This window comes from Hyphomonas sp. UBA4494, assembly GCF_002388935.1.
Lineage (GTDB): Bacteria > Pseudomonadota > Alphaproteobacteria > Caulobacterales > Hyphomonadaceae > Hyphomonas.
Genome location: NZ_DGNK01000010.1, coordinates 44,789 through 93,259, shown reverse-complemented (window position 1 = coordinate 93,259; position 48,471 = coordinate 44,789). Strand labels below are relative to the sequence as shown.

General features: G+C 59.8%; 56 protein-coding genes and 2 pseudogenes. 21 read left to right on the top strand and 37 right to left on the bottom strand.

Annotated elements, in window-relative coordinates:
• Window positions 1-870 (bottom strand): annotated as a pseudogene (locus tag B2P82_RS03895) (aconitase family protein); the annotation flags it as partial.
• Window positions 871-988: 118 nt separating this feature from the next.
• On the opposite strand from B2P82_RS03895, the gene ccmA reads away from it, so the two are divergent.
• From ccmA to B2P82_RS03870, 5 genes are all read left to right on the top strand, one after another.
• Window positions 989-1,567 (top strand): heme ABC exporter ATP-binding protein CcmA, encoded by a 579-nt coding sequence (gene ccmA, locus B2P82_RS03890; protein ID WP_290495265.1) that lies wholly within the window; start codon window positions 989-991, stop codon window positions 1,565-1,567.
• A gap of 165 nt (window positions 1,568-1,732) precedes the next feature.
• Window positions 1,733-2,401: a heme exporter protein CcmB gene (ccmB, locus tag B2P82_RS03885; protein ID WP_290480346.1), complete on the top strand. Its 669-nt coding sequence runs from the start codon at window positions 1,733-1,735 to the stop codon at window positions 2,399-2,401.
• A gap of 21 nt (window positions 2,402-2,422) precedes the next feature.
• Window positions 2,423-3,154 carry a heme ABC transporter permease CcmC gene (gene ccmC / locus B2P82_RS03880; RefSeq protein WP_290495263.1) on the top strand — a complete coding sequence of 244 codons (732 nt, stop codon included), beginning with the start codon at window positions 2,423-2,425 and terminating at the stop codon, window positions 3,152-3,154.
• Window positions 3,155-3,158: 4 nt separating this feature from the next.
• On the top strand, window positions 3,159-3,323 hold the full coding sequence (gene ccmD, locus B2P82_RS03875) for a heme exporter protein CcmD (protein WP_290482360.1): 165 nt from the start codon (window positions 3,159-3,161) through the stop codon (window positions 3,321-3,323).
• Complete coding sequence (locus B2P82_RS03870) at window positions 3,320-3,844, top strand: redoxin family protein (RefSeq protein ID WP_290495261.1); 525 nt, start codon at window positions 3,320-3,322, stop codon at window positions 3,842-3,844. Before ccmD ends, B2P82_RS03870 begins: the two co-directional genes overlap by 4 nt.
• Window positions 3,845-3,860: 16 nt before the next feature.
• Here the strand turns inward: B2P82_RS03870 and B2P82_RS03865 are convergent, their stop codons facing one another.
• Window positions 3,861-4,592 (bottom strand): MarR family winged helix-turn-helix transcriptional regulator, encoded by a 732-nt coding sequence (locus tag B2P82_RS03865; protein WP_206991829.1) that lies wholly within the window; start codon window positions 4,590-4,592, stop codon window positions 3,861-3,863.
• A gap of 127 nt (window positions 4,593-4,719) precedes the next feature.
• Here B2P82_RS03865 and B2P82_RS03860 point away from each other — a divergent pair, with 127 nt between their 5' ends.
• Entirely contained in the window at window positions 4,720-5,271 is a 552-nt protein-coding gene (locus B2P82_RS03860; RefSeq protein ID WP_034817311.1) for an NUDIX hydrolase, read from the top strand.
• Here B2P82_RS03860 and B2P82_RS03855 read toward each other — a convergent pair.
• Both B2P82_RS03855 and B2P82_RS03850 read right to left on the bottom strand, forming a co-directional pair.
• Window positions 5,268-5,909, bottom strand: coding sequence for an inner membrane-spanning protein YciB (locus B2P82_RS03855; protein WP_290495258.1), 642 nt, complete (start codon window positions 5,907-5,909; stop codon window positions 5,268-5,270). The genes B2P82_RS03860 and B2P82_RS03855 overlap by 4 nt on opposite strands.
• Window positions 5,910-6,019: 110 nt before the next feature.
• Window positions 6,020-6,880, bottom strand: coding sequence for a DMT family transporter (locus tag B2P82_RS03850; protein WP_034817307.1), 861 nt, complete (start codon window positions 6,878-6,880; stop codon window positions 6,020-6,022).
• A 104-nt stretch (window positions 6,881-6,984) separates the two neighbouring features.
• Here B2P82_RS03850 and B2P82_RS03845 point away from each other — a divergent pair, with 104 nt between their 5' ends.
• Window positions 6,985-8,721 carry an N-acyl-D-amino-acid deacylase family protein gene (locus tag B2P82_RS03845; RefSeq protein WP_290495256.1) on the top strand — a complete coding sequence of 579 codons (1,737 nt, stop codon included), beginning with the start codon at window positions 6,985-6,987 and terminating at the stop codon, window positions 8,719-8,721.
• Here the strand turns inward: B2P82_RS03845 and ftsY are convergent, their stop codons facing one another.
• The 8 genes from ftsY to B2P82_RS03805 all read right to left on the bottom strand — a co-directional run bounded on the left by ftsY (window position 8,722) and on the right by B2P82_RS03805 (window position 15,514).
• Entirely contained in the window at window positions 8,722-10,110 is a 1,389-nt protein-coding gene (gene ftsY, locus B2P82_RS03840; protein ID WP_206991825.1) for a signal recognition particle-docking protein FtsY, read from the bottom strand.
• Window positions 10,107-11,384 carry a tRNA (N(6)-L-threonylcarbamoyladenosine(37)-C(2))-methylthiotransferase MtaB gene (mtaB, locus tag B2P82_RS03835; protein ID WP_290495254.1) on the bottom strand — a complete coding sequence of 426 codons (1,278 nt, stop codon included), beginning with the start codon at window positions 11,382-11,384 and terminating at the stop codon, window positions 10,107-10,109. The genes ftsY and mtaB overlap by 4 nt, the downstream gene beginning before the upstream one ends.
• A gap of 78 nt (window positions 11,385-11,462) precedes the next feature.
• Window positions 11,463-12,272, bottom strand: coding sequence for a diaminopimelate epimerase (dapF, locus tag B2P82_RS03830; RefSeq protein ID WP_290495252.1), 810 nt, complete (start codon window positions 12,270-12,272; stop codon window positions 11,463-11,465).
• Between the two features lie 64 nt (window positions 12,273-12,336).
• The gene (locus tag B2P82_RS03825) at window positions 12,337-12,753 is read right to left on the bottom strand and encodes a hypothetical protein (RefSeq protein ID WP_034817298.1); all 417 of its coding nucleotides are present in this window, start codon (window positions 12,751-12,753) and stop codon (window positions 12,337-12,339) included.
• Window positions 12,754-12,793: 40 nt separating this feature from the next.
• Entirely contained in the window at window positions 12,794-13,846 is a 1,053-nt protein-coding gene (locus B2P82_RS03820) for a MaoC family dehydratase (protein WP_290495250.1), read from the bottom strand.
• Window positions 13,847-13,884: 38 nt separating this feature from the next.
• Window positions 13,885-14,142, bottom strand: a complete 258-nt coding sequence (locus B2P82_RS03815) for a hypothetical protein (protein ID WP_290495248.1) — start codon at window positions 14,140-14,142, stop codon at window positions 13,885-13,887.
• An 89-nt stretch (window positions 14,143-14,231) separates the two neighbouring features.
• Entirely contained in the window at window positions 14,232-14,579 is a 348-nt protein-coding gene (locus tag B2P82_RS03810) for an ArsC/Spx/MgsR family protein (protein WP_034817294.1), read from the bottom strand.
• Between the two features lie 53 nt (window positions 14,580-14,632).
• Window positions 14,633-15,514 carry an HpcH/HpaI aldolase/citrate lyase family protein gene (locus B2P82_RS03805; RefSeq protein ID WP_290495246.1) on the bottom strand — a complete coding sequence of 294 codons (882 nt, stop codon included), beginning with the start codon at window positions 15,512-15,514 and terminating at the stop codon, window positions 14,633-14,635.
• An 85-nt stretch (window positions 15,515-15,599) separates the two neighbouring features.
• Here B2P82_RS03805 and B2P82_RS03800 point away from each other — a divergent pair, with 85 nt between their 5' ends.
• Genes B2P82_RS03800 through B2P82_RS03790 form a run of 3 tightly spaced genes read left to right on the top strand, consistent with a single transcriptional unit; the run spans window position 15,600 to window position 17,899 of the window.
• Window positions 15,600-16,115, top strand: a complete 516-nt coding sequence (locus tag B2P82_RS03800) for a hypothetical protein (protein WP_290495244.1) — start codon at window positions 15,600-15,602, stop codon at window positions 16,113-16,115.
• A gap of 38 nt (window positions 16,116-16,153) precedes the next feature.
• On the top strand, window positions 16,154-17,272 hold the full coding sequence (locus B2P82_RS03795) for a serine hydrolase domain-containing protein (RefSeq protein WP_290495242.1): 1,119 nt from the start codon (window positions 16,154-16,156) through the stop codon (window positions 17,270-17,272).
• Between the two features lie 3 nt (window positions 17,273-17,275).
• Entirely contained in the window at window positions 17,276-17,899 is a 624-nt protein-coding gene (locus B2P82_RS03790; RefSeq protein WP_290495241.1) for a LysE family translocator, read from the top strand.
• A gap of 92 nt (window positions 17,900-17,991) precedes the next feature.
• On the opposite strand, the gene rarD is transcribed toward B2P82_RS03790, so the two are convergent.
• Both rarD and B2P82_RS03780 read right to left on the bottom strand, forming a co-directional pair.
• Entirely contained in the window at window positions 17,992-18,900 is a 909-nt protein-coding gene (gene rarD, locus B2P82_RS03785) for an EamA family transporter RarD (RefSeq protein WP_290495239.1), read from the bottom strand.
• Between the two features lie 60 nt (window positions 18,901-18,960).
• Window positions 18,961-20,004, bottom strand: coding sequence for an aspartate-semialdehyde dehydrogenase (locus tag B2P82_RS03780; protein WP_206991815.1), 1,044 nt, complete (start codon window positions 20,002-20,004; stop codon window positions 18,961-18,963).
• 122 nt (window positions 20,005-20,126) lie between these two features.
• On the opposite strand from B2P82_RS03780, the gene B2P82_RS03775 reads away from it, so the two are divergent.
• Together B2P82_RS03775 and B2P82_RS03770 are read left to right on the top strand one after the other, a co-directional pair.
• Window positions 20,127-20,498 (top strand): nuclear transport factor 2 family protein, encoded by a 372-nt coding sequence (locus B2P82_RS03775; protein ID WP_034817434.1) that lies wholly within the window; start codon window positions 20,127-20,129, stop codon window positions 20,496-20,498.
• Between the two features lie 5 nt (window positions 20,499-20,503).
• Window positions 20,504-21,301 carry a TIGR03084 family metal-binding protein gene (locus B2P82_RS03770; protein ID WP_290495236.1) on the top strand — a complete coding sequence of 266 codons (798 nt, stop codon included), beginning with the start codon at window positions 20,504-20,506 and terminating at the stop codon, window positions 21,299-21,301.
• On the opposite strand, the gene leuB is transcribed toward B2P82_RS03770, so the two are convergent.
• The 10 genes from leuB to trmD all read right to left on the bottom strand — a co-directional run bounded on the left by leuB (window position 21,298) and on the right by trmD (window position 28,895).
• On the bottom strand, window positions 21,298-22,350 hold the full coding sequence (gene leuB / locus B2P82_RS03765; protein ID WP_290482368.1) for a 3-isopropylmalate dehydrogenase: 1,053 nt from the start codon (window positions 22,348-22,350) through the stop codon (window positions 21,298-21,300). The genes B2P82_RS03770 and leuB overlap by 4 nt on opposite strands.
• A 143-nt stretch (window positions 22,351-22,493) precedes the next feature.
• The gene (locus B2P82_RS03760) at window positions 22,494-22,766 is read right to left on the bottom strand and encodes a YgdI/YgdR family lipoprotein (protein ID WP_290495234.1); all 273 of its coding nucleotides are present in this window, start codon (window positions 22,764-22,766) and stop codon (window positions 22,494-22,496) included.
• Between the two features lie 116 nt (window positions 22,767-22,882).
• Complete coding sequence (locus B2P82_RS03755; protein ID WP_290480333.1) at window positions 22,883-23,059, bottom strand: hypothetical protein; 177 nt, start codon at window positions 23,057-23,059, stop codon at window positions 22,883-22,885.
• Window positions 23,060-23,082: 23 nt separating this feature from the next.
• The gene (gene leuD, locus B2P82_RS03750; protein ID WP_206991810.1) at window positions 23,083-23,712 is read right to left on the bottom strand and encodes a 3-isopropylmalate dehydratase small subunit; all 630 of its coding nucleotides are present in this window, start codon (window positions 23,710-23,712) and stop codon (window positions 23,083-23,085) included.
• 10 nt (window positions 23,713-23,722) lie between these two features.
• Entirely contained in the window at window positions 23,723-24,565 is an 843-nt protein-coding gene (locus B2P82_RS03745) for a VOC family protein (protein ID WP_290495232.1), read from the bottom strand.
• A 6-nt stretch (window positions 24,566-24,571) separates the two neighbouring features.
• Window positions 24,572-25,555, bottom strand: a complete 984-nt coding sequence (gene cysK, locus B2P82_RS03740) for a cysteine synthase A (RefSeq protein WP_290495229.1) — start codon at window positions 25,553-25,555, stop codon at window positions 24,572-24,574.
• A gap of 69 nt (window positions 25,556-25,624) precedes the next feature.
• Window positions 25,625-27,019 (bottom strand): 3-isopropylmalate dehydratase large subunit, encoded by a 1,395-nt coding sequence (gene leuC / locus B2P82_RS03735; protein WP_290495228.1) that lies wholly within the window; start codon window positions 27,017-27,019, stop codon window positions 25,625-25,627.
• Window positions 27,020-27,079: 60 nt separating this feature from the next.
• On the bottom strand, window positions 27,080-27,514 hold the full coding sequence (locus tag B2P82_RS03730) for a SecDF P1 head subdomain-containing protein (RefSeq protein ID WP_290495227.1): 435 nt from the start codon (window positions 27,512-27,514) through the stop codon (window positions 27,080-27,082).
• A 99-nt stretch (window positions 27,515-27,613) separates the two neighbouring features.
• The gene (gene rplS / locus B2P82_RS16940; protein ID WP_206991805.1) at window positions 27,614-28,183 is read right to left on the bottom strand and encodes a 50S ribosomal protein L19; all 570 of its coding nucleotides are present in this window, start codon (window positions 28,181-28,183) and stop codon (window positions 27,614-27,616) included.
• Window positions 28,170-28,895 carry a tRNA (guanosine(37)-N1)-methyltransferase TrmD gene (gene trmD, locus B2P82_RS03720; protein WP_290495226.1) on the bottom strand — a complete coding sequence of 242 codons (726 nt, stop codon included), beginning with the start codon at window positions 28,893-28,895 and terminating at the stop codon, window positions 28,170-28,172. The genes rplS and trmD overlap by 14 nt, the downstream gene beginning before the upstream one ends.
• Before the next feature lie 157 nt (window positions 28,896-29,052).
• Between trmD and B2P82_RS03715 the strand changes: the two genes are divergently transcribed.
• On the top strand, window positions 29,053-30,183 hold the full coding sequence (locus tag B2P82_RS03715; protein WP_290495225.1) for an aromatic ring-hydroxylating oxygenase subunit alpha: 1,131 nt from the start codon (window positions 29,053-29,055) through the stop codon (window positions 30,181-30,183).
• On the opposite strand, the gene B2P82_RS03710 is transcribed toward B2P82_RS03715, so the two are convergent.
• Window positions 30,180-30,515, bottom strand: a complete 336-nt coding sequence (locus B2P82_RS03710; RefSeq protein WP_290495224.1) for a DUF6614 family protein — start codon at window positions 30,513-30,515, stop codon at window positions 30,180-30,182. The genes B2P82_RS03715 and B2P82_RS03710 overlap by 4 nt on opposite strands.
• A 96-nt stretch (window positions 30,516-30,611) precedes the next feature.
• Here B2P82_RS03710 and B2P82_RS03705 point away from each other — a divergent pair, with 96 nt between their 5' ends.
• Both B2P82_RS03705 and B2P82_RS03700 read left to right on the top strand, forming a co-directional pair.
• The gene (locus B2P82_RS03705) at window positions 30,612-30,791 is read left to right on the top strand and encodes a hypothetical protein (RefSeq protein WP_290480327.1); all 180 of its coding nucleotides are present in this window, start codon (window positions 30,612-30,614) and stop codon (window positions 30,789-30,791) included.
• Window positions 30,788-31,579: a glycosyltransferase family 2 protein gene (locus B2P82_RS03700; protein ID WP_290495222.1), complete on the top strand. Its 792-nt coding sequence runs from the start codon at window positions 30,788-30,790 to the stop codon at window positions 31,577-31,579. Before B2P82_RS03705 ends, B2P82_RS03700 begins: the two co-directional genes overlap by 4 nt.
• Before the next feature lie 12 nt (window positions 31,580-31,591).
• Here the strand turns inward: B2P82_RS03700 and B2P82_RS03695 are convergent, their stop codons facing one another.
• From B2P82_RS03695 to B2P82_RS03660, 9 genes and pseudogenes are all read right to left on the bottom strand, one after another.
• Window positions 31,592-33,226: a beta/gamma crystallin family protein gene (locus tag B2P82_RS03695; RefSeq protein ID WP_290495220.1), complete on the bottom strand. Its 1,635-nt coding sequence runs from the start codon at window positions 33,224-33,226 to the stop codon at window positions 31,592-31,594.
• 66 nt (window positions 33,227-33,292) lie between these two features.
• A complete protein-coding gene (gene rimM / locus B2P82_RS03690) occupies window positions 33,293-33,844 on the bottom strand; it encodes a ribosome maturation factor RimM (RefSeq protein WP_290495218.1) in 552 nt (183 codons plus the stop codon).
• Between the two features lie 50 nt (window positions 33,845-33,894).
• On the bottom strand, window positions 33,895-34,560 hold the full coding sequence (locus tag B2P82_RS03685; protein WP_290483759.1) for a beta/gamma crystallin-related protein: 666 nt from the start codon (window positions 34,558-34,560) through the stop codon (window positions 33,895-33,897).
• Window positions 34,561-34,717: 157 nt separating this feature from the next.
• A complete protein-coding gene (gene rpsP, locus B2P82_RS03680) occupies window positions 34,718-35,158 on the bottom strand; it encodes a 30S ribosomal protein S16 (RefSeq protein ID WP_290495216.1) in 441 nt (146 codons plus the stop codon).
• A gap of 40 nt (window positions 35,159-35,198) precedes the next feature.
• A complete protein-coding gene (locus B2P82_RS16935; RefSeq protein WP_206991796.1) occupies window positions 35,199-35,516 on the bottom strand; it encodes a chorismate mutase in 318 nt (105 codons plus the stop codon).
• Window positions 35,513-36,986, bottom strand: a pseudogene (gene ffh / locus B2P82_RS03675) (signal recognition particle protein). The gene B2P82_RS16935 and the pseudogene ffh overlap by 4 nt, the downstream one beginning before the upstream one ends.
• A gap of 191 nt (window positions 36,987-37,177) precedes the next feature.
• Entirely contained in the window at window positions 37,178-37,768 is a 591-nt protein-coding gene (locus B2P82_RS03670) for a GNAT family N-acetyltransferase (RefSeq protein ID WP_290495212.1), read from the bottom strand.
• A 106-nt stretch (window positions 37,769-37,874) separates the two neighbouring features.
• Window positions 37,875-40,046, bottom strand: coding sequence for a prolyl oligopeptidase family serine peptidase (locus B2P82_RS03665; RefSeq protein ID WP_414652007.1), 2,172 nt, complete (start codon window positions 40,044-40,046; stop codon window positions 37,875-37,877).
• Window positions 40,047-40,168: 122 nt separating this feature from the next.
• Window positions 40,169-40,750, bottom strand: a complete 582-nt coding sequence (locus tag B2P82_RS03660; RefSeq protein ID WP_290495208.1) for a hypothetical protein — start codon at window positions 40,748-40,750, stop codon at window positions 40,169-40,171.
• A 131-nt stretch (window positions 40,751-40,881) separates the two neighbouring features.
• Between B2P82_RS03660 and B2P82_RS03655 the strand changes: the two genes are divergently transcribed.
• From B2P82_RS03655 to B2P82_RS03645, 3 genes are read left to right on the top strand one after another with little or no spacing between them, the layout of a single operon-like run.
• Window positions 40,882-42,024, top strand: coding sequence for an AGE family epimerase/isomerase (locus B2P82_RS03655; protein ID WP_290495206.1), 1,143 nt, complete (start codon window positions 40,882-40,884; stop codon window positions 42,022-42,024).
• A gap of 55 nt (window positions 42,025-42,079) precedes the next feature.
• Window positions 42,080-42,793 carry a 2,3-diphosphoglycerate-dependent phosphoglycerate mutase gene (gpmA, locus tag B2P82_RS03650; protein WP_290495204.1) on the top strand — a complete coding sequence of 238 codons (714 nt, stop codon included), beginning with the start codon at window positions 42,080-42,082 and terminating at the stop codon, window positions 42,791-42,793.
• Window positions 42,790-43,245, top strand: a complete 456-nt coding sequence (locus B2P82_RS03645) for a riboflavin biosynthesis protein RibD (protein ID WP_290495203.1) — start codon at window positions 42,790-42,792, stop codon at window positions 43,243-43,245. The genes gpmA and B2P82_RS03645 overlap by 4 nt, the downstream gene beginning before the upstream one ends.
• Here B2P82_RS03645 and B2P82_RS03640 read toward each other — a convergent pair.
• Complete coding sequence (locus B2P82_RS03640; protein ID WP_290495202.1) at window positions 43,242-44,291, bottom strand: glycosyltransferase; 1,050 nt, start codon at window positions 44,289-44,291, stop codon at window positions 43,242-43,244. The genes B2P82_RS03645 and B2P82_RS03640 overlap by 4 nt on opposite strands.
• 128 nt (window positions 44,292-44,419) lie before the next feature.
• On the opposite strand from B2P82_RS03640, the gene B2P82_RS03635 reads away from it, so the two are divergent.
• Window positions 44,420-45,418 (top strand): glutathione S-transferase family protein, encoded by a 999-nt coding sequence (locus tag B2P82_RS03635; RefSeq protein WP_290495201.1) that lies wholly within the window; start codon window positions 44,420-44,422, stop codon window positions 45,416-45,418.
• An 82-nt stretch (window positions 45,419-45,500) separates the two neighbouring features.
• On the opposite strand, the gene B2P82_RS03630 is transcribed toward B2P82_RS03635, so the two are convergent.
• Window positions 45,501-45,980: an Hsp20 family protein gene (locus tag B2P82_RS03630; protein WP_034817234.1), complete on the bottom strand. Its 480-nt coding sequence runs from the start codon at window positions 45,978-45,980 to the stop codon at window positions 45,501-45,503.
• A 198-nt stretch (window positions 45,981-46,178) separates the two neighbouring features.
• Between B2P82_RS03630 and B2P82_RS03625 the strand changes: the two genes are divergently transcribed.
• Both B2P82_RS03625 and B2P82_RS03620 read left to right on the top strand, forming a co-directional pair.
• Complete coding sequence (locus tag B2P82_RS03625) at window positions 46,179-47,078, top strand: class I SAM-dependent methyltransferase (RefSeq protein WP_290495200.1); 900 nt, start codon at window positions 46,179-46,181, stop codon at window positions 47,076-47,078.
• An 89-nt stretch (window positions 47,079-47,167) separates the two neighbouring features.
• Complete coding sequence (locus B2P82_RS03620) at window positions 47,168-47,782, top strand: TIGR02466 family protein (protein WP_034817231.1); 615 nt, start codon at window positions 47,168-47,170, stop codon at window positions 47,780-47,782.
• A 7-nt stretch (window positions 47,783-47,789) separates the two neighbouring features.
• On the opposite strand, the gene B2P82_RS03615 is transcribed toward B2P82_RS03620, so the two are convergent.
• Complete coding sequence (locus B2P82_RS03615) at window positions 47,790-48,200, bottom strand: MAPEG family protein (RefSeq protein ID WP_290495198.1); 411 nt, start codon at window positions 48,198-48,200, stop codon at window positions 47,790-47,792.
• Window positions 48,201-48,471 lie beyond the last annotated feature (271 nt).

The window sequence follows — 48,471 nt, the reverse complement described above, 5'->3', positions numbered from 1 at the left end:
TAGAATTCGACGAATTTGCCGACGACGCCCTTGGCGCGCAGCATTTGCACAACTGTGAGCACGAGGTCGGTCGCTGTGGCGCCTTCTGCCATCTTGCCGTCAAGACGGAAGCCGATGACTTCCGGGATCAGCATGGAGACTGGCTGACCCAGCATGGCTGCTTCGGCTTCAATGCCGCCAACGCCCCAACCAAGCACGGCGAGGCCGTTGATCATGGTCGTGTGCGAGTCGGTGCCGACGCAGGTGTCAGGATAGGCAACGGTTTCGCCGTCTTCATCCTTCGTCCAGACCGTCTGACCCAGATATTCGAGGTTCACCTGGTGGNNAGATGCCGGTGCCCGGTGGCACAACGCGGAAATTCTTGAACGCCGTGGAACCCCAGCGCAGGAACTCATACCGTTCCTGGTTGCGCTGGTATTCGATTTCGACGTTCTTCTCGAAGCTGTTCTCTCCGCCAAAGCTGTCGACCATGACCGAGTGGTCGATGACGAGGTCGACCGGGACTTGCGGGTTGATCGCGTCTGCTGACGCGCCGAGCTTTTGCGCGGCATCGCGCATGGCTGCAAGGTCAACCACAGCCGGAACCCCGGTGAAATCCTGCATCAGCACGCGAGCCGGACGGTAGGCGATCTCGTGGCTGACACCGCCCTTGTTCTCAAGCCAGGATTTGAATGCGAGAATGTCGTCCTTGGTGACGGTCTTGCCGTCCTCATGGCGCAACATGTTCTCAAGCAGGACCTTGAGGGACGCAGGCAGGCGGGAAACGTCGCCAAGACCGTTTTCTGCGGCTGCGGACAGCGAGAAATACGTGTAGGTCTTGCTACCGACGGTGAGTGTGCGTTTTGACTTGAAGCTGTCGAGGGACGGCATGGGGAGGGAACCTCGCGTCTGAAATTATCGATCTGCGGCGATGAGCCGCCGCGCTGGTCTGTCTCATATAGGCCCTAGTGCATTGAGGCAATTGGGACAAAGGGTCTAAACGGGACATATGAGCGCCAGCGCCCTCCTTTCCGCAGCCGATATCGGCATGATCCGCGGCGAACGCCTCCTGTTCCGGGAGGTGTCCCTGTCCTTGGCGCCGGGCGAAGCAATTGTCCTGCGCGGGCCGAATGGCGCCGGAAAGACCACCCTGTTGCGTATTCTCGCAGGCCTGACGCAGGCCGAGACCGGCACAATTGACCGCAACGCGTCGCATCATTGGGTGGCCCACCGGGACGGATTGAAACCTCATGAAACGCCGCGGGAGCATTTGACCCTCTGGGCACGCGCATGGGGACAATCCACAACAGACGTCGAGCCTCTCCTAGACAAAATGGGGCTTTCGCGTCCGTCAGATGTGCCCGCCAAGCATCTATCGGCCGGACAGCGCCGCCGGACCGCCCTTGCCCGTCTGCACCTCGAATACCGCCCTGTCTGGCTGCTGGATGAACCGCTAACCGCGCTCGATTCCGAGGGGCGGACGCTCCTGCTCGGGATGATCGAGCAGCACCGGCAGTCGGACGGTGTGGTGGTTGCAGCCGTCCACGGCGATGCAGGCTTCCCCGCAACACGCGAGGTGGAGATTTGAAGTATTTGTTTTTCGGAATCTGGGCTGTCTTGGGATGCCTTTTCGGTTTTGCAGCAACTTATGTTTGCGGCTGGAAAAATGGAACCGATGGCCTGGAATGTGGCATTCCAGTCTTGGTCTTATTTCTAGGTCTCGGCTTTGTTCACTGGCGAAAGCTCCGCCGATATGGCTAGCCCCGCACCCATCTTCTCCGCCTTCCGGCAAGCGCTGGGCGAAGCCTGGGCGGGCGGCGCCGGCGCGCTGCTGCCGGTGGGCTTCTTCGCAGGGGCGGCTGTCCTCGTGCCACTCGGCGTCGGAACGGACCCGGAAACCCTGCGCACGATTGGTCCCGGGATCCTGTGGGTTTCGCTGGCGCTTTCCAGTCTCGTAACATTGGAGCGCATCTTTCAGGCGGACGCCGAAGATGGCTCGCTGGATCTCTGGTTACAGACCAGCGCCCCCGCCGCCTCTATTGCCGCAGCAAAGACATTCGCGCATTGGCTGACCGCAGGCTTGCCTCTCGCCCTGCTCTCCCCCTTGCTGCTCCTGATGTTCCAGGCCCAAATTGGCGGCGCATTGCTTGAGAACATGCTGTACTATGCGATTGGCGGGCTGGCCTTTTACTTCTGGGGCGGCGTAGGGGCAGCACTCGCCGCGACCGTACGCCGAGGCGGACTGTTGATCAGCCTGATCGCCTTGCCCCTTTACGTCCCCACCGCCATATTTGGCGCCCTCGCCATGGGAGACGGCCCAAGCAGCGCCGCCGCCCCATTATTTCTCGCTGCCTCAACGCTGTTTGCGTTGGCTGTCGCACCATTTGCCATGGGTGCAGCCCTGCGCTTGGCGGCAGACTGAGGGAAGGGTATTCCGAACGCGATGTTTTCCTGGTTCGCCAATCCGCACCGTTTCCTGATGCTGTCCAGCTGGCTCGCGCCCCTGTTCTATGCGGCCGCAGCCCTGTTGATTGCATGGGGGCTCTGGCAAGGCCTCTGGATGGTCCCGAAGGATGACTATCAAGGCGGCGACATCATGCGAGTCATGTTCATTCATGTCCCGGCCGCATGGCTTGCCATGGCCAGCTATCTCGGCATGGCCGTGATGAGCTTCGTCTGGTTTATCTGGCGCCACGAGGTTGCCGACATTGCCGCCAAGGCGATCGCCCCGCTCGGCGCGACATGGACAGCACTTTGCCTTGCCACGGGCGCCATCTGGGGCAAGCCGACCTGGGGCACATGGTGGCAATGGGACGACGCCCGGATGATGTCTGTCCTTTTCATGTTTTTCCTTTTCCTCGGCTACATGGCCCTGCGCGCTGCCATGGATACGCGCCAAAAGGCCGCGCGCGCCGGTGCGATCCTTGCCATGGTGGGCGCGCTGAATGTGCCATTGATCAAGTTTTCCGTGGACCTCTTCACGTCCCTACACCAAAATGCCAGCGTCATCACGCCAGAGGGTCCGAAAATGGCCGCTGTCTATCTCTGGCCATTGCTGATCAGCTCGCTGGGTCATTCGCTACTGTTTGCCGCCCTTGTCATGACGCTAATGCGGGCCGAAATATGGACCAGACGCGCTGCCCAGTCCCGGGCTCGCCTGATGACAGGAGACTGATCCCATGCTGCCAGATTTTGATTCCAATGCCGCATTCATCTGGGCGAGCTATTCCGTTGGCCTGCTCCTTATCGGCGGCGCGATGGCGAGTGTCTGGCTGAAAGCCCGCGCGGCAAAGACTGAATTGATCCGTATCGAAGCGCGCATCCGGGACCAGAAACGCGGATGAAGCGCTGGCTCGCAATTGTTCCGATCGGAGCGCTCGTCGCTTTCGGTGTGATTGCGGCCGGACAATTGATCAATCCCGAAAAAGGCGACTTCAAGCGCAATTTGCGCAGCGCACCCGATACGGTATTCCCAACCCTCGATTCCACCCCCCTCAGCTTCGCTCCCTCGCCGACCGGCGGCACTATTGCCGTAAACCTGTTCGCAAGCTGGTGCGCCCCCTGCGAAGCGGAGCACAAATACATTTCCGAACTGTCCGCCGCATATCCGGACCAAGTATTCGGCGTGCTCTACAAGGACAAACTGGACGACGGCCTCGCCTTCCTTGACCGGCTGGGCAATCCATACACGCGGATTGCACTTGATCCGGACGGTCAGGGGGGACTCGATTTCGGCCTGACCGGTGTGCCGGAAACATTTGTTATCTCAGCTGACGGTGAGATCATTGACCATGTGCAGGGTCCGCTGGACGAAGATTCGGTCAAAACAATAGGCGAGGCGCTGAAGAGCGCCCCGCCGAATTAGATCCGTTTCCGGAGCCTTACTTCTTCGTCGCTTTGCGAGCTTTCTTCACCGGAGCCTTTTTGACGGCCTTGGTGGTCGTGGCTGGCTTCGCTTTCGGTGCTGCTTTCGCTTTGGCTTTAGGCGCAGCTTTCTTGGCTGGCGCTTTTTTCACCGCAGGCTTCGGCGCAGCTTTTGCAGCTGGAGCTTTCTTGGCAGCGGGCTTTTTAGCGGGAGCCTTCTTTGCAGCAGGCTTCTTGGCTGGAGCTTTCTTCACTGCAGGCTTCGGAGCAGCTTTTGCGGCCGGCGCAGGAGCAGCAGGCTTTGGCGCAACAGCGGCTTCAGCCTTGTCAGCCTCGGCAACCATATCCTTCAGACCGGATACCAGCGTGGCTTGCTTGGTTTTCGGCAGGGCTTCGAAGATGGCTGCATCAGCCTTCTCAACAGCTGGAAGAGCTTTCTCGTAAGCTTTCTTGCCTTTCGCCATCAGCGAAACGACCTTGGCGCGCTTGTCCGTTTTGGAAGCGACGCGCTTGATGAGGCCAGCCTTTTCCATACGAGCGACCATGTCGGCCAGCGTCGAACGGTCGATGCCGGTTGCGTTGACGAGGTCGGACTGGCTGACGCCATCATTGCCTGAGAGAGCGGCAAGGACAGAGAACTGGCGCAGGGTGATACCTGCTGCGGCAAGCGCAGAAGCCGATTCATTGGCGGCAATTTGCTGGGCACGATGGAGCAGATGGCTCGGCGAGGTTTTAAGATTGTAGGTCATGATGGTAGTCTTTCTGTGTTTATTTAGGCGTTGGGCGCGATGGATAATCCGGTTATTGGTCTGTTAAGTATACGACCCGTGTGCGGATCAACATTCACCCCAATACAAGCAAGAGGCTTAAGGTTCGATGACGGAGGAATTATCAAATGGTTTCTTTTCTCAAGATTTCAAACTGAAAATACCTGCTGGCGACGACCGAATACGCCGTGTTTGCTCACATTGCCAGTTCGTAGACTACATAAATCCGAAAATTATTGCAGCTTCAGTTGCGACAAAAGGTGACAAAATCCTGCTTTGCAGGCGCGCGATTGATCCGCGTAAGGGATTCTGGACGCTTCCAGCCGGGTTCATGGAGGTTGGGGAGACCGTTGAAGACGCCGCTAAACGAGAGGCTCGGGAAGAGGCAAATGCCGATATCAGCCTGGGTCAAGTTCTTGCCGTCTACTCCGTTCCCCGCATTGCGCAAGTCCATGTCATGTTCAGAGCAGAGTTGGTGTCGGAGATTTCGCCTGGGCCCGAGAGTGAGGAAGTCGCCCTGTTTGACTGGAAAGACCTGCCGTGGGCGAATCTTGCCTTTCCGACCGTCGTCTGGGCCTTGACCCATTTTTCCAGCGTTCGAAACCGCGCGGCATTCGTGCCGTTCTCAAATCCGCCCGGCACCGAGCAATTGACCCGCTAGGTATCTGCGTCCTCGGGCTTTCGCATATGCTTCAGCGTATACGGCGTATTCGCCAGCGCAAATACCACACCGATCACGATGTTGCCGAGCTTCCAGTTCGCCCACGTCGCCTCGGAAAAGTTACGCCAGAGAAATTCGTTCCACGCTGCCATAGCAACAAAATAGAGCCCCCAGCGAATGGCCAAGGTTTTCCAAGCGTGATCTGGCAGATCAAATACGGTGTGGAACAACATTTTCCAGATGTTCCGTCCCACGGCCAGCCCGCCAAAGATCACGCCTGCATAAAGCAGATTGATGATCGTCGGCTTGATAAACAGGAACAGCTTCGACTGAAGCAGGATACCTGCCGTACCGAACGCACCAATCAAGGCGGATGAGACAATCAGGAATGGCGGGATTCTTTCACCGCGGATCAACTTCTGAATAATCACGAAAGCGGTGAAGACGATGAGCACGCCGGTCGCCCAATAAAGCGCGGTGTCCTTGGTAAACAACCCTTCGCCTTCCGGGAATCTCAACATCACGTTGTAGATACCGATAAACGCCAGCGTCGGGCCGAGTTCGGTCCAGATGCTGCCCGCTTTGGCCGTCGCATCGCTTAGCTCAGCTGAGCCTTCCGTGTTCTGTTTCTTTGTCATCGCTTCTCTACGCGTCTCGGCTGCTGCTGGATTGGTCACAAGCTGTAGCTCCCCTCAGACAATAGTCGACCTAATAAATCACGAACGCAGATGCAGCGATCTGAAACAGGCTATGCCCCGACTTGCATGGAGAGGAGCCCGGCGGCCAGCAAAGCTGCGGCACATATTCGTCTGTACCCGAATCCCTCCTTCAGAAATATAGCCCCAAGGGCCGCAGCGAACACGACCGATGTTTCCCGCAAGGCGGTTACAATGGCGGCATCTGTCAGTGTGTAGGCATAGATGGCGAGCGCATATGAGAACGTGCCCAAAATCCCACCTGCGAGCCCTCCCTTCCATTGTTTCGCAATGGCAGCGCGTATACGTCCCCTGCGCTGCATGCAAGCGACGACGGTTACGCCGATCCAGTCCAGCAGGAATAGCCAAACCACAAAAGTCATCGGATTAGGCATAGCGCGAGCGGCGCGCGTGTCCGCCACAGCATAAAGACCAACGCCCAGCGCAGTGAGCACGGCCCAGATCAGGGCGTGCCGATCAAGCCGCCGCGTTGAGGCTGTCGTTCCCGTCGGCAAGGCGAACAGAATGATGGCAAAGCTGGCCACGGCCAGCCCGGCCATCTGGAGTGCCGTCAGATGCTCGTGCAACGCAAAGACAGCAAAGCAGGCGGTCGCGAGCGGCGCCAGGCCTCGCATCACGGGGAAGACCAGAGACAAGTCGCCCCTGTGTAGCGCTCGTACGAGACAGAACTGGTAAATCCAGTGAACCACGACCGAAACGCAAATGAGCGGCCAGGTCTCTCTCGGCGGGGTGGGAACAAAGGGCGCAAAGGGCAGGACGCTTAGCCCCATGACGATCGCGACCGCCATGCGCGCTGTCAGGACGTCGCCGCCCCGCTTCACGAACATGTTGGTGGCGGCAACCGTTACTGCAGACAAAAGGCACAGAACCACAGGCAGAAGCGTCATCGACATTGCGGCGACCTATGCACGACTTGCTGACGCGTGGGAAGGATTTGACTCTTGGCTCGTTGAAGGCCTGACTCGCGCCAAACAAGAAACGCGAGAGGGAATGTATCATGACGCACGAACTGGTGTTGCGCGGGGGGACCATAATCGACGGAACGGGCGGCGAGAGCTTCGACGGTGACGTAGCCGTTTCAAATGGAATGATTACGGAAGTTGGCAAAGTAACTGGCCGCGGCATCGAGGAAATCGACGCGCGCGGAAAAATCGTGACGCCCGGCTTTGTCGATGTCCACACACATTATGATGGTCAGGCAACCTGGACCGGATCAATCAGCCCATCCTCCCTGCATGGAGTCACGACAGTGGTGATGGGAAATTGCGGCGTCGGATTCGCCCCGTGCAAGCCAGAAGATCATGATCGACTCATTCGTCTGATGGAAGGCGTTGAGGACATCCCCTTCCCCGTCTTGGCCGAAGGCCTGCCTTGGAACTGGGAGAGCTTTCCCGACTATCTCGACAGCCTGTCGAATGGACAATTCGACGCTGACATCTGTGCGCAGCTGCCTCATGCGGCCCTGCGGGTCTATGTGATGGGCGAACGCGGCGCCAATCGGGAGCCGGCCACTGAGGACGACATCCGCCAGATGCGGGCTTTGGCAACCGAGGCTATCCGCGCAGGCGCGATCGGTTTTTCGACCTCCCGCACACTGAACCACCGTACCAGCGACGGTCAGCCTACGCCCACCCTCACCGCGAGCGAAGCCGAACTCACGGGCATCTCGCAAGGCGTGGCAGACGCCGGACGGGGCGTCCTGCAATTCGTGTCTGACTTCGATGATCCGGAAAAGGAAGCAGCCATGCTGCGCCGTATTGTCGAAGCGAGCGGCCGGCCATTATCTGTCTCGCTGGCCCAGGCAGATATTGCCCCGGAAGGCTGGCGGCGCTTGTTGGGCGCCATCGAACAGGCCGCCGAGGATGGCCTGCCAATGCGTGCACAGGTCGCCCCCCGTCCGGTCGGCGTGCTACTTGGCTTTGAATTGACGCTTAATCCATTCAGCGCCTACCCGGTTTACCGCGAAATCGCGGACCTGCCTTTTGAAGAGCGCATAAAACTGCTGCGCACTGAAGACTTTCGCAAACGATTGCTGGCCGACGCGCCGGACACAGATAATCCCTTCCTGAAAGTCATGTTGCGAAGCTTCGGAAAGATCTTTCAGCTTGACGATCCAGTAGATTATGAGCCCACACCTGATCGTACGCTGGAAGCCATTGCAGCCCGGTGGGGCATATCGCCAGAAGAAGCCGCACTCGACCTGATGCTGGAACGGAATGGGCATGGCATGCTCTACCTGCCCTTCCTGAACTATTCCGGTGGCTCGCTTGACCCATCCTACGAGATGATGCTCAGCCCTGCGACACTGCCCGGCCTGTCAGACGGCGGCGCGCACGTCGGCATGATCTGTGATGGCTCTTTCACCACCACGATGCTGACCCATTGGGTCCGCGACCGAACACGAGGCCCACGCATTCCCATTGAGCACATCGTGCACCGTCAGGCCCGCGCCACGGCACAATGGATCGGACTGAATGATCGCGGACTGGTAGCCCCGGGCTACCGTGCCGATCTGAATGTGATCGACCTCACAAACCTCAAGCTCCACTTGCCTCGCGTGGACTATGACCTCCCCGCTGGCGGTCGGCGCCTGATGCAAGCTGCCTCCGGCTACACAGCAACAATCCTAAACGGACAAATTACCCACCGAGACGGAGACCCCACCGGTGCACGCCCCGGCCGCCTGCTGCGAGGAGCCAGGGAAACCCAACCGACCGCCATCGCCGCCGAATAGTCAGTCCTGAATTCCGACCAAAGCCTTCGAGAAGGCCTCCGCGCTGAATGGGCGGAGGTCTTCTGCTTTTTCGCCGATGCCGATGAAGTGGATCGGCAGGTCAAACGCCTCCGCAATGGCCACCAGCACACCGCCCTTGGCCGTGCCATCGAGTTTGGTCATGACGAGACCTGTGACGCCCGCCGTATTTCTGAATGCCTCGACCTGGGACAGCGCGTTCTGGCCAACGGTCGCGTCCAGCACGAGAATGACATCATGCGGCGCAGTCGGGTCCAGCTTACGGACAACGCGGACGACTTTTTCAAGCTCGGCCATCAACTCAGCCTTGTTCTGCAGCCGTCCAGCCGTGTCGACCAGCACAAGATCGAGATCGTCCGCCTTCGCCTGTTCCATCGCCTCGTAAACAAGGCCTGCCGCATCGGCGCCCGTAGGCTTTGACATGACAGGAATACCGGCCCGCTCGCCCCAGACCGTAAGTTGCTCAATCGCCGCCGCCCGGAATGTGTCACCTGCGACGAGCAGCGCCTTCGCCCCCTGCTCTGTCAGCTTGGACGCAATCTTGCCGATTGTGGTCGTCTTGCCGGAGCCGTTGACCCCGACGAACAAGACAATGCGCGGACGCGGACCGTCTGAGAAGTCCACGATCTTTTCGCGAGGTTTCAGCACGTCGGTGATTTCATCCGCCAGCGCCTGTCGGATTTCGTCTTCGCTGATTTCCTTGTCGAACCGTTCCTTGGCGAGATTGCCCGTCACCCGCATCGCAACCTTTGCGCCCAGATCTGACGTGATCAGCAGGTCTTCGAGTTCTTCAAGAGTCTCATCATCAAGTTTCCGTCGGCCGAAAACCGCGAGGCCGGACGTCAATCGCGCCGAAGACCGGGACAGGCCGGATCCGAGCTTGGCCACGAACCCCGGATCATTGGCTTCCGCTTCCATGGCCGCCCGCGCAGCAGCTTCCCGCTCAGCGCGCATACGCTCGGCCTCGCGCCGATCTTCGAGCAGTTTGAGTTCTGCAGCCGCCTTCGCCTGCGCCGCTTCGCGCTCTTCCTTGGCCTTGCGGGCCCGTTCGGCCTCTTCCGCAAGACGCGCGGCTTCCGCATCATCCGCACGCGCCTGAGCGGCGGCACGTGCCTCATCAGCTTTGCGGACTTCCTCATCCAGCCGCTTTGCTTCTGCGGCCGCTGCCTCGGCCTCGCGCGCCTGTCGCTCTTCCCAGGCCTTGTTAGCCTCGGCGACCTTGCGCTCGATCTCTTCCTGTTCGGCAATCTTACGCGCAGCTTCAGCTTCCCTGGCCGCCAGTTCATCCGCTGACAGCTCCGGCGATTCCATTGCTGCGCCAGCCTCTTTCAGCTCTTCTTCTTTTTTCTTTTTTCCGAACCAAAGGATCATGCGGTCAGCGCTCCGATCAGCTGTTTTCCATCCTGCCGGACTATACGTGCGCGTACCGGGCGTCCAGCTTCGCCCGGATCACTCTCGAACTGTACCGGCGTGAAGTCCGGCAGACGCGCGGAGTTCCCGCGCTCGACCAGAGCTTCAACGGTCTGGCCGTCATATTTCCTGAGATGCCGCTCCAACGCCGCCGCCCCGACGTCTCTCAGACGCGCGGCGCGCGCTTTCACCACGGCCTTGGTGAGTTGCGGCATGCGGGCAGCCGGGGTGCCGGGACGGGGCGAATACGGAAAGACGTGCAGGAAAGACAAGCCGCACTCTTCCACGAGCCGGGCCGAATTCTCAAAATGGGCTTCGGTCTCAGTCGGGAAACCGGCAATGATGTCCGCGCCAAAAGCAATGTCAGGTCGGACAGCGCGGAGACGGTCTGTCAGCGCGATAGCATCGGCGCGCAGATGCCGCCGTTTCATGCGCTTCAGGATCAAATCGTCTCCGTGCTGAAGGGACAGATGCATGAAAGGCGCAAGTCGAGGTTCCGCCATGGTCTCCATCAAGGCATCATCTATCTCGATGGCGTCGATGGAGGAAATGCGTAACTGCTTCAGCTCCGGCACCAGTTTCAAGATGCGTTGGACAAGATTGCCGAGTTCCGGCGCGCCGGGCAAATCAGCACCCCAACTGGTCAGATCCACGCCGGTCAGCACAACTTCATAATGGCCGGTCTCGACGAGCCGCCGGACCTGATTGACCACCTCCCCTGCCGGGACAGACCGGGAATTCCCACGGCCATAAGGAATGATGCAGAACGTGCAGCGATGGTCACATCCATTTTGGACCTGGACATAAGCGCGGGCGCGACCTTCCATGCCATCAATCAGGTGTGCAGCGGTTTCCCGCACTGACATGATGTCATTCACGCGGACCTTTTCGTGCCCGCCCAGCAATTCGGCTGGCCGCCAGGTTTCCGCCTGCATCTTTTCATGATTGCCGATGACGCGCGTGACTTCCGGCATCTTTGCGAACATGTCCGGATCGATCTGCGCCGCACAACCCGTCACGAGGATCGGCGCGTCCGGATTGTCTTTCGCTGCCCGCCTGATGGTCTGGCGCGCACTGCGGACGGCTTCCGATGTGACGGCGCATGTATTGATGATCACCGCATCATTCAGGCCAGCATCGGTGGCATGGCCCCGCATCACCTCGGATTCATAGGTGTTCAGGCGGCATCCGAGCGTGATCAGCTGCGGGCTGGAAGGGGATTTGGTCTCAGTCATCGCGATGTGTTGCAGCGGACATCGCGCCGTCAGCCCCGCAAATCAAGGGATCTGTGCAGGATGACTCCTTTGCCCAGTTCAGATTTCGGTCTCGAATTCCAGCTGCACAGGTCCGGTCATGTAAACCCGGTCATCGGATTCCTGCCAGTCGATGATCAGCGCACCACCATCGAGAATGAGGTTGGCGCGGCGGTCGGTGAGCTTTGCCCGGGCGGCGCACACGAGCGCCGCACACGCTCCGGTGCCACACGCCTTGGTCAGGCCTGCCCCCCGCTCCCAGACACGAAGGCGAATGTTCTGCCGGTCAATGACCTGCGCAAACCCGACATTCACCCCCTCAGGAAAGGTCGGGTGCCATTCAACGAGCGGCCCGATGGCCGGAATGTCGTAATCGTCGATATTCTTCACGAAGAACACGGCGTGCGGATTGCCCATCGAGACCACTGCCGGACGGGAGAGCCAGGGATTGTCGATCGGTCCGACTTTCACATCAACGCCGCGAACGTCCATTTTCTCGGAAAGCGGAATGTCTTCCCACCCCATCAGGGGCGAACCCATGTCGACGGTTATCTGGCCATCCTCTGCGGCAAATGCTTTCAGAACATCCGCTTCGGTCTGGATGGACACCCGGTCCTTGCCGGTTTCAGCCAGTAACAGTTTGCCTACACAACGAGAGGCATTGCCGCAGGCAAAGACTTCGCTGCCATCGGCGTTCCAGATGCGCATGAATACGTCGCGCGCGACATCACGCTCCAGCGCGATGATCTGATCGGCTTTTAGGTCTTCGGCAATCTGGCGCACCTGGTCGGTGCTCGGCACGAACGCAGTCGAGCGGGCGTCGAATATGGCAAACGCGTTGCCAGCACCATTCATCTTCCAGACTTTCATTCGCCAGCCCTTAAAGGGTTTCCCCCGTCCCGAAAAGCGGAACTTCGTCAGATATTTCGCGCGTCTACTTGGGCAGCCCGAACGACACAATCCATCCAGCGACCTGGATGACCAGCGCTGCCACCAGCCCCGCCCCGACAAAGGGATGCGACACGAAGATGGCGAGCGCCACAATGCCCAGACACGCATAGTCGACGATATCGCTCGACATCAGCCATCCCTGAGGTTGCCGGAAGCGCCGCACGTCAAAGAGTGTGACCGTGCGCCAGACGCGGCCCATGTCGGGCGGGCCAAAGGCTTCCTGTAGCTTCTTGGGATCCCGGATACCGGTCATCTCCGCAAGATCGGCCACGGTCGCCTCGCCAAGCGCAACATTCCGCTTGCGAGCGGACGTACCGATCAGGCTGACAATTGCCGACAGCACCACCGCAATTGCGATGGCGAACAGCGTGAAATCATCAAAAGGCCCATATCCGCTCATGCGGCATCATATAGGGAGCGCGCGCCGAAACAGAAGCGCCTTACCGCTTGCATGGAATGGCGGCCCAAAAGTCGAAGTCGAGCAGAACACCATCGGCATACTTCCCGTCCTCGCCCTTATAGGCGAACGCGCCCGGATCCTGATCCTTCACTGCCACGAGACGCAAGCGCAACGCGCCAACCTTGTCGGACAGCTCAGCTTTCTCAAGCACTTCGCTCCAGGCATAGATCGTGTCACCAGCAAATAGCGGACTGACATGGCTGCCGGCATTGATCGCCAGCATATGGCCCGCATTGGCGAGACCATTGAAGGCCAGCGACCGCGCGATGGAAATTACCACACCGCCATAGATCAGGCGCTTGCCGAACCGGCTGGATTTCTGGCCATGCGCATCGAAATGAACCTTGGCGGTGTTCTGGTAGAGGCGTGTCGCAATCTGGTGCTCGGCCTCTTCCACGGTCATGCCGTCGACATGATTGATCTTCTCGCCAACCGCATAGTCTTCGAACATGTATTCGCTGCCGGCGAGGGATGTATCCCAAGCCTCCATGGAGGCAAACCCGGACAATTCGGCCCCAGGCACACTTTTTGGCAGGTCGGGGATCACCACGTCTGGCGCGGGTGAGTTGGCATCCCGCTTGTTGACCATGACCCAGCGCACAAAGGACATGACTTCTTCGCCGCGCTGATTGGTGCCGCGCGTGCGCACCCAGACGACGCCGGTCTTGCCATTGGAGTTTTCTTTGACGCCGATCACTTCCGAAACCGTGTTCAGCGTATCGCCTGGCAGGACGGGTTGAGAGAAGCGACCATCGGCATAGCCAAGGTTTGCCACCGCATTCAACGAAACATCCGGCACGGACTTGCCGAACACGACATGGAAAGCGTGTAGCGGATCAATCGTAAGGCCGGGATAGCCGGCGGCTTTGGCGAATTCAGATGAGGAATACTGGACAAACCGGCCGCCGGTCAGCGCGCGATAGAGGGCGATGTCGCCTTCAGTCAGCGTCTGCGGCGTCGCATGCGCGAGGGGCATGCCCACGAAAAAATCTTCGAAGAAATGGCCGGGATTGGATTTCGATGTGCTGGTCATGCGCCCCTCAGGTGGAAAAGGGGCAAGACTTCCCGGCGTCAGGCCTGGATTTGCCCCATATACAGATCAGCCAGTACCTGACCGTCACTGGGCGAGGAAATCAAGGCGGGTGAGACGAAGGGCAGCAGGAAGAGTGCGATGATCGCGGCCCCCAACAGGCCAGCCATCATTTGCTGCTCACGGTTCTCGGAGAACTCATCGAGCATGCGTGGTCCCGCCAACATGTACGGCACCCCAAGAGTGCAAAATGCAGAAAAGGCGATCAACACCGCCGCAAGGGTCATGAACAGGATCATGCCGCCTGTCTTGCCATGCAGATATTGAATCTTCGCGTGAGAGATCGATGAAATTTCATCGATCTCCCCGCAATATCAGCCGTGTAATACTATTTCAGCTCGAGCAGTTTCTCGATCGGACGGCCCAGCACGGCCTGCTTGCCGACAATGCCGATGGGGCGCTGGATGATCTTTGGATTGGCGGCCATCGCCTGGAAGATCTCGTCATCTGTCGAAGTCGCATCGATGCCGAATTCGGCAGCATTCTTGTCGCGCAAGAACTCGCGCGGCGAACTGGCACCCATCTTTTTGGCGATGTCCTTCAGCTCATCCAGGCTGAGTTGCTCGGAAGCATTCATGTATTTCCGGACCTCCGGCTCGACGCCGTTCTCCTGCAACAAGGCGAGCCCCTTGCGCGACGTGCTGCAGCCGGAATGGTGAAGGAGAGTGTAGGTCATGCGTATTCCTGAATGTGTTGGTTTACCATATGAATGCCCGAGAGCATTGAAGATCAGCTCTCAAAAGCCCGGATCGCTTCATCCATGGCGACCGTCCGGCGGGCTTCGTCCAGATGGAGCAATTCGGTCATCTTGCCGTTTACCTTCAATACGCCCTTGCCGGCATTCTGAGGGTCTGCGAACGCTTCGATCACGGCCTGTGCATGTTCCACATCATGCGGGCTCGGCGCGAAGACGCGGTTGGCCGTGTCGAGCTGTGAGGGATGGATCAGCGTCTTGCCGTCGAAGCCGAGGTCACGCCCCTGTTCACACTCGTCGATCAGGCCCTGCTCGTTCTTGATGTCATTGTAGACGCCATCAATCGCGACGATGTTGTAGGCGCGGGCCGCAGCCATGCTCATGCCCAGAGCCGTCTGGAAAGCCAGCCGGTCCGGCGTCATCCGCGCGCGGTATTCCTTGGCGAGATCGTTCGTTCCCATCACGAACGTCGTCATACGGGTGCGGCCAACGGCTTCGGCAATGTCCTGGATGTTCAGGATCGCCTTCGGCATCTCGATCATCACCCAAAGTCCCATCTCGGCCGGCGCGCCGGCGCGGCTCATCGCGTCGTCGAGACGATCAATGTCGCTGCCATCGATGACTTTCGGGGCGAGCAGCGCATGTGCGCCCGCTTCAACCGCCATCTTGAGGTCGGCTTGGCCCCATTCGGTATCCAGCCCGTTCATCCGGACCACGATTTCACGGTGGCCGTAACCCCCTGCGGTCACGGCCGCGCGGATCGTGTCACGCGCGGTCTCCTTGGCTTCCGGCGGCACGGCATCTTCCAGATCCATGATGACCGTGTCTGCGGGCAGGGTCTTCGCCTTTTCCAGGGCGCGCTCATTGGCGCCGGGCATGTAAAGGCAGGATCGGCGGGGACGGTGGACGTGGGACATATGTGACAACTCCTTGACCTGAACTGTCCATTTGATGCGTGATTGTGAGCCGAATACTCGTCCCACAATGCACCGAGATGGATCAATGATGTTTCGCCTGCTCTTACTGGCTCAAATCTTCCTGTTTTGCGAGCCTGCCTTTGCGAAACCCATTACGCTGATCGAGTTTCGCAACGAATTCCTCATACGCGAATTCCAGTCCGTCAAAATCGGGTATATCGACACGCACCCCACAATGTCCGCAGCGATGGACAAACAGGGGTTCGAGGCCGTGCTTCGGGAGTGCTCCCAGATCGACGGCACCTGCCAGACGGCCCGCTTTACGGCCTGCCGGGACCTGCCTGGTTATTCGCGACTGGAAACGCTGGAACTTGCCAATCAGATGAATGAGGGCTTCAACCCCGGAACCGCCTACGCGAAAAAGGGTCCTTCTCCGAGTGGGATATGCGTGAGATTCCACGTCTCCTTTAGGGGAGAGGATGAGTTCGGCCTCAGGCAGATCTTCGAATGGCAGCAGGCGCTCGAGGATTTTACAGCCTCCGTAGACAGCGACCTCACCAGCCGTGTTGCCGCCGATGTGCGGGCCTTGGTTCAGCCGTAACGCTTGTCGGCCAGTTCGGTTTATGCGAGCCAACACCGATGACTGATACAACATCTGACATCTGGCCAATGGCCGGACATGCCGACAGCGGATTTGAATCTGTTCGCGGCGTCTTCGAAAAAAACTTCGAGAATGGCGAGGAGCTCGGCGCCGGATTCACCGTCATCAAGGACGGCAAGGTCGTCGTGAACCTGGTCGGCGGCTGGGCTGACCGGAAGAAGGAACACCCATGGTCAGACACCACCCTCGTCCCGGTCTATTCGACCACCAAAGGTATCGCAGCCATCGTCCTCGCCCATCTGGTAGAGCGCCTGCCGGGCGGCTTTGAGACGCCCGTGGCCGATGTCTGGCCCAAATTTGCAGCCAATGGAAAAGGCGCGGTCACCATTGCCGAAGTTGCGAGCCATCAGGCCGGCCTGCCCGGCTTTCCCGAAGAGATCAACCCTGAGCTCTGGCTCGATCCGCCCGCCTGCGCCGCCGCACTGGCGGAATTGGCTCCGATGTGGTCACCGGGCAGCGCGCATGGCTATCATCCCCTGACCTGGGGCTATCTCGTCGGAGAGATCACGCGGCGCATCAGCGGCGAAACCCTCGGCACCACGCTGAAATCCCTGTTTCCAAACGTCGACTTCATGATCGGCACACCCGCCAGCGAACACGATCGCTGTGCCGACATCCAGCGACCGCGAGAATTGGCAGAACTCGGAGAGATTACCCCCCCGCGACGCGCAGCATTTGTCAGCAAATGGGCCGCCCCAAATCGCGGCGGAGCCATTTGGCGCGAGATCGAAATTCCGTCGGCAAACGGCCACGGAACAGCGCTCTCAGTCGCGCAACTCTATGAGACCTACACGACCAATGGCGAGGGTGTCATGAGCGACGCCACTTTCGAGGCACTCAGCACGGCGCGAACACATGGACCGGATCTGGTTCTGCCCATGATCACCAGCTTCGGCGCTGGCATCATGCACAATACCCACGGCATGTTCGGACCCGAACCCACCACGCTCGGCCATTGTGGCTGGGGGGGCTCCATGGCGATAGCTGATCAGCGCAATGGTTTGACGTGCGCCTATGTCATGAACAAGCAATCCAATATTCTCGTGGGTGACCCGCGTGCGGTACGACTGGTTGAAGCGGTCTATGACTGCCTCTGATCCATGCTGAACCATATTGACTGGGCCGCATTCCTGATTGCCATGGCGGCAGTGGAATTGACGCCCGGCCCCAATATGGGATGGCTCGCTGCGCTGTCGGCGCAGCAGGGCCGCACAGCGGGAATGCGCGCTGTCGCAGGCATAACATTGGGGCTAGCGGCCCAATTGGTGGCTGCGGCCACAGGCCTGTCGGCTCTGCTCGCCGGAATGCCCATGCTCTACGACACGCTACGATGGGCAGGCGTCGCATTCATGGTCTATCTCGCCGTTGAGGCTTGGCGGGATACCGGATCCGTCTCACCACTCAATCGAAACAAGGCGGCGGGCTTCTGGCGGGGTCTGGTTGCGAATTTGTTGAATCCCAAAGCGCTTGTGTTCTATCTCGTCGTCGTCGGGCAGTTTGCCAGCGATACCGCAGGACCAATCTGGTTGCAGATTGTTGCGCTGGGCGTCATCCACCTGGTGGTCGCGACGACCATCCATACGAGTATTGTACTTGCCGGGTCCCGTTTTGGCCAAAAACTGGAAGCTTATCGGACCGCTCCCCTCCTGCGCGGCACCTTTGCCATCATGCTGCTTGGAATCGCCGTGTGGATCGCCGTCTCGACCGGACGTTCGGTCTCCTGAATGGCACAGTCCTTGCGGAGGTGAAATCGGAGGCAACTCCAATCATGCAAAACATCTTCCTGCTCCGGGTGCTCACCGCCCGGAGCATTTTTTCAGCTGACTCGCGCTGCGCGGGCGAGCCGCCGGGCCTTGGCGTCACCCATGACACTGTCGGCGGTAAAGATCGCCAACGCCGTCCAGATGAAACCGAAAGCCGCCGCATGGGTCCAGCCGAACGCTTCGCGGAACACGAGAACCGCGATCAGGAACTGCAAGGTCGGTCCGATATATTGCATCATGCCGATGGTCGAGAGCTTCAGACGGCGTGCTGACAAGGCAAACAGGATGAGGGGCACAGACGTGATCGGGCCGGCCGCCATCAATAGTGCGACATCCCATCCCCCATTGCCGAATACTTGCGCATCCGGTTGGCGCGAGAGCCAGGCCAACCAGGCCAGGGCGACGGGCGCCAACAGCAGAACCTCCATCAGAAATCCCGCTCGACTATCAATGGCGACCTGCTTCCGGATCAGCGAGTAACAGGCAAAGGTTACGCAGAGAAACAGGGCGACCCACGGCACCTGTCCGAAAGCCACTGTCATGATGGCAACGCCGATAGCGGCGATGCTTACTGCGCCCCATTGCGCCGGTCGAAGGCGCTCGGAAAAGAAGATCATGCCGAAGATCACGTTCACAAGCGGATTGATGTAATAGCCGAGCGACGCTTCCATCGTCCGGCCAGCATTTACCGCCCAGATGTAACATCCCCAATTGGACCCGATCAGGGCGCCTGAAATAAGCAGCCATTTCAGCTTATCCCATTTCAGGGCTGTCCGAACGTCCCGCCAGTTCGCAGCAATCGCAATGAAGATCAGCGCAGTCGGTATGGACCAGACCACGCGATGTGCCAGCAGGTCCGCCGCACTGATGTGCTGCATCAGCCGGATGTAGAGCGGCAGGCTCCCCCAGATAAAAAAGGCCCCCAGGCCAGCAAAGAATCCGAGGCGAGTTTCAGTGTTCATGGCCCAGCGCGTAGCACTGAGCCATGAGGCAACGCCACCCAATTATTGCTGCGAAGCGTTTCAGTTTGTCGAAACGGGCTGTTTCTCTGGCTTCAGGACGCCGCGATTGAGGAGTTCTTCGGCAATCTGGATTGCGTTGAGGGCGGCGCCTTTGCGCAGATTGTCGGAGACACACCAGAAGGCGATGCCGTTTTCGACCGTCGGGTCCTTGCGGACGCGGGAGATATAGGTCGCCCATTCGCCCACGCATTCCTTCGGCGTGATGTAGAGCTCGTCTTCAGGATCATCGACCAGCATGATGCCCGGGCTCTCGCGCAGAATTTCCTTGGCTTTCTTGGCGCTCAAAGGGCCGGCCAATTCGACATTCACGGCTTCGGAATGACCAACAAAGACCGGCACGCGCACACAGGTCGCGACCAGTTCGATGGACTCGTCGAGGATTTTCTTCGTCTCGACGCGCATCTTCCACTCTTCCTTGGTGAAACCATCATCCATGAAAACGTCGATCTGCGGGATGACGTTGAAGGCAATTTCCTTCTGGAAGACTTCCGGGGTCGGCTCGTCATTGACGAATACGCCGCGTGTCTGATTCCACAGCTCGTCCATCGCCTCCTTGCCGGCGCCGGATACGGACTGGTAAGTCGAACAGACAACGCGGGTGATACCGACGGCATCATGCAGCGGCTTCAGCGCCACAACGAGCTGTGCAGTCGAGCAGTTCGGGTTCGCGATGATCATCTTCTTTTCGTAACCCATCACGGCTTCGCCGTTGCACTCTGGCACGACGAGCGGCACGTCCGGATCCATCCGCCATGCGGACGAGTTGTCGATCGTGATCGCGCCGGCTTTGGCAATTTTCGGTGCCCATTCCTTGGCGGTGGCGCCGCCAGCCGACATCAGGACGAGGTCTACCTGTGTGAAGTCGAATTGTTCAATATCGTGGCATTTCAGCGTGCGGTCGCCATAGGACACTTCCTTGCCGAGCGACCGGCGGGAAGCAACGGCAAAGACTTCGTCGGCTGGGAACATGCGTTCTTCCAGAATGTTCAGCAGTTCGCGTCCGACATTACCTGTTGCACCGACGACTGCGATCCGAGTGGCCATGATATTTCTACTCCTGAGATTGAACCGGGCTTATGGCGCATCTTCGACGCCATTTAAAGCCTGTTGCCAACGTCTCGCTGCTGAGGCAGACCGGATTGAACCCGGAACTGGGAGCCGCCCTCGTGCTTGATGACGTAATCAACCGCTACCTCGCCTGTTACAATGCCCGTGATATCGACGGAATGCTCGATTGCGTGACGGAAGACGTGGTGTTCGAAAATATCTCCAACACGGGTCAGTCCATGCGTCTGGATGGCAGGGACATGATGCGTCAGGTCGCGGAATTGTCAGGAAATGCCTTCTCCTATCGCCGTCAACGACTGGTCAACATTGTCAGTGGAGGCGGCAAGGCTGCGGCCGAGATCGAATTTGAAGGCAAGGCCGCCGTAGACCTGCCCAATGGCATCAAGTCCGGCGAGACCGTAAAAGTACGCGGCGCGAGCTTTTTCGAATTTCGTGGAAACCTGCTCTGCCGCATCGCGGATTATAGCTGATCTCCATGCAACAAGCCGCAGACTTCCTCGATGAATCGCTGGCCCTGTCCGAGCTGATCGCACCCCTGTCCGATACGGACTATACGCAGAAAACCGCATTCAAGGGCTGGACCATCGACATGGTTCTCCGCCACCTGCATTTCTGGAACACCGCAGCGCTATTGTCGGTAAAAGACGAGGCGGCATTTCAAGCGCTTGTATCCGGCCTGACGGACGCACTCCGCGAAGGCGCACTTCCAGACCATGAATATGCGTATTTCGAGGGCCTGTCAGGCCGCGCCTTGCGGGAGGACTGGCTTGTCATGGCAGACCGTACGGCAGATGTCTTCGCTCAAACCGATCCATCCCGGCGCCTGCAATGGGTGGGCCCAAGCATGAGCGCGCGGTCTTCGATCACGGCGCGACTTATGGAAACCTGGGCGCACGGTCAGGAAGTCTATGACCAGCTGGGCGTCGTCCGTGAGAATAGCGACCGTATCCGCAATATCGTGGTACTGGGCGTGAACACCTATGGGTGGACTTTTGCCAACCGGAAACTCCCGGCTCCGGGGCCAATGCCCTTCCTGTCCCTTACCGCGCCGTCCGGCGAAATCTGGACGTATGGCGAAGAACAAGATGATGAGCGTATTGCAGGCCGCGCAGAAGAATTCTGCCAAGTCGTAACGCAGGTACGCAACGTGGCGGACACAAGTCTTTCCGTATCCGGAAAGATTGCTCAATCCTGGATGACACAAGCGCAGTGCTTTGCGGGCCCTCCGCAGCCGCCACCAGCGGCCGGGACACGGAAGACGCGCACGGCCTAAAGCGCTGCGATAATTGCATCCGTCATCTGGTGAGTCTTGAGCTCTCCCCCAAGATCTCGCGTACGGGCGCCATCTTCCAAAGCCTTGCCCACTGCTGCGAAGAGCCTGTCGGCGATTTTTTCACGCCCCAGAGACCAGCGGAGGGCCATTTCAAGCGACAGAATGGCTGCACACGGATTTGCGATACCCTGTCCCGCAATGTCCGGCGCCGAACCGTGCACCGGCTCATAGAGGCCCGGCGTACCATCCGCTCCAAGGGACGCTGAAGGCAGCATTCCGATGGACCCGGTCAGCATGGCGGCTTCGTCAGAGAGAATATCCCCGAACAGATTACCGGCAAGAATCACATCGAACTGTTTCGGCGCTCGGACGAGCTCCATTGCACAAGCATCCGCATACATGTGGCTGAGTTCGACGCCAGCGCCGAACTCGGCATGCGCCAATGTGACTTCCTGACGCCAGAACAGGCCGGTCTCCATGACGTTCGATTTTTCTACCGAACAGACACGGCCATCCCTGCCACGCGCGATTTCGAAGGCGACCCGGGTCACACGTTCGACTTCCGGGTGCGTGTAGATCGACGTGTCATACCCCCGGCGCAGTCCGCCTTTCTCATCAATGCCGCGGGGCGTGCCGAAATAGACACCCCCTGTCAGCTCTCGAACGATCATGATGTCCAGGCCTTCGACCACTTCAGGCTTCAGGCTGGAGGCGCTGACCAATGCCGGGAAACAGAAAGCGGGCCGCAAGTTCGCAAAAACATCGAGGCCTTTGCGCAGAGCCAGCAGGCCAGCTTCCGGGCGCTTGTCGCGCGCCGTACCCGCCCATTTCGGCCCACCAACCGCGCCGAGCAGAACCGCATCCGATCGACGGGCCTGCTCCAGCGTATCCTCGTTCAACGGCGTCCCGTGGGCATCAAAGGATGCTCCGCCAACAAGCCCCTCTTCCAACAGGAGATCTGGAGCCAGAACGTCCACCAGGCGCCGAACTTCGGCCACAACTTCTGGGCCAATCCCGTCTCCTGGCAATAACAGTAAGGTCTGTTTCACTTCCGCGCTCCACTCATGTTCGGACAAGTTTGTTTTGTGGCACCTAGTAGCCACCACAACACAACCGAGCAATACTGTCGCGTGTGGTCGGCGGCCGGGCCAGGTCGACCTGGGAAAGTTGAGCCACCCGAGAGTGGAAGTGCCTACATGCCGGGTTCGCGTGGTACGGGTGTGTAGCGGCTATCAATCTTGTCCTTGAATTCCTTGGCCTGTTCTTCGTTCCGCTCATCTATGTCGGCCCAGGTTGCCTTGTTGTTGCAAACCCGTTTTGGCAGCATCGAGCCGAACTCCTTGATGGAGCGGCACTCTCTTTCGGCGCCTTCCGCCAATGTCATTTCCTCAGACCCGGTTGAACTCGCGCAGCCCGCGAGAGAAACCATCAATCCAACTGCAAGCACAGAACCCGCAAATTTCATCTTTATCTCCCAAAGTGTGCAATTCAGAACCGCGTCCACCACTAACGGTTGTAACCAGCGGGCGCAACGCCTTCTACGTCTCCACCAAACAAGAACGAAACCCGCTCGTGCGACTCTCAGGTCTCGGGGTCACGCTTTTCTTCGGTTGAGGCGCCCGCTTCGTCGGACGGCGCGGACTGAGCCTCTGGCAGGGTGACATTGACTTCAGGCTGCGTGCCGAATGGATCCGTATGACAAGCCGCGACAGACGCCAGCACCAATCCCCCCAGAATTGTCAGGCTTAATCTCTTCATGACCATCCTCTTCGCTTTCCGGGTCAGCTGGCCTTTTCGAGCCATGGCATGGAGACGCGTCGACGCGCTTCGAACGTGTCGATCTCGCTTGCTGCAGTCATCGAACTGCCAATCTCGTCAAGGCCTTCCATGAGGTTTGCCTTACGGCCTGCATCCACTTCAAACGCATACACTTCGCCATCCGGCCCGGTGACGATCTGGGCTTCAAGGTCCACGGTGAAGACATGGTTCGCCCCCCCCGCCTGATCGGCCAGCTTCTGGCATACGTCGACTGGCAGGCGAACTGGCAAGATGCCATTCTTGTAGCAGTTGTTGTGGAAGATGTCGGCGAAACTCGGCGCGATCACACAAGTAATACCCTGATCCAACAGAGCCCAGGGCGCATGCTCGCGCGACGAGCCACAGCCGAAGTTCTCGCCCGCAATCAGGATACTCGCCGTCGCGTATTCAGGCCGGTTCAACACGAAATCGGGCCTGGGGGAGCCATCCGAGAGCGTTTTCAGCTCATGAAACAGTCCCGTCGAAAGACCGGTGCGTTCGGTCGTCTTCAGGAATTGCTTGGGAATAATCATGTCGGTGTCGACATTCGACATCGGCTTGCCCTTTTCGAGCAGCGGCGCAGCGGTTCCGGTGAGTTGGGTAAAGGCTTTCATGAGGCGTGTCCTACCTTGAAGAATGCGCGATGAACAGGGTCGGCACGCCCAATGTGCCGTCCCTTATAGTGAAAACGGCAGACCCCGGTTTGCGACCTGTCCGCTGTTCGGAAACATTGAAGCCAGCCTCCGTGAGGCGTGCATGTGCCGCCGAAAGATCATCCACGGTCCATGTCAGGCCCCAGATACTGTCCGGCGCGGCTGGGTCATGATCTTCCCCGAGGCGGTTGATGACCTCAAAGGTCAGCCCGCCTGTGCGGAAGAACAAAAAGCGCGTCTTCCACTCTTCCCGCGTCCGGTCGAGCGCCAGATCCAGCCCCAACCGTGCGCCATAAAGCCCTAATGCCCGGTCGGGATTGGGCGTGTTGATGACAATATGGTCCAGCGATGTGACGCAGCCAGACGGCGCGTCCGCCACGGGCAAGGCTTGTTCCGGCGAGATGATGAAAATCTTCACGCCAGCAGTTTGCGCGTCCGCGCACCGGAAGCGCGTCCATTTCCGGGTTTCGCCGTTGATTGCGTTTGTACTGCTTCCATCGCCGATCTCGCCCGGCATCAAGCCACGACGGGTCAGCTTGTGATGCGCGGCGGAAATATCTCCCGTTCTAAAAGCGAGGCTTTTCAGGCCGGGGCCTTCGTCGGAGATGATTTCCCGCAAACGGTCGGCCACCGCCCCCTCCCCGTCCGGGGCCATCAGTTCAAGACTGGTATTCTCCAATTGGAAAATGGCTGTTGCGGCACCGTCGGCTGAGGCGCGCCAATCTGCCGACCGCCCGAGCAATTGCTCATAGACGGCCGTCGCGGAGCTGATCCCCGGACAGACCAGCACGAAATGGTCGAGACCCGTAATCATGCTGATCTAGAGACCCTCAAACAGGGCTGTCGATACATACCGTTCGGCGAAGCTTGGCAGGATGACGACAAGGGTCTTGCCGGCCATGTCGTCACGCGCGCCAACCTTGACCGCTGCGGCCGCTGCCGCGCCGGAGGAGATACCGCCGGGTATGCCTTCGAGCCGCGCAAGTTTGCGGGCCGTTGCAAAGGATTCCTCATTCGAAACTTTCACGACTTCATCAATCAGGCTCGTGTCCGCATTGCCGGGGATAAAGCCTGCGCCGATGCCTTGGATCATGTGCGGGCCGGGCTCGCCCCCGGAGAGCACCGGGCTGCCTTCCGGCTCAATCGCCATCATTTTCAGGTCCGGCTTGCGGGCCTTCAATACGCGGCCTGTGCCCGTAAATGTGCCACCAGTACCTATGCCGGACAGGACAGCATCGACCGCGCCGTCTGTGTCCGCCCAGATTTCTTCTGCTGTGGTCAGCTCATGGATGGCCGGATTGGCGGGATTGTCGAACTGGCTTGGCATCACCGCGCCGGGCGTCGCCTCAAGGATTTCCTTCGCCTTCGCGATAGCACCGCCCATGCCCTTCTCTTTCGGCGTCAGGACCAGTTCTGCGCCCAGATAAGCCAGCATCTTGCGACGCTCGATCGACATGGATTCCGGCATGGTCAGGATCAGGCGGTATCCTCGGCTCGCCGCCGCAAAGGCCAGGCCGATGCCGGTATTGCCTGAGGTCGGCTCAACCAAAACGCCGCCGGGCTTCAGCTTGTCGTCCGCTTCCAGCTGCAACACCATGTTCAGGCCGATCCGGTCTTTCACGCTGGCGAGTGGATTGAAGAATTCGCATTTGAACAGCAGGTTCGCCTTGATGCCTTCGGCCTCGGCGAACTTCGGCGCAGCAACCAGCGGCGTCGATCCGACCGTTTCGAGGATAGACGCGTAGGTACGACCGCGCGGGCCATCCAGCGAAACGTTTCCGGGCAGGCTGACAGTATTGCTCATGGGTCCACTCCATCTGGTTTTGGCCGGACTATCTGCCCTCCCTGCTCCAGACGCAACTGAAGGATGAGTTTAGCCAATCACGCCCTGGATCGCGGCGCGCGCTGCGAGGGTAGGGCTCATCAGATGGGTGCGGCCGTCGCGGCCCTGACGGCCTTCGAAGTTCCGGTTCGAAGTCGAGGCGCACCGCTCGCCCGGTGCCAGCGTGTCGGGATTCATGCCGAGACACATGGAACAGCCCGGCTCGCGCCATTCAAACCCGGCTTCGAGAAAGATCTCGTCCAGCCCTTCGGATTCGGCTTGCGCACGGACGAGGCCAGACCCCGGCACGACCATGGCACGCACGCCTTCGGCCACTTTGTTGCCCTTGGCGACTTCAGCGGCGGCGCGAAGATCTTCGATCCGGCTGTTCGTGCACGAGCCGATGAAGACGCGCTGCACCGGTGTGCCCTTAATCGGTGTACCACCTTCAAGGCCCATATAGGCCAGTGCGCGCTCACACGCACCTGCCTTGATTGGATCACTGAAATCTTCCGGCTTCGGAATAATACCCGACAACGGAATCGCCTGTTCCGGGCTCGTGCCCCAGGTCAATGTCGGCTCGACCGCTTCGCCCTTGATGTGGACGACTTCATCAAATACGGCATCCTCATCGGAATAGAGCGTCGTCCAAAAAGATTTCGCGACATCCCATGCGCCACCCTTGGGCGCGGCCGGGCGGCCCTTGATGTATTCGAACGTCGTCTCGTCTGGAGCCACCAGACCCGCACGGGCACCGCCCTCAATGGCGAGATTGCACAGCGTCATGCGCCCTTCCATGGAGAGGCTCCGAACTGCATCACCGCGATACTCCATCACGTATCCCGTGCCACCGGCCGTACCGATGACGGAAATTATGTGCAGAGCGAGATCCTTGGCGGTCACGCCTTCTTTCAAGCTGCCAGATACTTCGATTGCCATGTTCTTGGATTTCTGCGCACGCAAGGTCTGCGTGGCGAGCACATGCTCAACTTCCGATGTGCCGATACCATGCGCCAGCGCGCCGAACGCGCCATGCGTGGACGTGTGGCTATCACCGCAGACAATCGTCATGCCGGGCTGGGTGCGCCCCTGCTCCGGCCCCACGACATGGACGATGCCATTGCGGATGTCGCCCATCGGGAAATACTCGATATTGTGCTCGGCCACATTGCGGGTCAGCGTTTCCAGCTGGTTGCGCGCATCGGGGTCTGTCACGCCAGCAAGGCCGGCGGCCTGGTTCTCGGTCGGCGTGTTGTGGTCAGCGACGGCCAGGGTCAGGTCCCGGCGGCGCACACCGCGTCCGGCCGCTTTCAGTCCGGCAAAAGCCTGGGGCGTCGTCACTTCGTGAATCAGGTGGAGATCGATATAAAGCAGGCTTTCACCGCCCTCATCGGTGTGCACCACATGTGCGTCCCAGATCTTGTCGTAAAGTGTCTTACCAGCCATGGGGCCTCTTCCTGTCATATCGCGGCGCACCATAGCGGCGCGCGCCCGGCTGGGAAGGGGTCAATTGGCGATTGGCGACTCTTGATCACAGGGCGGAGACAGGCGCACGGCCAGCGCCTTCAGCTCGTCCATCTCGAAATCGCCGGAAACGAGTATTTCACCGCCTGTGATCCGTTCCAGCACTCTGGGAGACATGATGGTTTCCTCGTCCACCCGCAAGGGGAGGACTTCACCCATATTGGCCACCGTGAGGGCTTCCAGCTTGGATGCGCCGGACTCGTCCATACGGATGGAAAGCGCCGGTCGACCCGCCGAATCCGTCACGGCCGAAGCCTGAACCTGATAGGGTGCAAAGCGGGTACCACCGATAAAAAGAATACCCTGCGCTATGTCAGGCGGGCGACAAGCCGGCATTGTGAGGCGCAGCGTGTCGTCGGCGGGTTCGCAGGCAGCAAGCAATGAAACGGCGAAGAGTGTGAGACAGAGGCGTTTCATGCCTCCGAACGTGCCACAGAAATACCAGCCCCAAAAGTGAAAACGCCCCAACCAAGAGGCGGGGCGTTTCTTCAATTCCTGACTAAAGTGTCGGGACGTCTATTCTTCAGCAGCGCCTTCATCAGCGGAGGCAGCCGCAGCGGCCTCTGCTTCAGCGGCAGCAGCAGCTGCAGCCTCTTCAGCGGCTTTCGCCTTGGCAGCCTCTTCGCGAGCCTTGGCAGCAGCTTCCTTGCGGGCGGCTTTCTCTGCATCTTTCTGGCGGCGGCGCTCGGTTTTCGACACGGCAATTTCGACCGTTTCGATGCCGTGGCCGGTGGTACGTTCAGCGATACGGGCAGACTTACCGCGACGATCGCGCAGATAGTAGAGTTTCGCACGGCGCACGCGACCCTTGCGCTTCACTTCGATGCTCTCGATCATCGGGGAAGCCAGCGGGAAAACGCGCTCGACGCCTTCACCAAAGGAAATCTTGCGAACCGTGAAGCTCTCATTGATGCCACCGCCTGCGCGGGCAATACAGACGCCTTCAAAGCGCTGGACGCGCTCACGGTCGCCTTCCGTGATGCGGACGTTCACGGCCAGCGTGTCACCCGGTGAAAAATCCGGGATGTTCTTGTCGCCGACAACGCGGGAAAACTCTTCCGCTTCGAGCTGTTCAATCATGTTCATCGCCTGTCTCCGGCGGTTGTAATTCGTTGGTATCTGAGTAAGCGGCGTATAAATCGGGACGGCGGTCAATTGTCAACGACTTTGCGCTGTTAAACCGCCATTCTTGTATGCGTTTATGATCCCCCGACAGCAGAACCTCCGGAGTCGGGTGGCCTTCCCACTCCCGGGGCAGCGTATACTGGTCGTGTTCCAGCAATCCGGTCTCGAAAGATTCCTCCTCAAGGGAGGCCTGGTTCCCCGCAACTCCGGGCAACAAACGCACAACCGCCTCGGTCATCGCCATGGCTGCGACCTCACCCCCAGCCAGCACGAAGCCGCCGATGGAAACCTCGCGCAGGCCGCGCGCGCGGATCACTCGCTCGTCCAGCCCCTCGAACCGGCCACACATCATCACCATGCCCGGGCCGCCTGCCAGGTCCCGCGCCAGTTTCTGTGAAAACGGCTCTCCGCGCGGCGAAAGATAGATCAGCGGCTTGCCGTCTATGTCGATACTGTCCAGCGCCGCAGCCGTCACATCCGGTCGCAACACCATGCCTGCGCCGCCCCCCGCCGGCGGGGCGTCGACATTCTGATGCTTTCCGAGGCCGAAATCGCGCAGCTGGACGGTTTCATAGTCCCAGATGCCTTCGCGACGCGCGCGCTCCAGGATGGAGACGCCGAGCGGGCCGGGAAACGCTTCGGGAAACAGGGTGATGAAACTTGCCTTGAACATGCGCCGAGCCTTTAGCCTACCGCGTGCGCTCCGTCACGTCTCGCCAGGCCGTTACCCAAATAGCTGGCCGTCTTCCTGCCCCCCAAGAGAAGAACGCCAAGCGACAGCGGTCGACAAAAGTTGACGCATGTGTCACTTTTTTCCTGGGAGGAATAAAATGACAAAAGCGCTGCCGGGTCTCACACCCGAAGAAATTGGCCGTGTCCGCAAGCCTCTGGAACAAGCCTATACCCTGCCCCCAGCCGCCTATCTCGACGAGGATGTGTATGCGCGCGAAACCGACCAGATCCTGCGCAAGAGCTGGCTCCCGCTGGCACGCATCGACCAGATAGCCACGCCGGGCGATTTCGTTTCGCTCGACCTGTTCGGCCAACCGGTCATGGTGGTTCACGGACATGATGGCAAAGTCCGTGTCATGTCGCGCACATGCCTGCACCGCGCAGCCCTGCTGGCAGACGGAAACGGCAATCGCAAGCTATTCACATGCCCCTACCACGCCTGGAGCTATGACACGTCGGGCCAGCTTGTCCGGGCGCCCCTGATGGATGGTGCAGATGAGTTTGCTGAATCCAATTGCCGGCTGCCCCAGCTCCGCACGGAAATCTGGGAGAGCTTTATCCTCGCCAATTTCGACCCCGACGCAGCGCCCTTCGCCCCGCCGGTCGAGACGTTTTGCAAGTATTTCGAGAAATTCCGCCTCGCCGACATGAAGGTCGTTCACACGCTCGAATTCGACAGCGAGTGGAACTGGAAAGTGCTGGTGGAGAATTTCATGGAAGCTTACCACCACATCGCCACGCATTCCGAGACGTTCGAGCCCGCCTATCATGCCCGCGACTCCCGCGTGCCGGACAATGATGGCCCGTGGTCCATCCTGCACATGCCGGCGGCCCATGAGGAACTGCCGCCTGGCCTGCCCCCGCTTGAAGGTCTTGCAGACTGGCAGGCGCGCGACCTGTTCGCGACCGCCATCTTTCCGCACTTCCTGCTGGGCATTCAGGGCAGTGTCGTCACCTGGTACCAGGTCTTTCCGCAAGGCGCCGGCAAGTTGCATCTGAAGATCCATATCTGCGTTCCAGCCGCCTATAGCGAGATGGAAGGCTTTGACGAGATTGCGGAAGGCATGGCCCTGATGGTCTCGGCGATCCATCACGAGGATATCGGCGCGAATGATCTTGTCTGGCAGGGCCTCAACGCGCCGATGACACGGCAAGGCCGCCTCTCTCCACTTGAGAAGGCCATCTGGCAGTACAATCAATGGTGGCTCGACAAGATGGAAGCGCCCTAGGCGGCCCCATCCCAATCCGGCCAGTCGCGGAACAGGCCGAACTTGATGTTGGTCACCATGGCATTCGCGCTGAAGTGCAGCGTATCGGTCTCACCGGACCGCGCGGCGGCGGCGCGGAAGGCCGTGTCGAGCTGGGCGAGGTCGCGCGTCTCGATCATGATGTGGAACTCGCGCACATCGTCCGGCCGCAGGCCCAGCTTGCAGCGCATCATGCGCCAGGATTCGATCCGGCCGCCTGATTTCATGTGGTCCAGAAACGCCGGCAGCGCCTTGGCGAAGGCACGCTCGTCCGTTCCGGGCTTCAGGTCAAACCAGATGTGATAAATGTCCATGCCGCGCTCCCCTGCTTGGTCGCCTGTTGCACCTATCGCAACCGGCTGGCAATTGGCATACTCGTTTCATGACGTTCCAACCGGGAGTTTTGTGACATGGGCATCATCGCATCGGTGGCAGCCTTTCTTGGACAGAAACCCCGTACCGCATCGAACCGGAAAGTGCCGGAGGCCTACAAGGCCATGTCCGCCGCCGAACTGAAGGACCGCGCCATGGCCGGCGATGTCCAGGCCGAAACCGCCCTGCGCCAGCGTGCAGCTTCAGCGGGCAAATGAGACTGGACCGCCAAGGCGCCAGCCTCTACTCCAGACCTATGCCCCAAAGCCCCGCCCTCTCCGTCCTGATCCCGTTCTTCAATGAAGAGGGCAATGTGCACCCCGTGATCGACGAGGTCCATGAGCAGCTGGCGGGGATCAGTTTCGAGATTGTGTGCGTGAATGATTGCTCGTCCGACGCGACAGAGCAGGAACTTGCCGAAGCGATGGCGAAGCATCCCGATACCGTGGTCGTGTTCAATCATGTCGCGCGCAAGGGGAAGTCCGCCGCACTGTTCACCGGGCTCAAATCTGTGCGCGGCCAGTGGGTACAATTGCTTGATGGGGACGGGCAGAACGATCCGGCGGATACGGCCCGTCTCTGGAAAGAGATCATTGTGCCGGGCGCATCCCCAAGCCTCGGCATCATTGCAGGCAAGCGCAACAGCCGGAATGATTCCGGATTCAAATGGATACAGTCCCGCGTCGCCAATGGGGTACGCCGCTTCGTGCTTCAGGATGATGCGACGGATACCGGATGCGGATGGAAACTGATCCGGACCGAAGCTTTTCGCGATCTGCCCTTCTTTGCCTCGATGCACCGCTTCCTGCCCGCCCTGATCAAGCGCGCAGGCTGGGATGTGCGCGAAGAGCGCGTGAATGATCGCAAGCGACTGGCGGGAGAATCCAAATACGGATTCCTCGGCAGGCTTGGCGCGGGCATCTTTGACCTGATCGGCATGTTCTGGCTGATCCGCCGGGGCGGATACGGCATCGCGCGCGAATGGCATGACCCGCGCGCGAACTGAGCCGCAACACCCCTAATCCTTGTGAACTTCTCCACCCCGATTGCGCAGGGCTTTCGGCATATTGTTTGACCGTTGCGGTTGCGGACGCGGCGTGGACCGTTGCTGCGGCTTTACCCGAGCCGGTTGGCGCTGAGCCTGTGGCCGGGCTTGCCGTTGCGGCTGTGCCTGTTTGCGCGTCTGCGGGGCAGGACGGACTTGCGGGCGCGCCGGTTGCCTCACCTGTTGTCTGGTCTGCTGTTGGGGACGGATCGTCTTTTGCTGGCGCGTCTGGGTTTGAGGGCGCTGCTGAACCTCACGGCGTTGCGTTTGAGTGTTCCTCAGCGCCTTGGGCCGCGAAGTATTCATGTCCACTTTTTGCCTGGGCCGCGGCGTGGCTGTGGGCCGGCGCTCGGTTTGCGCGCGGTTGCGCTGCGTTGCCGCCGGTTGCACCTGGCGCGTCTGCGGTCTCTGGGTGGTCGAACGGTTGGGCTGAATGGTCCGCACATTAGGACGCGGACGGTCTTCAGAGCCAATATTGGCGCGTTGCGGGCGACCTGGCAGAGCGTGTGGGCGACGTTGCTGAGTCACGTCCCGCGCCTTCGGCCCGCCGGCAAGCGGGTTTGCCGCTGTCGGCGCAACTGTCTGCACATTTCCATTTCGTCCGCCGCCACGATTGCCATTCCGGCCATCATCCCGGCGACCGCGGTCTGCGTGACCCCCATCATTTCGGCCACCGCGATCTCCGCGTTGACCATCTCCCCGGCCGCCGCGCGGGCTGTCACCCACCGGCCGAATGGACGAGATGTTGTCATTCAGACGAATACCATTCAGCCGGTCCGTCGAGGCATCGACGATCTGACAGCGCCCTTTATAGTTCGCATGCTCGCAAACTTCCCATTTGCCGGAACGGATTTGCAGCGACGATATATTGTCATTGAAGCGATAGCGACTGAGGTCGGAAACGCCCTTGTTGAGGCCAAGCGAGGCACCGCGTTCATAGGAATCCGTGTAGAGCGTCACCGCGCCATTGCGCGCGCCATAATGCCCTTTCAGCGGGCGCTGTTGCTTGCGGTAATGACGCCCATAGTGCGGATTCGCGCCATGACGCGTCCAGCCGAAGCCATAGGGGCCGTGGCCGAGACGCGGACTGTAATAACCGTGGGATCGATAGCTCGGCGAATAGCCATAATGGTAGACACTGACACTCGTGCTGGTGCCATAGCCATGTGAGTAATTGTCGTACCCGTAACGGGCATTGTCAGCATAGCGGATATAGCCCGACTGATCGCGGGTGAACATCAAGCCGTGCTCGGCTTCGGTATACTCGTAAATCGGGCGCACCGACGTTAGCTCGCGATCAAGGCCGTACCAGTCGAGGTCCTGGACATCGCCACGAATGAAGACACAGCGGCCGGTGAAATCGCTATGCTCGCACAGCTCCCAGGCGCCGGACAGGACCGCAACGGATTGCGCGCGATCATTGAAATAATAGTCGTTCAGGGAATAGACGGAATCGAAGACTTCCCGCACTTCCCCGCGAAAATCCTCGCCGCTGAACAACATGAGCCCTGCCGGTTGCTCATTGCCTTCATACTGCGCGGCTGCAGCGCCCACTACAGTTAGCGGAAGGGCAAGAGCAGCGCCGAAGCGGATTAATCTGGCAAACATGGGCAGTTACCTCGTTCTTAACCTACCCTTTATGACAGGTGGCGTCTGAACAAGCGGCAACATGGGTCAATCAGTGGGTTCAGCCTCATCCCCGAGCGCCGTCCATTCGGCGAGATCCGGAATGATGATGCGGGATGTGGCAAGGTCCACGGTCGGCACATCGGCCAGCGTGAAGGGCACGAGAACCGTATCGCCCCGGTCCGCCAAACGGATTTCGAGCAAATCATCTGCGCCGAAATTCTGCACGGCTTTCACGGTGCCCGCAGGCTCATTCCCGCCCGCGAACACCTGAAGACCGACAAGGTCCTCGATGTAGAACTCGTCGTCATCTGTTTCCGGAAGTTTCGCGCGCGGGACATGCAATAGCGTGCCACGCATCGCGTCCCATTCTTCTTTTTGCTTCTGTTCCTTGGGACGCACGATGAAATGGTCCTTGCCGGGCCGGGCCGATTGCGGCGTCAGCACAGGCTTCCCGGCTTCATCAGTCAGCGCACCATAGGTGAACACATCATCCGGGTCGGCGGTAAAGCTTTTCACTCGCACATCACCGCGTACGCCGTGCGCACCCTTGATAACGCCCACGACGATCTGTCTCTCAGTATTTGATTTCGCGCTCATGCCGCTTCTCTAACGGCCGATTGGCAGAGCGCAAGCGGGCAAGCGCCGTATCAGCGCCAGCCATCATAGGCGCGGATGGAGGAAATATTGTCGTTCATGCGGATTGGCTTCAAATCACCCGCGCCGCCCTGCAACACTTCGCACCGCCCCCGATAGTTCGCATGCTCGCAGACCAGCCAACTGCCGCCCGTCACGAGGAAGGAGCTTGCGCGGTCATTGAAACGATACTGGCCGAGATCCGGCACATCGTGGCTGATTTCGATGGCCTGCCCGCGCTGGGCAGAATCCTGGAACAGAACAAGGTCACCATACCCTCCTCCGCGACGGCCTTTCCCCGGCCGGTCGCGATAGGCGACAGGACGAAGGGAGGAAACATTGTCATTGAGGCGATATGCGTTCAGGCGACCTGTGCTCGCATCGACGATTTCGCACCGCCCCCTGAAATGGGCGTCCGTACACAGTTCCCATGCGCCAGCGCGAATGGTAATCGACGAGGCTCGGTCATTGAAGCGCAGGCGGGCAAGGTCCGGCTCGGCGCCCTGAATGCGAAGGCCTTCGCCGGAAAAGCCGGAATCAGCGTGAAGCACCACGCCATTCCCACCGCCACGATATGACGTATCATGATAGCGACCCCGGTCTGCGCTGGCAGGAAGGGCGAGCGCCGCAATTCCGAGTGCAGCAAAGGGCAGAGTTCTGAAAAGTTTAGCCTTGGACATCTCGGATCTCCTCTCGTGTCGTGTTCTTTCTAGAGAAAGCGACCTGAACGGTGATTTGGTTCCCTGTTGCCCGGCATTCAGCCTCAGGCGTTGCGTCCACGAAAAAGGCCGGCACCCCGCAGGGCACCGGCCATATCCCGAGACTGGCAAGCCAGTCCTATTCCGAAGCAGCTTCCTCAGCGGGCGCTTCTTCAGCGGCCGGAGCTTCTTCTTCTTCAGCCGGAGCCGCAGCAGCTTCAGCCGCCGCTTTTGCCTTTTCGGCTTTCTCTTCAGCGCGTTCCTGAGCTTTCTTGCCTGGCTCACCCTTGTTCGGGTTGTTGCCATGCGCCCATTCTACGAGCGGCTTGCCGTCCAGTTCGATCTTGGACAGGAAGCGTGCAACGCGTTCGGTCGGCTGGGCACCCTTGCGGAGCCATTCGGACGCTTTCTCGGCGTCGATCTGGACGCGGAATTCCGAATCTTTCGGAAGGCGCGGATCGTAGGAACCGATTTTCTCGACGAAACGACCGTCGCGCGGTGCGCGGGCATCCGCGATGACCACGGAATAGAAAGGGCGTTTCTTGGACCCGCCACGGGCGAGTCGAATCTTGAGGGCCATATGTGTATCTCCTGTAAGTCTGGCGTCTCGGGGTGGTAACTCAGTCGTCGGTCTCAAGACCGCGAATGTGCTCATGATGGCGGATGACTTCCGCCACGATGAAATTCAGTAGTTTCTCGGCGAAGGCGGGATCGAGCCCGCTTTCCTGTGCCAGCTGGCGCAGGCGGTCGATCTGTCTGGCCTCGCGGTCCTTGTCCGCAGGCGGCATATTGTGCACGGCTTTCAGCTTGCCGACTTCCTGCGTCGCCTTGAAGCGCTCGGCCAGGGTGTGGATGATGATCGCATCCAGATTGTCGATACTGGAGCGCAGCTTGGTCAGCTGCAGCAGGGCGAAGGCGTCGCTTTGCTCATTGGTCATTTCTTTTTCCCTCCGCCGAGGCCGGGAAGACCGCCCATGCCCGGTGGCAGTCCACCGCCACCAAGACCGGGCAAGCCGCCTGCCCCGCCGCCCATCTTGGCAAGGTCGCCCGGCGAGATGCCTGCGACCTGGGCCATGTTCATCATGTTCTTCATGCCGCCCTTGCTGGCGCATCTTCTTCATCATGCCGGCCATCTGCTGGTGCATCTTCAGCACCTTGTTGACCTCTTGCACGGTCACGCCAGCGCCAGCGGCAATCCGCTTGCGGCGAGACGCATTCAGGATGGCCGGTTTGCGACGCTCCTTGCGCGTCATGGACAGAATGATCGCTTCCTGGCGCTTCAGCACATTGTCGTCGAGATTGGCCGAATCCATCGCGGCCTTTGCCTTGCGCGCGCCGGGCAACATGCCCATCAGGCCGCCAAGACCGCCCATGCGCTGCATCTGACGGAACTGGTCGGCCATGTCCTCAAGGTCGAATTCGCCCTTGCGGAGTTTCTCCGCCATGCGCTCGGCCTTTTCGGCGTCCATCTGCTCGGCGGCCTTTTCGACCAGCGAGACAATATCGCCCTGTCCGAGAATCCGGCCAGCCACCCGCTTGGCATCGAAGGCATCAAGGCCGTCGAGCTTTTCGCCGACGCCCATGAACTTGATCGGCAGACTCGTAACGGCGCGCATGGAAAGCGCCGCGCCGCCGCGGCCATCGCCATCCATCCGTGTCAGGACAAGGCCGGTCAGCGGCAGGCGAGCGTGGAAGCGGCTGGCGGTTTCGACGGCGTCTTGGCCCGTCAGGGCATCAGCCACGAGCAGCGTTTCAGACGGGTTCGCGATCTGCGCGATCTCCGCCACTTCATTCATCATCTGCTCGTCGATCGTCGTGCGACCGGCCGTATCGAGGATGAGGACGTCATAGCCGCTGATCTTCGCGGCGTTCAGGGCGCGACGGGCAATATCAGCCGGCAACTGGCCCTGAATGATCGGCAGGGCGCTGACATTTTCGTTGCACTGGTCGGCAAGGATCGCGAGCTGTTCCATCGCGGCCGGACGGCGCGTATCAAGCGAGGCGAGCAGGACGCGCTTGCGTTCCTTTTCCGACAGGCGCTTGGCGAGCTTGCCGGTCGTGGTCGTCTTACCGGAGCCTTGCAGACCAGCCATCATGATAATGGCCGGCGGGCTGTCGATGCGCAGGCTGGTATCGGCCTCTTCGCCGCCGAGCATCTCGACAAGGCCGTCATAGACAATCTTGATGACTTGCTGACCGGGCTTGACCGAACGAATGACTTCCTCGCCCACCGCGCGGGCGCGCACGCTGTCGATGAAATCCTTCACGACAGGCAGGGCGACGTCCGCTTCAAGCAAGGCGACCCGAATCTCGCGCAGGGCCGCGTTCACGTCCTTTTCGGACAGTGCACCGCGACCGGTCAGGCCGTCGAAAATTCCTCCAAGGCGTTCGCTCAGCGTGTCGAACATCTTTGTCGCTCCTTTGCCGTTTGCCAGATGTGTCTGACATAGGCGATCAAACCCATTGCACAAAGCAGAAGAGCCCCGCTGAGCGACACTTCGCCGGGCGGGGGGCCTCGCTGACCTCATGGATCAGTCAAAGCGCGCTTTTCAAATTTGCGCAGATGTTGGCGCGCCTAAAGCATGCGGGAGCCGCGGCGTCAAGCGAGCTGAAGCGCGCGCACCCGGTCTCGCAACACGGCAATCGCCGCCTTGGTCTCGTCTCCGACCAGGCTGAGGACAACCATATTGGCCCATGTGCCCCCGGCCGTACGCATATAGTTCCGGATCAAGCCCTCGCGCTGGGCGCCCATTTTGCTGAAGGCACGAATGGCGCGCTCATTCTGTTCCGGTACGAAATACGAAATTCGCCGGAAGCGCGCCTCATGGGCGCGAGTCAGAAGCGCCAGTTGCGTTGCGGGCACAATGGCTGTGCCGCGATACTTCTCTGGATGCCAGACAAAGCCGATTTCGAGTCGGCGATGCGTGCGCGACACCCGCTCGAATGCGGCAAGACCCGCAAACTCACCTGTCGCCTTGTCGACCACATAGAAAGGATGGAAGGCGTCCGTCCCTTTCATGTCCAGACTATGGTCCATATACGCTTCGAGGCTGGTGCCAGTGGGCATTACGGGCATCCACTGCCACATGGATTCAGCCACCGGAGTCGCCAGCACGACCTCTTTATGGTCCGCCGTGAGCGTATCCAGGCGAACAACGTCATTTTCCGGGGGCGGCTCCGCAAGGTTCATGATTTAGATCATTAGGCCGGAGACTGATCGAGGCAAGAAAAACCGAAGTCAGGAGTTCCAGTTCTATTTTCAGACCCGATAAAAGTTCCTATTTGGAACCTTCTTGTCAATTTGTCCGGCCTAGCCGCTTGGTCAGGTAGGTGAATTCCAGAGCAGACCGCTTGGCGCGCTCCTTCTGGTTCGCCGCTGCCGAATGCCCGCCATCAATGTTCTCATAATAGTAGAATGGCAGGCCCGCCGCCTCGAACTTCGCGGCCATCTTGCGCGCGTGACCGGGATGGACGCGATCATCCTTGGTCGAGGTAACGAAGAAGGGCACCGGATAGTCCTTCGTGGCATCAAAGTTCTGGTAGGGCGAAATCGTCTCGAGAAAAGCCCGTTCGTCCGGCACTTCCGGCGATCCGTATTCATCTACCCACGACGCGCCTGCCAGCAATAAGTGGTAACGCATCATGTCTAGCAGCGGCACCTGCACGACGACCGCGTTCCAGAGGTCTGGCCGCTGGTTCAGCATGACGCCCATGAGCAGGCCACCATTTGAGCCACCCATGATGCCGAGATGCTCCGGTGATGTAACGCCTCGTGCAATCAGGTCCTCACCGACCGAAATGAAGTCATCATAGATTCGCTGGCGATTCTGCTTCAGGCCAGCCTGATGCCACTCGGGGCCGAACTCGCCCCCGCCGCGGATGTTCGCCAACACATAAGCACCCCCCTGTTCCAGCCACAGACGACCTGTGACAGCGCTGTAGGACGGATTCAGCGAGACCTGGAACCCGCCATACCCGTATAGAAGCGTCGGCGTGGAACCGTCGAGCGGCAGATCTGCTTTGCTTACGAGGAAATAAGGCACGCGCGTGCCGTCCTTCGACGTCGCAAAATGCTGCGTGACACTCAGGCCTGTTGCATCAAATTTCGGCGGCAGACTCTTGAGGGTTTTTACGTCCCCCGTCGAGGCACTGTAGGAGAGCAGCGAATCTGGCGTCAGGAAATCCTCATAGTTGATGAAGACCGTATCCTCTTCGGCGCTGGCAAATGCGACGCTGGCCTGGCCCGTGCCGGGAAGGGAAATGGGTTCCAGCATCCAGCCGGCATCGCTCGCGGTGGCGCGCATGACCTTGCCAACCGCCGTATCACCTACCCCCAGAAGCAGGGCGCCCTTTGCAGTGGACACGCCTTTCAAGGCCTGCGTTTCGCTCGGGTGAAACACAAGTGAAACCGGCGGCAATGCGCGGGTCTCCATGAAGGTCTCGACATCGAAGGCGACCAGATCACCGGATTTGAATGTCGTTTCCTGACCCGTCGGAGTCCAATCCTGCTTCAAAGAAACAAGCAATCGGCCTTCATGGATTCCTTCTGGTGAAGACTTTGGCGGGATAGGCCACTGCACCGGCTCGCTCTCTCCATCGGGGAACCACCAGTAGCGCGTCGTGAAGAACGTGTCGGCCTGAGCCGCGCCCTGCAGAATGCGCCCATCCTCAAGCTCCAGCGTCATTGGCCAGACGCCGACATCATCCACCTCGCCGCGGATCACCTCTTCGGCGGCGTCCAGTGGCGTACCGCGGTCCCAGCGTTTCACAATGAAAGGATAGCCGGACGCGGTCAGTGTTTCCTCGCCCCAATCGGTTGCGATCAACAAAGTGTTAGGGCTGGCCCAGGCACCGCCCTGCTTGGCCTCTGGCGTGACGAAGCCGTCATCAACGAATTGCTTGGTCGCAAGATCGAATTCGCGGCGGACAATCGCGTCCTTGCCGCCATTCGACAGGGAGATCATGCATTTGTAGCCAATATCGCTGACCTTGGGCCGGAAACAGTCTGCGCCCTTGTAGACCCAGTTCTTGCCTTCTTCTTCCGCAAGCTTGTCGAAATCGAGAATGGTTTCCCACTTCGGCGTGTCACTGGCATAGCTTTCCAGCGTTGTCCGACGCCACAGACCGCGCACATGCGTTTCGTCCTGCCAGAAATTGTAGACCATCCCGTCACGAATTGATCCGTAGGGAATACGCTCTGCCGAGGTCAGCGCCTCGATCGCGGCCGCCTCATATCCCGCATAATCAGGATCTGCCTTCAGCTCTTTCAGCGAGCGGTCATTCTGATTGCGCACCCAGTCAAGCGCTGCCTCACCTTCAACTTCTTCCAGCCAGAGATAGGGGTCTTCTGCAGTTGCCTCAGAAACCTGGGGTGGGGGAAGTGTGTCTGCCAAGGGAGTCTCCGTTGGTGTTTGTGTTCCACAGGCCGCGAGGGCCAAAAAGCTGAGCGGAGCGAAAATCTTGCGCATGGTATCTCCATGAAAGACAAATCTTGTCAGGTATCTGGGCAAAGCGACAAATTCCGCCCACCCTTATCAACTTAAATCGTCAAACGTCTCTGCCAAGCGCGGCACTCTGTCATGCGAACGGCTTATTCAATGCGCTCGAAGGTGACACTTTCGACCAGAAGGGCTCGTGACTTTTCAGGCACAACCGGACGTATGGCAAAATAATCGAAGCCCTGATCTCCAATATGTTCCGGAACGACATATTCGAAACTGAAATTTTCAAAATCCGAAACAAGGTCAAAAACCTGCCAGCCGGAATCGCCTTCCCGACCCACCGAATAATTCATCTTTGCCTGCATGGCGCCGCGTTGATCTGCCGGACGCATACGGACGGTGCAGCGAACGCGGCGCCCCGAGAATTGCACTTCAAGATCACTGGCGAGGCGGAAATGCGGGCCGTCTTCGGGCTCGGGCCCAAGCAAGCCGGCCTGGGCTTCGATATAGAGCAAATAGTCGTCGCCCCGATTGCGCACGAGCTCGGTCGTGGCGTCGCCGCCGGCAAGAATCTTGTTCAGAAATTGCCCGCTGACCGTGACGCGATCATAATTGGTGCCATCGCCCGTTATGGGGCCATCCGGCAAGCGGCCAATAGCGGGCCAGATGGCCAGCACAACCATACCGACCACCAGCAGGAAGGCCAGAGGGAAGAATATCCGGTCTTTCATGAACGAGGAGCTCTTTCACAGTTCGGCGGAGGCACCCGCTAGCCAAGGACTGGCACTCCTGTTAGCAGGAAGCTGGGCGGTTTGGCGAGCCGTAGACGCTGCCATGCATGCAATTAACGGGGGCGAGTTCCATGTCGAAAGCGGCATTGAGGCGGCGAGCCAAGGAAGCTCGTCACTGGCTTTTTGAAGCGTGCTTCCCCCTTTGGAGCGAGCGCGGAATCGGCGAGTCTGGCCTGTTTCGAGAAACACTGTCTCTGGATCACGCGCCGGTACAAGACGAGATCACACGCATTCGCGTGCAGGCCCGGCAAACCTATGTCTTCGCGCAGGCCGCCCTGCTCGGCTGGAAACCAGACATATCACTTGATCTGGTTCATCATGGCGTGCGCACCCTCAGCGGTACGGCTCGGCGGGAAGATGGCCTCGTGGGTCGCACGCTCAACGCAGATAGCCACGAATATGTCGACGATACGCCCGACACGTATGATCTCGCCTTCACGCTCTACGCGCTCGCCGTGGCCAGTGAAGCTCTGGACGACGGAAGCGGCGCGATCGCTTCGGCAAGGGCGCTGCTGGATGCGCTGGACGGGCGGATGAAAGACCGGATCAATGGCGGCTATGCCGAAAGCTTGCCGCCGCCATCCCAGCGCAGCCAAAATCCGCATATGCATTTGCTGGAAGCGTGCATGGCCCTGCACCGGGCCGACCCTGAAGGGGACCATCTCACCCGCGCCAGCGAACTCATCTCCCTGTTTCAGGCAAAATTCACCGCAGGCCCCGGCGGCCTGCTGGGAGAATTTTTTGCCCCGGACTGGGCAGAAGGCGCAGGCGATGCCGCGCGCATTGTCGAGCCGGGTCACCAGTTCGAGTGGATCTGGCTATTGAGCCAGCACGCCCGCGCAACCGACCAGCCAATTCCGCCCATTGCCGGTCGCTTGTACAGCTTCGCCACCAGCACGCTGGATCCAGACGGGCGCGCCATTCTGGAAGTCACCCGCGACGGCGCACCCCACAATGCGGGGCGACGCACCTGGTCGCAGACCGAAGCGCTCAAAGCGCATCTGGCAATGCTGAATCTGACTGATGACGACGCCATCGCTGCCGCGGCCTGCCAGAGCTTCGACATCCTCATGGATGAATACCTGACCCCGGAGGGTGGGTGGATCGACCAGTATGATGGCGATGGCCACATCGTCTCAACCAACATGCCAGCGTCCACCGGCTACCATGTCGCGCTCGCATTTTCAGAGCTGATCCGGGCGATGGAAGCTTGAACCCGGACCCTTTTACGCTGAAAAGGGCCCGCAACAGACCAAAAAGGAATTTTTCATGCCCAGATTAGCGCTTGTCCGCCACGGCCAATCCGAATGGAACCTCCAAAACCGGTTCACCGGCTGGTGGGATGCCGACCTGACCGAGAAGGGCGAAGCCGAAGCCAAAAAGTCCGGTGAAATGCTGAAAGCCTGCGACGCCGATTTCCGCGCCGCGTTCACCAGCGTTCAGACCCGTGCCATCCGTACGCTCTGGATCGCCCTGACGGAGATGGACCGCGTATGGATGCCGGTGACCAAGCATTGGCGCCTGAATGAGCGCCACTATGGTGAACTGACCGGTCTCAACAAGGCAGAGACTGCCGCCAAACATGGCGAAGATCAGGTCCATATCTGGCGCCGTTCCTACGACATTCCCCCACCGCCGATGGAATCTGGCAGCGAGTTCGATCTGGCAGGCGACCCCCGCTACAAGGGCATCGATATCCCGAACACCGAAAGTCTGAAGCTGACACTGGAACGTGTGCTGCCCTATTGGGAAGAAGCGATCACACCCGTGCTCAAATCCGGAACGGACGTCGTCATTGCAGCACATGGCAACTCCCTGCGCGCCCTTGTGAAACATCTGTTCCAGGTACCGGATGAGTCCATTACCGGGATCGAGATTCCAACCGGTAATCCGCTCTACATTGATCTGGATGACACGCTCAAGCCAGTCTCCGTTCGTTACTTGGACGCTGATCGCAGCAAGCCGCTTCCTGAACTGCCATGAGCTTGCGCCCGTCCCGACGGCGCGACCGGCGCATGATGGGACGGGCCCACAGCCTGGCTCGGCTCAACCACGGCCTCACCGGGATAAACCCGTCGGTTGGGTGTATCATCCTGGACTCTGACGGGCATGTCGTCGGCGCGGGGGTAACCGGTCTGGGCGGGCGTCCCCATGCCGAGGAGGTCGCGCTGGACGAGGCCGGAGCCGCCGCGCGAGGTGGTACCGCCTATGTCACACTGGAGCCCTGCCGCGAGCGATCCCAGGGCGGAAAATCCTGCTCCGTGAAATTGCTGGAGGCTGGCATCGCCCGCGTCGTCTGCGCCATAGACGACCCACACCCCGTCGCCAATGGGGGCATCCGCGCCCTCAGGGACGCTGGAATTGAAGTCCGGATCGGGCTTGGCCAGCGCGAGAGCCGCCGACTTTACCGAAAATTCTTCGCAAGCCTGCTCTAGCCAGTGAATGGCCCGGCATGCGCGATGATCTTTTCGTACAGCGCCACGGAATCGCGCTGGAACGCGGCCTTGTTGAACTGCTGCTCATATGAGGCTCGGCCACCTTCGACCAGCTTTGCCGCGAGCGCCTTGTCCGAGATCACCCGGCTGAGCGCCGTGGCGAGCGCATCGACATCATTTTTCGGAATCAACAGCCCGTTCACTTCATTCTTCACATAGGCTGCCGGGCCAACCGCATCTGCCGCAACCAGCGGACGGGACGCTGCCCATGCGTCGACGGTCACCGTGCCGAACGGCTCGTAGCGGGACGGGAAGGCCACCACATCGCACGCGGCCAACAGGGCGCCGCGATCATTGCGCCAGCCCAGGAAGCGGACCCGATCATCCAGCCCAAGTTTGGTACATTGCGCCTTCAACTCTGCCTCGATGGGGCCATCGCCAGCGATCCAGACATACAGGCCGGGCACTTTGGCCGTGGCATCCAGCAACGTGTCGAGACCCTTCTTCTCATGCAGGCGCGCCAGCGCGAGCGCAACAGGCGCATCTTCGGGCGTATCCAGCGCCGCGCGGCTGACCGGATCAGTGCCTTCAAAATCAGCATAGGTGTGAACGATGGCGGAGCGATCGTCCGGGACACCTTGTTCGCGGATGTGACGCAGCAAATCGATGGTCAGGCCGACATGCCATTCGCAATTCACGAAGCGCGCAAGTTTGTAATAGCCACCATACCAACCAATCGAACGATTGCGGTATTCCTTCGGCGCATATTGCCCGGCGCGGCCCATCCAGTACTCGATAACATCCGGCTTGAAGACCTTGATCGCGTCGCCAATCACGCGTCGCGTCGGGAAGGGCCACGTATTGTTGAACGCGGCCACATCCACCCCGATGCCAGCTTCACGGAATTTCTGGACGCGGAACTGGTTGTCCGGTCGTGTGACCACATGCTGGGTCAGACCGGCTTCTGCCAGTGCCAGCACGGATTCCAGCATGATGTTCTCTGCGCCGCCTTCCTGGGCGCCCGCCATCACGTGCATGATCCGCATCTGCCGCTCCTTTCAATGTCCAACAAGTTCTGACCGAGCGCATACCCATTATCACCAGCTGCGGCAAACGCTCCTTGGCAGTGCGTGCTGAAATGCCTACAGACAGGGCCAAACACAATGAAAGCCGTATGCCCATGTCCGATTATCGCCTCTTCGGCGCAGATACCTCGCCCTATTCCCAGAAAGTGCGGTCGTTCCTGCGCTACAAGAATATTGATTTCGACTGGGTATCCCGCTCACGCGAGAATGAGGAAGAATTCCAGGCATTGGCGCGCGTGGCCTCTGTGCCGCTGCTGGTCTCCCCTTCGCGATCGGCCAATCAGGATTCCACGGCGATCATTTCCGCCCTTGAGGAAGACCATCCGGAGCCTACGGCCGTTCCGGACGACGTTGCCACGTCGACCCTTGCGCTGATCCTTGAAGACTATGCGGATGAATGGCTGAACAAGATCATGTTCCTTGAGCGCTGGAGCCAGAAGCCCGACCGCGAAGACGCTGCCCTGCGTGTGCTGGTCCAGCTCTATGGCGGCAAGCGCCCCCGCGCCTACAAGAAGGCCCAGAAGCAAATTGCCGAACGCATGGCCGACCGTCTGAATCTGGTTGGCGCCGACAGCGCAAATGCAGACATGCTGAAAGCCTCGTTCGAACGCTTTGCAACGCTTCTCAACGCGCATTTGACCGATCAACTCTACATCTTCGGCGGTCGTCCGTCCGCGGCCGATTTCGCCCTCGCCGCGCAGTTCCAACAGATGATGATGGACAAGACCCCGGCCGAATGGCTCAAGAAGCACGCCCCCTTTGTGGTTGCCTGGATCGAGAATATGGAAGATCCCAAACCGGGCGCGCCTTTCGCGTCGCTGGAAGTGCTTGCGCCCACGCTGACGCCGCTCTTTGCCGAGGAAGTCTCGAAAACCTATCTGCCCTGGGCCAAGGCCAATTCAAAAGCCGCCGAACGCGGTGACAAGAATGTTTCCGCATCCATCGAGGGCGGCAGCTTTGAACAGACCACGCAAACCTATGCTGCCCGCGCCTATGATTCCGTCCGCAAGGCGGTCAGCGCTTCGCTCAGCGACGACGCTCTCAAAGGCTTCCTGTCGGAAGCCGGTTGCTCGAAATTCTTCGGCTAGCCGCCAGAGACAATTCGCAAATAGAAAAACGGCGCGCCCATCTCTGGACGCGCCGTTCTCTTATCTGATCAGAACTCCGCGTTTAGGCCGCGTTGCTGGCCGATTTCTTGCCGATCAGTTTCGGCTCCGACTTTGCCGGGGCGCCAATCTCGATCTTGCGAGGTTTCTTCTCTTCAGGAAGCTCGCGAATAAGGTCGATGCGCAGCACGCCGTGCTGCAGATTGGCACCGGTCACGATGACATGATCAGCCAGCTGATAGCGCCGGATAAAGCTGCGCTGGGCAATGCCGCGATGCAGATAGTTGCGGCCCTCGCCGTCTTCATTCTCGCCGCGCTTGCCGGCCACAGTCAGCAAGCCTTCTTTCGTCTCGATCTCGAGGTCATCTTCGGTAAATCCCGCGACCGCGATCTCGATGGCGAAGGCGTTTTCGTCAACGCGTTCGATATTGTATGGGGGATAGCCTTGTGACCCGTCGAGGCGAGACGCCTGATCGATCATGCCTGCAAGCCGGTCAAAGCCGACAACGGTACGGTAAAGGGGGGTAAGGTCGATATTGCTCATGTGTTCAGTCCTCTTAAATCAAGCAACTGCGGGCAACCCGTTCGGGGAGCGCCCGGATGGATGTTCAGCACCTGAAAAGAACCAACCCGAATTCGGCGTTGGGACAGATACCGGTCACAGCCCGATTTACGGCACCGTGACATGATCTATGTGGGTAGCGTAAGGAGAGGTTCAAGAGGCCTGTTGAGGAGACACCCTGTGAAGCAATTGACCCCGATGATCGCCCTGTCTGCACTGGTTCTGGCAGCTTGCGGCCAGCCAGAGACACCCGCATCAGAGACACCCGCCCCCGAAACCCCGCCGGTCGAGACCGCCTCGACCGAAGCCTCGCCGCTGGACGCCGCGATCGCTGGCGAACACCGCACGGATGCCGAAAAGGCGCGCGACGCCTGGCGTCACCCGAAAGAAACGCTCGAATTCTTCGGGGTGGAAGCGGATGACAAAGTAGTCGAGCTGTGGCCCGGCGGCGGCTGGTACACAAATGTCATCGCGCCCTATCTTGCCAGTGGCGGTGGCACACTGGTCGCAGCCTATTTCGACCCGAATATTGGTGATGAAGACCGGCGCGCCCGCATCGCCGAGCGCCTTGCAGAATTCCAGGCGAATTATGACGACCCGAAATTCGGCACCATCGAATACAGCGCCTTTTCGGCCGAGAGTGGCCCGCTGACCGAGGCCGGGACAGCCGATGTCGTACTGACCTTCCGCAACCTCCACAATTGGATGAGCGGCGGATACACCGAGAAATTTTTCACGGACGCCTATGCCGCTCTGAAGCCCGGCGGCGTGTTGGGCGTGGTCGAACATCGCCTGCCTTCAACGGCCACACAGGACCCGACGGCCTCTTCGGGTTACGTCCATGAGGATTATGTCAAATCCCTCGCCGAAGCGGCCGGATTCGAGTTTGTCGAAGCCAGCGAGATCAATGCCAATCCGGCCGATACTGCGGATCACCCATTTGGGGTCTGGACGCTGCCCCCGGTCAACGCCACTCAGGACCGGGAAGGCAACACTCCGGACGGTTTTGACGCTGCCGCCTATGCCGAAATCGGCGAAAGCGACCGCATGACGCTGAAATTCGTCAAGCCTGCCGAATAGGCCCGGCCAAGTTCTGAAGATGAGCCCGCGACCTTGCAGAAGGTGGCGGGCTCTTTCTTTTGCGCCTTGCTCCGCCTAAAGAGCGGCCCATGACCACAAAGACCCTCTTCCCCACTTTGGTGCGGACCCAGCCCGTCGGCGATAGCGATCTGGCGACACGGCTCGAACATGTCTGCTGGGTGCTGGCCGAGGATGACGCCGCGGGGAATGCGTGGTGCGAGACCGAAGGCTATGGCGGGTACACATCCTACGCATCTCTCGACGACTTGCCGGACCGGTTCCCGGAATTTGCGGAGCTGAAAGCCTTGCTCGATGCCGTCGCGGCCGACTTTGCGACGGAACTCGACTGGGACATGGAGGGCTTCACCCTGGAACTCGACGCGATCTGGGTGAATATTCTGGAGCCCGGCTTTGGCCACTCCAATCATATCCACCCCGGCAGCGTGATTTCAGGAACCTATTACGTCTCCACGCCAGACGGCGCGTCTCGGCTGAAACTGGAAGACCCGCGCCTGTCGCGCATGATGGCCGCGCCGCAATTGCGCGATGACGCGCCAGAAGACCGCCGCCGCTTTGTCTATCTTGAGCCCGAAGTCGGCCACGCCATCCTGTGGGAAAGCTGGCTGCGCCATGAAGTCCCCGCCAATATGGGCGAGGAACCGCGACTCTCGATCAGTTTCAATTACGCCCTGAAGCGCGTTTGACGGGCGCCTACAGCACTTTTCCAATCACCATGATCGCCAGCGCCAGTCCGCCAACATAGGTGACGAGCGCACCCAAGGCTTTAAGCGGATGCGGCTTTTCCAGCGTTGCACAGACCAGGCAGCCGAGCGCATGCAGAAAACGAGACAGGGTGATCGCCACCACAAGGCTCGTCACGGCGATTCCAAGGTCGCGCCCCGCATAGGCAAAGCCGGTGATGACAAAAAGCCCGATCAGAAGCGCAGTATATTCAGCGGCATTTCCATGCGCCCGCTCGGCTTTCATCATCGGCCCCGTCGGGTCAGTCGCTGCGCCATAGGCAATGGTCTTGGTGCGCCCCCGCGTGATCGAAACCCAAAAGCCCAGCAACAGGGTCAGAATGACCAGCGCCGCGCTACAAAGAATAAGTGTTGAATGCATTTGGTGTACCTCCCAGACGGCAGAGTAACCCCATTTGGGCGAGTGGGAAGCATTCGGGCACAAAAGCTGCATTAACCCTCCCGCGTCACTGCCACTCTTGACGCAATCTGTTTCAGGCGTCATCGCCACCCCACACCGTGTTTCAACCTTCCAGCCAGATGCGAGCCGTCTTATGGACCTTTCCAAAATCAAAACCGGCGACAATCCGCCAGACGATATCAATGTGCTCATCGAGGTCCCGCTCGGCGGCGACCCGATCAAATACGAGATC

Bases quoted from the DNA above. Each gene is read 5' to 3' on its own strand.
- ccmA (WP_290495265.1), top strand. From the start codon at position 989: ATGAGCGCCAGCGCCCTCCTTTCCGCAGCCGATATCGGCATGATCCGC.
- ccmB (WP_290480346.1), top strand. From the start codon at position 1,733: ATGGCTAGCCCCGCACCCATCTTCTCCGCCTTCCGGCAAGCGCTGGGC.
- ccmC (WP_290495263.1), top strand. From the start codon at position 2,423: ATGTTTTCCTGGTTCGCCAATCCGCACCGTTTCCTGATGCTGTCCAGC.
- ccmD (WP_290482360.1), top strand. From the start codon at position 3,159: ATGCTGCCAGATTTTGATTCCAATGCCGCATTCATCTGGGCGAGCTAT.
- B2P82_RS03870 (WP_290495261.1), top strand. From the start codon at position 3,320: ATGAAGCGCTGGCTCGCAATTGTTCCGATCGGAGCGCTCGTCGCTTTC.
- B2P82_RS03865 (WP_206991829.1), bottom strand. From the start codon at position 4,592: ATGACCTACAATCTTAAAACCTCGCCGAGCCATCTGCTCCATCGTGCC.
- B2P82_RS03860 (WP_034817311.1), top strand. From the start codon at position 4,720: ATGACGGAGGAATTATCAAATGGTTTCTTTTCTCAAGATTTCAAACTG.
- B2P82_RS03855 (WP_290495258.1), bottom strand. From the start codon at position 5,909: ATGACAAAGAAACAGAACACGGAAGGCTCAGCTGAGCTAAGCGATGCG.
- B2P82_RS03850 (WP_034817307.1), bottom strand. From the start codon at position 6,880: ATGTCGATGACGCTTCTGCCTGTGGTTCTGTGCCTTTTGTCTGCAGTA.
- B2P82_RS03845 (WP_290495256.1), top strand. From the start codon at position 6,985: ATGACGCACGAACTGGTGTTGCGCGGGGGGACCATAATCGACGGAACG.
- ftsY (WP_206991825.1), bottom strand. From the start codon at position 10,110: ATGATCCTTTGGTTCGGAAAAAAGAAAAAAGAAGAAGAGCTGAAAGAG.
- mtaB (WP_290495254.1), bottom strand. From the start codon at position 11,384: ATGACTGAGACCAAATCCCCTTCCAGCCCGCAGCTGATCACGCTCGGA.
- dapF (WP_290495252.1), bottom strand. From the start codon at position 12,272: ATGAAAGTCTGGAAGATGAATGGTGCTGGCAACGCGTTTGCCATATTC.
- B2P82_RS03825 (WP_034817298.1), bottom strand. From the start codon at position 12,753: ATGAGCGGATATGGGCCTTTTGATGATTTCACGCTGTTCGCCATCGCA.
- B2P82_RS03820 (WP_290495250.1), bottom strand. From the start codon at position 13,846: ATGACCAGCACATCGAAATCCAATCCCGGCCATTTCTTCGAAGATTTT.
- B2P82_RS03815 (WP_290495248.1), bottom strand. From the start codon at position 14,142: ATGATCCTGTTCATGACCCTTGCGGCGGTGTTGATCGCCTTTTCTGCA.
- B2P82_RS03810 (WP_034817294.1), bottom strand. From the start codon at position 14,579: ATGACCTACACTCTCCTTCACCATTCCGGCTGCAGCACGTCGCGCAAG.
- B2P82_RS03805 (WP_290495246.1), bottom strand. From the start codon at position 15,514: ATGTCCCACGTCCACCGTCCCCGCCGATCCTGCCTTTACATGCCCGGC.
- B2P82_RS03800 (WP_290495244.1), top strand. From the start codon at position 15,600: ATGATGTTTCGCCTGCTCTTACTGGCTCAAATCTTCCTGTTTTGCGAG.
- B2P82_RS03795 (WP_290495242.1), top strand. From the start codon at position 16,154: ATGACTGATACAACATCTGACATCTGGCCAATGGCCGGACATGCCGAC.
- B2P82_RS03790 (WP_290495241.1), top strand. From the start codon at position 17,276: ATGCTGAACCATATTGACTGGGCCGCATTCCTGATTGCCATGGCGGCA.
- rarD (WP_290495239.1), bottom strand. From the start codon at position 18,900: ATGAACACTGAAACTCGCCTCGGATTCTTTGCTGGCCTGGGGGCCTTT.
- B2P82_RS03780 (WP_206991815.1), bottom strand. From the start codon at position 20,004: ATGGCCACTCGGATCGCAGTCGTCGGTGCAACAGGTAATGTCGGACGC.
- B2P82_RS03770 (WP_290495236.1), top strand. From the start codon at position 20,504: ATGCAACAAGCCGCAGACTTCCTCGATGAATCGCTGGCCCTGTCCGAG.
- B2P82_RS03760 (WP_290495234.1), bottom strand. From the start codon at position 22,766: ATGAAATTTGCGGGTTCTGTGCTTGCAGTTGGATTGATGGTTTCTCTC.
- B2P82_RS03755 (WP_290480333.1), bottom strand. From the start codon at position 23,059: ATGAAGAGATTAAGCCTGACAATTCTGGGGGGATTGGTGCTGGCGTCT.
- leuD (WP_206991810.1), bottom strand. From the start codon at position 23,712: ATGAAAGCCTTTACCCAACTCACCGGAACCGCTGCGCCGCTGCTCGAA.
- B2P82_RS03745 (WP_290495232.1), bottom strand. From the start codon at position 24,565: ATGATTACGGGTCTCGACCATTTCGTGCTGGTCTGTCCGGGGATCAGC.
- cysK (WP_290495229.1), bottom strand. From the start codon at position 25,555: ATGAGCAATACTGTCAGCCTGCCCGGAAACGTTTCGCTGGATGGCCCG.
- leuC (WP_290495228.1), bottom strand. From the start codon at position 27,019: ATGGCTGGTAAGACACTTTACGACAAGATCTGGGACGCACATGTGGTG.
- B2P82_RS03730 (WP_290495227.1), bottom strand. From the start codon at position 27,514: ATGAAACGCCTCTGTCTCACACTCTTCGCCGTTTCATTGCTTGCTGCC.
- rplS (WP_206991805.1), bottom strand. From the start codon at position 28,183: ATGAACATGATTGAACAGCTCGAAGCGGAAGAGTTTTCCCGCGTTGTC.
- trmD (WP_290495226.1), bottom strand. From the start codon at position 28,895: ATGTTCAAGGCAAGTTTCATCACCCTGTTTCCCGAAGCGTTTCCCGGC.
- B2P82_RS03715 (WP_290495225.1), top strand. From the start codon at position 29,053: ATGACAAAAGCGCTGCCGGGTCTCACACCCGAAGAAATTGGCCGTGTC.
- B2P82_RS03710 (WP_290495224.1), bottom strand. From the start codon at position 30,515: ATGGACATTTATCACATCTGGTTTGACCTGAAGCCCGGAACGGACGAG.
- B2P82_RS03705 (WP_290480327.1), top strand. From the start codon at position 30,612: ATGGGCATCATCGCATCGGTGGCAGCCTTTCTTGGACAGAAACCCCGT.
- B2P82_RS03700 (WP_290495222.1), top strand. From the start codon at position 30,788: ATGAGACTGGACCGCCAAGGCGCCAGCCTCTACTCCAGACCTATGCCC.
- B2P82_RS03695 (WP_290495220.1), bottom strand. From the start codon at position 33,226: ATGTTTGCCAGATTAATCCGCTTCGGCGCTGCTCTTGCCCTTCCGCTA.
- rimM (WP_290495218.1), bottom strand. From the start codon at position 33,844: ATGAGCGCGAAATCAAATACTGAGAGACAGATCGTCGTGGGCGTTATC.
- B2P82_RS03685 (WP_290483759.1), bottom strand. From the start codon at position 34,560: ATGTCCAAGGCTAAACTTTTCAGAACTCTGCCCTTTGCTGCACTCGGA.
- rpsP (WP_290495216.1), bottom strand. From the start codon at position 35,158: ATGGCCCTCAAGATTCGACTCGCCCGTGGCGGGTCCAAGAAACGCCCT.
- B2P82_RS16935 (WP_206991796.1), bottom strand. From the start codon at position 35,516: ATGACCAATGAGCAAAGCGACGCCTTCGCCCTGCTGCAGCTGACCAAG.
- B2P82_RS03670 (WP_290495212.1), bottom strand. From the start codon at position 37,768: ATGAACCTTGCGGAGCCGCCCCCGGAAAATGACGTTGTTCGCCTGGAT.
- B2P82_RS03665 (WP_414652007.1), bottom strand. From the start codon at position 40,046: ATGCGCAAGATTTTCGCTCCGCTCAGCTTTTTGGCCCTCGCGGCCTGT.
- B2P82_RS03660 (WP_290495208.1), bottom strand. From the start codon at position 40,750: ATGAAAGACCGGATATTCTTCCCTCTGGCCTTCCTGCTGGTGGTCGGT.
- B2P82_RS03655 (WP_290495206.1), top strand. From the start codon at position 40,882: ATGTCGAAAGCGGCATTGAGGCGGCGAGCCAAGGAAGCTCGTCACTGG.
- gpmA (WP_290495204.1), top strand. From the start codon at position 42,080: ATGCCCAGATTAGCGCTTGTCCGCCACGGCCAATCCGAATGGAACCTC.
- B2P82_RS03645 (WP_290495203.1), top strand. From the start codon at position 42,790: ATGAGCTTGCGCCCGTCCCGACGGCGCGACCGGCGCATGATGGGACGG.
- B2P82_RS03640 (WP_290495202.1), bottom strand. From the start codon at position 44,291: ATGCGGATCATGCACGTGATGGCGGGCGCCCAGGAAGGCGGCGCAGAG.
- B2P82_RS03635 (WP_290495201.1), top strand. From the start codon at position 44,420: ATGCCCATGTCCGATTATCGCCTCTTCGGCGCAGATACCTCGCCCTAT.
- B2P82_RS03630 (WP_034817234.1), bottom strand. From the start codon at position 45,980: ATGAGCAATATCGACCTTACCCCCCTTTACCGTACCGTTGTCGGCTTT.
- B2P82_RS03620 (WP_034817231.1), top strand. From the start codon at position 47,168: ATGACCACAAAGACCCTCTTCCCCACTTTGGTGCGGACCCAGCCCGTC.
- B2P82_RS03615 (WP_290495198.1), bottom strand. From the start codon at position 48,200: ATGCATTCAACACTTATTCTTTGTAGCGCGGCGCTGGTCATTCTGACC.